The sequence below is a fragment of the Tabrizicola sp. genome (assembly GCF_041911175.1).
Classification (GTDB): domain Bacteria; phylum Pseudomonadota; class Alphaproteobacteria; order Rhodobacterales; family Rhodobacteraceae; genus Tabrizicola.
In genome coordinates, this window is record NZ_JAYRPN010000121.1 from 1 (window position 1) to 54,980 (window position 54,980).

The window sequence follows — 54,980 nt, forward strand, 5'->3', positions numbered from 1 at the left end:
CGGTCGCGAGTTCCCGCAGCCGGTCGGGGCGGTTCTGGTAGGCCCATTCCGCCCGCTGCACCGTCAGCGCCTCGCGCAGGCCCGAGATCTGGCGTTGCAGCCCCTCGACCTCTTTCAGCGCGGCCTGCGTCGCGTAATTCTCGCGGTAGGCCCAGAAGCCCAGCGCGATCAGGGCGAGGAAGGACAGCACATACAAAACGGGGCGCATCTAGCGGCGTCCTTTCTTCTGGATCTCGGGCAGGCTCAACTCGGTCGCCGACAGCACCTTGGCAGGCGCATGGGTCCGACGCCCGATCCGCAGCTTCGCCGACCGCGCGCGGGGGTTGCGGGCGACTTCGGCCTCGTCGGGGGCCACGGCCTTGCGAGTGACCATCTCGAACCGCGCCTCGGTATCGGCCTTGGCCGGGGCGTAGCGGTTGGCGTTGGCCTCGTGGCCGGAGGCAAGCTGGAAGAACCGCTTCACGATCCGGTCTTCAAGGGAGTGGAAGGTGACGACGGCCAGAAGCCCGCCGGGCTTCAGCGCGCGTTCGGCGGCGTTCAACCCTTCGGCAAGCTCCTGGAACTCGGTGTTCACCGCGATGCGGATCGCCTGGAAGCTGCGGGTCGCCGGGTGGCTTTGCCCCGGCTTCGGGCGCGGCAGGCATTTCGCCACGATCTCGGCCAGCTTCGCGGTGGTCTGGATCGGCTCCAGCTGGCGCGCCGCCACGATGGCGTGCGCAATCCGTCGCGAGGCGCGTTCCTCGCCGTAGTGATACAGGATATCGGCCAGCACGCCCTCGTCGGCCCCGTTCACCAGATCGGCCGCGCTTTCGCCCGACTGGCTCATCCGCATGTCCAAGGGGCCGTCCTTCATGAAGGAAAACCCGCGTTCGGGCTGATCGAGCTGCATCGAGCTGACACCAAGGTCCAAGACCACGCCGTCTAGAGGCTCGCCCGCAAGCTCATCCAGATCGGAGAACGTCCCCGCCACCAGCCGCACCCGGTCGCCGTAGGCACCAGCCCAGCCATCGGCCATCCGCAGGGCCAAAGGGTCGCGGTCCACCCCGATGACCCGCCCTGCCCCCGCCCTCAGCAATTCGCGCGTATAGCCGCCCGCGCCCAGCGTCCCGTCCAGCCAGACGCCGGAGACGGGCGCACAGTCCCGCAGGATCGCGTCGATCAGGACCGGAACATGGGGATCGTCGGACGTCTGGCTGGACGGGCGGCCTGGCAGCGGACCCTTCATCGCCCTACCCCGTCCGCTTGTGCCGCCCGACCAGGGTCAGCGGGTCCACGTCGTCTTCGTCGTCCTCGGCCAGCTCGGCCTCGTAGACCTCTTTGCGGTACAGCCGGAAGCGGTTGGTGAAGCCCGCGAAGGCGGCCTCGCTGTCTGCCGCAAGATCGCCCGCGAAGCCCATCTTCTCGCGCACGCGGGGCGGCAGGACGATGCGGCCATCGGGGTCGACCTCGACCATCACCGACCGGCTGATCAGGTCGCGCTCGGCCCGCACCCGTTCGGGCGAGCCCATCTCCATCGCCTCGATATCCTCGGCCAGCTGGTCCGCGCCGCGCTTGGAATAGCCCTCGACGAAGTTGCGCGCCTTGCCGCCATAGACCAGCACCAGCCGTGCGCCGCCCTTCTCGCCTTTCTGGGGATCGTCCGCGTTCAGGACGGCACGAAAGGCCGCCGGGATCGAGACCCGCGCCTTTCCGTCTACCCTCTGGTAGAACTCGCCTCTGAACGCCTCTGCCATCGCCTGGCCTTCTCAAATCCGCGTCAAACCCGGGGCGATGGACATGAAAAGGCGGACCGGGTTGCTGCCACTACCCGATCCGCCGCTGTCCCATCGCTGGGCGTCCAGCTACGCGCGCCACCTGGGGGAGATGTCTGCTCGCTCGCGCGCCGGATCCTTGTTCGCCGATGAAAGGGGCTGCCTGTATGAAGCTGCCTTACGCCTTGTTCGGGGTCTTTCGTCCGCCCCTGACTTTCACTTGCCCATCGCATCGTCGTGAGATGAAGATGCGTGGGAATTCATGGGAAAGCAAGGGAAATATTGGGGGCGAATGGGCTTCATCTTGTGCCGGAAGCGACGGAAAAGCAGCATCTTGTGCCCATTTCGGCCCCCTGGATTCAATTCCTAGGCAAAGCCCCCAAAATTTACCCCTACATCTTGTGTTTTCGTCACGCCGGATGACAGTCCCGTGATTTCCCACGATTCCGCGCGATCAGGCTGCGTGGAGCGGGAAACCCGGCCTCATCCCGACGAATCTGCCCGAATCGCAGCGCTGAAAACAGCACCGGAGCACCATTTCCCACGATTTCCCGTGACCTGTGATTCGAAATCCGCACCCTACGGGTCGGGCCGCCCGAACAAGAGCCGCAGGTAACGCTCCAGATGGTCGAAGGCCTCGCGTGCGGGTGCTGCATCGTTCAGCGCTTTCGCCAGGATGATCCCGCCCTGCGTTGCCACCTGGAACTGCTGCGCCAGCCCCTCCGCCGTCACCCCCGGCACCTGATGCGCCGCCAGCGCCGCCGCCAGATGCGGCCGCACATGCTCGAACCCCGACCGCACACTGCGCTCCGCCGCCTCGCGGATCGGGATGGAGGTCTCATAGGCTTCCTGCACCGTCGTCCCGGCCACGCAGGAGAACTCCGGCACCGGCTGGCCCAGCAGCGCGCGCCGCAGGTCGATATAGCCGAAGACCCGGTCCAGCGGATCGGGCAGCGTGTTGTAGGGGTGGCTCGCGAACATCGCCCCGGTCACCTGCGTCCAGTCGTCGATCAGCGCGACGCCCAGAGCTTCCTTGCTGGCGAAGTGGTGGAAGAAGGCCCCCTTCGTCACCCCCGCCGCCGCGCACAGGTCATCGACGCTCGTCGCCGCAAACCCCCGATGGCGCACAAGGCTGCGCGCGGCCTCGATCAGCCGCGCGCGCGCCTCGCCGCGGGGAACGCGGCCCGCCTTGTTCACTCTGTCACCACGGCTGGCATCAGCCCTTGTCCCAGAGCGCGGGATTGGGTGTCAACACCGCCCAGAGAATCCCGAACGGATCGCGCACCATGCCCCAGTCGTCGCCCCAGGGCTGGCGTTCGTAGGGCATCACCGATTGGCAGCCCGCCGCGACCGCCCGGTCGAACCAGGCCCGCCCGTCGCCGACCACCAGCTGCAGATGCCCCCGCGCCAGCGGCGGTCCTTCGGGCGAACCGTCACCGACATGGTCGGTCAGCATCAGCGCGCCGCCGTTGATCTCGACCTGCAGGTGCATGTAGTGGCCCGGCTGGCCCGGCGTCTCCATCCGGCCGATGTCCCTGGCCGCGAAGGCTTTCATGTAGAAATCCGCCGCTTCCCCCGCCTGCCCGGCAAGTGACAGATAGGGGATCACCCCCTGCATGATCCGGTCTTCGGGCCGGTAGCGCTGGTCCTGTGGCACGTCGTTCATCATATCCTCCCTTGCCCGTCACGCGGGCTCTTCGGAAAAACTGCCGGTGCGCATCGGCCCGGCGGGCTTGTAGGTCGAGATCACCACACCCGAAGGCGTGGCCTTGCTGGACAGAAGCTTCAGCTCGCTCGCCGCCGCCACATCCGAGAAGATGCGCTTGCCCCGCCCGATCATCACGGGGAAGACCAGCAGCACCACCTCGTCCGCCAATCCTTCCGCGATCAACAGAGGCGTCAGGGTGGAACTGCCCCAGACGATCAGGTCCGGCCCTCCCGCCTGTTTCACCCTGGCGATGCCTGCGGCGATGTCGAGGCCCAGCGGCTCCACCGGCCCCCAGTCCAGGCTTTCCGGTCGGTGGGTCGCCACGAACTTCTTCGCCCCGTTCAGGCTGTCGGCCAATGGCCCCGCCTGTTTCGGCCAGTAGCTGCCGAAGATGTCATAGGTCTTGCGGCCCAGAAGCAGGTCGAACCCCGTCCCCTGCGCCTTGCCGATGGCGGCCCCGCCCTCCGCGTCATGATGGGGAAAAGCCCAGCCGCCGTGGTTGAAGCCGTTGGCCGGGTCCTCCTCCGGTCCGCCCGGCCCCTGGATGACCCCGTCCAGCGAGACGTGCTCGATGATCCTGATCGTTCGCATGTCCGTTCTCCTCAGGCCGCCGCGCGGACCGCCGCCTCGATCTCGGCGATGTCGATCTTCTTCTGCTTCATCATCGCCGCCGTTGCCGCCGCCGAGACCTTCTTGTCCTTGCTCAGCGTCAGCTCGGTCAACCGGCGCGGGAAGACCTGCCAGGACACGCCGAAACGGTCCTTCAGCCAGCCGCAGACGCTCTCCTCGCCGCCATCCGCGGTCAAGGCCGCCCAAAGCCGGTCGGTCTCGGCCTGGTCATCGGTTTCGACGCTGATCGACACCGCCTCGGTCAGGGTGAAATGCGGGCCTGCGTCGAGGATCTGATAGGGCGTCCCTGCAAGGGTGAAGTCCGTCACCGTGAACGGCCCCATCCCGGCATCGGCGCCGAAGCTGCGTTCGATCCGGCTTCCGGGGATCAGGTCGCAGTAGAACTTCGCCGCCTCCGGGCCACGGCCATCGCGGAACCAAAGGCAGGTACGAATGTTGTGGGTCATCGTCTTTCCTCCTTGGGGTTGTCAGCCGTCGCGTCTGCGACTCGCTGGTCATGCAGGAAAGATACCAACCAGTTGGTATGTAAACAACCCCGAATTTCGCACCACGCGGAAACCCGCCAAGTGCTCACCGCATCAGAAGGGGGCGCCGGAATTTTGGAAAATTCCGGTGCGGAGCCTTCAAAGGCTCCGGTCCGATTTCTTCGAAGAAATCGAGCACGCGGAAATGCCCGGGGCTCGGTGTCTCAGCCCATCCCGCCCGCGATCAGCCGGTCGGCGAGCGCGAGATAGGGCGCGGCCAGCGGGCCGTCGGTCGCCGCGACCGGCGTCCCGGCATCCCCCGCCACCCGCACGTCCAGCGCCAGGGGCAGTTCCCCCAGGAACGGCAGGTCCAGCTTCCGCGCCTCGGCCGCCACCCCGCCGTGGCCGAAGATATGGCTCTCATGCCCGCAGTTCGGGCAAACATAGGTCGACATGTTCTCGACCAGCCCCAGCACCGGGGTCTTCAGCTTGTGGAACATGTCCAGCGCCTTCCGCGCATCCAGCAGCGCCACGTCCTGCGGCGTGCTGACGACAATCGCCCCGGTCAGCTGCGTCCGCTGGCAGAGCGTCAACTGCACATCCCCCGTCCCCGGCGGCAGGTCGATGATGAGGACATCCAGCTTGCCCCAGGCCACCTGCCCCAGAAGCTGTTGCAAGGCCCCCATCAGCATCGGCCCACGCCAGACCACCGCCTCGTTCTCTTTCAGCATCAGGCCGATCGACATCATCGTCACCCCATGCGCGACCAGCGGCTCGATGGTCTTGCCGTCCGGCGAGGACGGGCGCTGCGAGACCCCCATCATCTTCGGCTGCGACGGCCCGTAGATATCGGCGTCCAGCAGCCCGACCCTCCGGCCCCGCCGCGCCAGCGCCACCGCCAGGTTCGAGGCCACGGTGGATTTCCCCACCCCGCCCTTTCCGCTCGCCACCGCAATGATCCGGTCGATCCCGGAAATCCGCTGCGGCCCGCCCTGCTGCGGCGTCGGATGCTGGCCGATCTTCAATGATGGAGGCGCCGCCTTCGCCGCCGGGCCATGCGCCGTCATCACCACCCGCACGGAACTGACCCCCGGCAGAGCCTTCAGCCGCGCCTCCGCCTCGGCCTGCGCCGCGCCGAGGCTGCGCGCTTCGTCCGGCGTCGCGGCCTCGATCACGAAGCGCACCGTGCCGCCCTCGACCGCCAGTGCGCGAATCAGATCGCGGCTCACCAGATCACCCCCGCCGGGGTGCGCGACCCCCGCCAGGACCCGCAACACCTGCTCCCGATCCACCGCCATCGTTCCGACTCCGCTGAAGATTTGCCCTAGGGTCGTAGCCTTTCAGCGGAAGGGCAAGGCCAGTTGACCAAATGCTCAAAATTTCGGCGAAAGCCTTGATCAATCATGACATTTCCGTGACGTCAGCCATGCGCATGCTGCATGGCAGCATTGTTCAGACCCGCTATTGTGCATCTGCAGCATGAGGCGCATGTTACCACTAACAGCGCAAAAGAACCGCGCTGACCGATCTGAAGAGGCTTGAGTAAGATGGCTTATGTGACCACCACCCCCGTTGCCCGCAAGGGTTTTGCTGACCGCCTGGCTTTCGTGAAGGACGTCGTCCTTGCCGCGATCAACCAGCGCCGCGTCTACGCCCGCACCGTGGCCGAACTGAACTCGCTCACCGACCGTGAGCTGTCCGACCTCGGCATTTCGCGCCTCGGCATCACCGAGATCGCGCGTGAGGCCGCCTACGGCAAGTGAGATTTCGCCCGGGGTCCCCTCCTCCTCCCTGGGACCTCCGGCGATAGCGGCGATGCCCCTCCTCCTCCCTGGGCACCGCCGCCCCTACACGGACCGCGAAGGTCCACCCTGATCGGACGCCTCTCCTCCTCCCTGGCGTCTGGTACTGCGGCGGTGCCAACCTCCTCCCTGGCATTGCCGCCCCCATTCCGGGCCGCGAAGGCCCGAACTGATCGGGTGCCTCTCCTCCTCCCTGGCACCTGAACCGCGCGGCGGGGTCTCTCCTCCTCCCTGGCCCTGCCGCGCCAACCCCTCCCGACGGCCCCCTCCTCCTCCCTGGGGCCTGACGGACGCGGCGGGCCCACCTCCTCCCCCGGGCACCGCCGCCCCCATTCCGGGCCTTGGCCCCGAACCCCATCGGACGCCCACCCTCCTCCCGGGCGCGCCGATCCTGTGGCGGCCCCCATTCCTCCTCCCCCGGGGGTCGCCACCTTTCCCCCTTGCAGCCCGGCCAGCGCCACGGAATAGTCCCGCGACACCCGCCGCTTGGGAGCCCGCATGCGCGCCTCGGTCCTGTCTGCCGCCACCGTCGCCGCGCTGGTGGGCTATGCCGCCTCGGTCGCGATCCTGCTGGCCGCCGCCACCGCGCTGGGGGCCACGCCCGCACAAGCCGCCAGCTGGCTCCTCGCCATCAGCCTCGGCAAGGCGGCAGGCTCCGCCCTCCTCTCCTGGCAGACGAAGGTCCCCGTCGTCCTCGCTTGGTCCACGCCCGGAGCCGCCCTCATCGCCGCGACCTCCGGCATCAGCTTTGCCGAGGGCGTGGGCGCCTTCGTCGTCACCGGCCTTCTCATCGCCGCCACCGGCCTGATCCGCCCGCTCGGCGCACTGGTCGCCCGCATCCCCGACGGCATCGCCGCCGGAATGCTGGCGGGCGTGCTCCTGCCCTTCTGCCTCAAGGGGGCCACCGCCGCGCAAGGCCTTCCCGCGATCGTCCTGCCGATGGTCGCCGTCTTCCTGGTGGTCCGGCTCTGGAACCCCGCGATGGCGACCCTCGCCGCCTTCGCGACCGGCATCGCCCTGGCGCTGATCTCCGGCGCGGACCTCTCCACCCTCCGCCTCTCCGCCCCCCTCCTCACCTTCACCGCGCCCGAGGTCCGCCCCGGCGTGATCCTCGGCCTCGCCCTGCCGCTCTACCTCGTCACGATGGCCTCGCAGAACCTGCCGGGCTTCGCCACGCTGCGCGCCGCGGGCTACGAGCCGCCCGTCAATGCCGCGCTGACCACCACCGGCCTCATTTCCACCGTCACCGCCTTCTTCGGCGCCCATACCGTCAGCATGGCGGCGATCACCGCCGCGATCTGCCTTGGCCCCGACGTGCATCCCGACCGCGACAAACGCTGGATCGTCGGCCTCGCCTATGCCTGCGTCTGGGTGCTCCTCGGCCTGCTCTCCCCCACCGTCCTGCAACTCCTCGCGGCCCTCCCCACACCCGTCGTCGCCGCCCTTGTCGCGCTCGCCCTCCTTTCCCCCCTGATGGGCGCCTGCACCGCCGCCTTCGCCCATCCCGACCAGCGCCTGCCCGCCACGCTGACGCTTGTCACCACCGCCTCCGGCATGGCCGCCTTCGGCATCGGCGCGGCCTTCTGGGGGCTGATGATCGGCCTGGCGGCCTGGGGGCTGGACCATGCCCGCCCGCGCCGCACCTGAGCGGCAGGGGGCGCGACACCGGCTCCCTTGACCGACTCGGGTCTGCGCCACAGGCTGCGGGAACATCCGGGAAAGGACTGCCCCATGCTCTTTCGCGCTCTCGCTCTCCTCTGCCTCTCCGCCCTGCCCGCCCTTGCCGAACCGATCTGCGACCCCGACCGGGGCACCGCGCTTTCGGTCACCGGCGTCGCGGCGAATGACACGCTGAACATGCGCTCCGGCCCGGCGGCCTCCCATGCCCTCGTCGCGCGCATCCGCCCCGGCGAAACCGGTGTGACCGCCACGGGCCGCGTCGCCTGGTCGAAGGGCCAGTGCTACACCACCTGCTCCGGCGCCGAGGGCGGCCTCAGCGACACCGGCCGCTCCATCGCCTATGCCTGCAAGGCCAGGGGCGGCATCTGGTATGAGGTCCGCCGGAAGAACGGCGATACCGGCTGGGCCTCGGCCAAGTATCTCGATCTTGCCGACGACGGCATGGTGATAAAGCCACCGCCACCCCCGCCGCCGAAGCCCGAGGTCGAGGCCCGCCTGTCCTATTCCTGCGGCTCTGCGGGGAAGATGACCGTGGTGATCTACAAGGGCGGCGCGACGGCGAATGTCATGATCGGCGGCAAGACCTATTTCGTGCTGCGGAAGGAACATCTCTTGCTGCGCTTCTCCTATGCCGCGGGCGATGGCGCCCGGCTGCGCGGCGGGACCGAGCTGATCGAGTGGCGCTGGCCCGGCGGCAACAAGGTGACCTGCACCGGCGCCTGACGCCCGCCACCTCGTCCCGCCAGGCCGGCCAGGCACCTGCGCCTGCCCTTCATACTGGCGCAAATATCCCCGCCGGAGGCAATCCCGGTTGACCCCAGGCACTCCGTGGCAGGCTGCGCGCCGATTTCCGCACCTGGCGCTTCGACCGGGGTGTCACACTCTCCCTGACCGAGGACACATTCCCCGACGACCCCGACAAAAGCCTCGCCACCTTCCTCGCCCGCGAAAGCTGCGAGACCGCCACCCGATAGTCCCCACGCTTTCCCCAGGCACAAAACTTTTCGAAAAGTTTTGCCAAAATCCTTCGAAGGATTTTGCTCCGGCCAATTCCTAACGCTTCCCTAACGCCCGCGACCAACCCCTTGAAATCCCAGCCATCGCCGCGCTTGTCCACCGTGGACACGATCCGCGCGCCCCGCTATCTTCCCCCCGGTCAAGACAAGAGAGGATCCCCATGCAGTGCATGCTCGGCGTGATCGGAGGATCGGGGGTCTATCAGATCGACGGCCTCGAAGGGGCCAGCTGGGTCCGGGTGAAGACCCCCTGGGGCAAGCCCTCGGACGAGGTGCTGGTCGGCCGCCTGAACGGCCTGCCCATAGCCTTCCTCCCCCGGCATGGCAGGGGCCACGTCCATACCCCCACCTCGGTCCCCTACCACGCCAACATCGACGCCCTGAAGCGCCTCGGCTGCACCGACCTCCTCGCCGTCTCCGCCGTGGGCAGCCTCCGCGAAGACTTCGCCCCCGGCCACTTCGTCCTCGTCGGCCAGTACATCGACCGCACCACCCAGCGCCCGCCTTCGTTCTTCGGCCCCGGCTGCGTCGCCCATGTCAGCCTCGCCGACCCGACCTGCCCCCGCCTCGGCGCGCTGGCCGCCCGGGCCGCGCGCGAGGCGGGCCTGACCGTCCATAGCGGGGCCACCTATCTCTCGATGGAGGGCCCGCAGTTCTCCACCCGCGCCGAAAGCCGGATGTACCGGACCTGGGGCGCCGACGTGATCGGGATGACCGGCCTTTCCGAAGCCCGCCTCGCCCGGGAAGCCGAGCTGTGCTACGCCTCCCTCGCGATGGTCACCGACTACGACTGCTGGCACGACAGCCACGGCGCGGTGGACGTGGCCCAGGTCATCGCCGTCGTCCATGCCAACGCCGCTGCCGCCCGCGGCCTCGTCGCCCGCCTGCCTGCCCTGATGGACCCCGACCGCCAGCCCTGCCCCCACGGCTGCGACCGCGCCCTCAGCCACGCAATCATGACCGCCCCCGACAAACGCGACCCCGAGCTTCTGGCCAGGCTCGACGCCATCGCGGGGCGGGTCTTGTGAGCCCGCGCGCCCTTGCCCTCCTGGCCGCGCTGCTGGCCCCCCAAGCCTCGGCCCAGGAATTCGTGACGGCGAAGGGCAAGCTGTCGGACGAGGATTTCTACCGTCTCGTCGCTTGCGCCGCACCTCCGGGCGGCGAATGCCAGAAGCCGATGGTCCGCTGGCGTGCCAAAGATGCGAAGGATCTCACCCTAGGCATCATGCAGGTCGCGGACGGGTTCCCGCCCCGGCTGCAGGCCCAGGTCGAGGACGGCCTTGACCGTGCGATTGACAAACTGAACGCGGTCGGAGCCAATCTCCGCATCAGGCATGCCAAACCGTCCGAGACTCCCGACATCAAGGTGCTCTTCCTTGACATCCCCGAAGGCGCAAGAATCACTGGCACAGGAATTGAATTCGTGGACGGATCCATCATCGGCGCTGCCACGATGACGGTCATCTGGCGTGCCAATCATACCCTGAGCAATTGCTACATCAGTTCCTCCAACAACGCCCGCCTCAGCGAGGTCTATTCCGTCATGCTGGAAGAGTTGGCCCAGTGCATGGGACTGTGGACCGACATCGGCGGCACCTACTACGAATCCCGGTCGGTCTTTTCGGAAACCAGCAACTCACGAGTAAGCTTGGGCAAGCAGGACCTGATGGCACTCCGCCGCCACTATCCATGAACTTCATTCAGGCAGTATTGTCATGGCCAAGACCGTCAAGGACTACATCCGCACCATCGTCGACTTCCCGCACGAGGGGATCCTGTTCCGCGACGTGACCACGCTCTTCGCCGATCCGCGCGGGTTCCGGATGTGCGTCGACCAGCTCCTCGCCCCCTATGCCGGGATGCGGATCGACAAGGTGGCGGGGCTGGAGGCGCGGGGCTTCATCCTGGGCGGGGCGGTGGCGCACCAGCTCTCGACCGGCTTCGTGCCGATCCGCAAGAAGGGCAAGCTGCCCGGCCAGACCATCGCCCAGGCCTACCAGCTGGAATACGGCGAGGCGGTGGTCGAGGTGCATGACGACGCGATGCAGCCGGGCGAGAAGGTGCTTCTGGTCGACGACCTCCTCGCCACCGGCGGCACGGCGGAGGCCGGTATCCGGCTGATCGAACGGCTGGGTGCCGAGGTGGTGGGCTGCGCCTTCGTGGTCGATCTGCCCGATCTTGGCGGGCGGAAGAAGCTCGAATCGCTCGGGATGGAGGTCCACGCCTTGTGCGCCTTCGAAGGGCTGTGACGCCGAACCTCCTGGCACCCCGGAGTTTTTCAAACTCCGGACCGATTTCCGCAAGGAAATCGCGCGGGCCGGGCGCAGCGGCGGGGTTGCGTTAACCGTCCTGTAAGAGAATCACTCTACACAAGGGTTTGTCAGGGCTACCCACCCTGACCGCGCTGCTACCCACAGCGTGACCTACACACCCCCAAAGCACCCCGTCGCAGGTTTCTGCGGCGGGGATGTTTCATTCCGACAGCCTCACCCCAGCACCGCCCCCGGGTTCATGATGCCGCCAGGATCCAGCGCCGCCTTGATCGCCCGCATCGCCGCCAGCTTCCCCGGATCGCCATAGCGTGCAAGGTCGGCAACCTTCAGCCTCCCCACCCCATGTTCGGCCGCGATCGACCCGCCCAGCGCATGCACCAGGTCATGCACCGCCGTCTTCACTGCGTCGCGCCGACCCTCATATTCGCCCTTCGCATGGCCCTGCGCCGGGAAGACGTTCCAGTGCAGGTTGCCATCGCCCAGATGCCCGAAGCAATTCACCCGAAACTCTCCCAGCCCCGCAATCTCCCCCGGCGCCCTGGCGATGAACCCGGGGATGGCCGACAGGGGCAGCGAGATGTCATGGCTCGACACCGCCCCCACCTTGCGGTTTGCGAGCGGGATCGTCTCGCGCAGCGCCCACAGATGCAGCGCCTGCGCCTCGGAGGTGGCTATCACCCCGTCCGTGACCAATCCCGCCTCGGCCCCGGCCTCATACAAGTTGGCCATCGTGATCTCGGGCTCCAGCCCGGCAGGCAGTTCCAGTTCCAGCAGCACAACCCAGTCGGGCACCGGGTCGAAGGGGGCCCGCAGGTCGAACCCGGTCTCGGCAAGAAAGTCGAAGCCCATCCGGCTGATCAACTCGAAGCCTGAAACCAGCCCCGCCACCCGCTCACCGCACAAGGCCAGCAGGTCCAGCGCCGCGCCGGGCGAGGGCACCGCCAGCAAGGCCACCACCCGCGCGGCGGGCTGCGGGAACAGCTTCAGGCTGGCGGCGGTGATCACCCCCAGCGTGCCCTCGGACCCGATCAGCAGGTCCCGCAGGTCATAGCCCGCGTTGTCCTTCCTGAGCCGCGTCAGGCCGCCATAGACCGTCCCGTCCGGCAAGACCGCCTCCAGCCCCAGGCAGAGGTCGCGCGCATTGCCATAGCGCAGCACCGCCGTCCCCCCGGCATTCGTCGCGAGGTTGCCGCCGATCCGGCAACTTCCCTCCGACGCCAGTGACAGCGGGAACAACCGCCCGACCCCTGCCGCATGGGCCTGCACATCGGCCAGCAGCATGCCCGCCTCGACCACCAGCGCATTCTCTTCCGGCCAGACGCCGCGCAGGGCCGTCATCCGCTCCAGCGACAGCAGAACCGGTGCGGGGCCTGACGCCATGACCTGCCCGCCGACCAGCCCGGTCCCGCCGCTGACCGGCACCACCCCCACCCGCGCTTCGGCACAGGCGCGGATCACCACCGCCACCTCCGCCGTGGTCCGGGGCCGGGCCAGCACCCCCGCCTGGCCGATCCAGCGGCCGCGGGGCTCCTCCAGATGCCGGGGCTCGGGGGCCGACAGCACCCCCTCGGGCACCAGACCCGCCAGATGGGCAACGAAACCGGGATCGCAGGGGTTCAGCATCGGCGTCTCCTTCCGCTCCTTGGTAGCCAAGGGCGGCGCGCGAGGCTAGTCCAGCCAGGCCGGTTCCAGCACCAGGATCGTCGGCTGCGACGGCAGGTCGTGCAGCGACAGCGCGACCTGCGCGCCGCCGGTCTCCACCACGGCGAACTCCGGCGCCATCTCGCGCAGGAAGGCCTGCAGGGTCTCCGGGCTGAACCAGTGCATCGGGATCACCACCGAGGCCCGGAGCCGCCGCACCACCCCCTCCATGTCGGAAAGCTGCATGGTATAGCCGCCGTCGACCGGCACCATCACCACGTCCAGCCGCCCGATCGCCGCATATTGTTCGTCCGAAGGGATCTGGTGCAGGTGGCCCAGATGGCCGATGCAAAGGCCCGCCGTCTCGAAGATGAAGATCGAGTTGCCGTCCCGCATCGCCCCCTCGCCGAAGGGCCCCCGCGTGTCGGTCGTCACGTTCCGGACCAGCATCGCGCCCAGGTCCAGCCGGTGTTCCGCCGGCCTGCCATTCTCGGGCCAGCCCTTCAGCACATGCGGGATGCGCGGATCGGGCGCGGCGGTCCAGTGCGAGGTATGGGCGTTGTTCATCGTCACCACGTCCGGCACCACATCCTGCGTGCCGAGGTAGCCGGTGTAGTCGGTCACCGCCACCGTGCCATCCGCCGTGACGATGGCAAAGCTGGCATGATCCAGGTAGCGGATCAGCACCGAACCCGGCTCCAGCCCGTCCTGCAATGCCACCGGCACCACCGAAGGCTCCGCCGCCGCCACCGCGATGCAATGCGACGGGATGCGCTCCTGCGCCAGCGCGGGCGTGGCGATCAGGGCAAGGGCAACAAGCAGGCGCATCCGTCACCTCCGGGCCATCGCGACAAGCCTAGCCCGGATCGCCCCCGACCCACCGATCACGCCTGCGCGAGTATCATCTCATGCAGCGCCGCGATGGTCCGCAGGTTCCGCGCGGTCGTCGGGGCGGGCAAGAGCTTCGGCAGCTTCTCGGCAAGCTTCGACGTGCCAAAGCCGCCCGGCGTCGACAGGGTGAACCGGCGCGGGCCGATATGCCAGCCATCGCCCGGCTCGGCCAGCGCCCGCAAGGCCGCCTCATCCGGCGTGGGGGTCTCGCGCAGGAAGATCACATGCACCAGCTTCGGCTCGGCCCCGGCAAAGGGATGATCGGTCAGCGCCGCCGCGATCTCCTCGACCGACAGCACGAAGACATCCCGCCTGAAGCCGAACCGTTCCGCAACCGCATCGCCGATCCTCGCTTCCAGCTCCGGCGCGGCGAGATCGCTCTCGAACACCGCATTGCCCGACTGGATATAGGTCCGCACGGCGCCAAGCCCCATCCCGGAGAGCATGTCCCGGAACTCCGCCATCGGCAGCTTCCCCGCCCCCGAGACGTTCACCCCGCGCAGCAATGCAACCCGAACCGCCACCTTCCGCCTTTCACATTTGCCCAAATATCCCCGCCGGAGGCAGATTCCGAGCGGCTTTGCGTCCTTCACGCAAAACCGCGAGACAAAAGGAATGCGCGTCAGCGCTCAATATGACAGGCGTCCCTCACCCCACGTCGGTCCGCCCACGCCGGTCACCGCGCAGGTTGGCGTATAGCACATGGTTGCGCCAGCGCCCGTTGATCTGCAGATAGCTCTGCGCCACGCCTTCATACTTGAAGCCGCATTTCTCCAGCACCCCGCGCGAGGGCAGGTTTTCCGGCAGGCAGGCCGCTTCCAGCCGCGACAGGTCCAGCCGGGTGAAGGCGTGATGCGTCAGCGCCAGGATCGCCTCGCGCATGTAGCCCTGCCGGGCGAAGGGCGCGCCGATCCAGTAGCCGAAGGTCCCGGTCTGCGCCGGACCCCGGCGGATGTTGTCCAGGGTCAGCGCGCCCAGAAGCTGCTGGTCCGCCCGCCGGATCAAGAGCATCGGCAGCGCCTGGCCCTGCGCTTCCGCGCGCTGCGCCCAGTAGACCCGGTTGGTGAAGGCACGGCGGCTCAGATGGTCGGTCGACCAGACCGGCTCCCATTTCACCAGAAATTCGGCCGAGGCCTCGCGCACCTCGGACCATTGCCGCCAGTCGCCATGTTCCGGCAACCGCAGCGTCATCCGCTCGGTCTCGACCCGGACGCGGCGCTTCAGGCCCAGCATCAGGCGGAAAGTCCCCGCCGAACCTCGTCGATCCCCGGGGCCGCAGCAACCGGCCCATAGACCGCCAGCGCCGCCCGCGCCGCCGTCAGCTCTGCCGCGTAGCCGCGCACCGCCGCCGTATCGACCGCGTCGATCTTCGCCACCGCTTCGCTGACCGCCGGGATGCGCCCCCAGATCGACAACAGCCGCGCATTGCGTTCGGCGCGCGAGGACGGGCTTTCCAGCCCCATCAGCAGCCCGGCCCGCAGCTGCGCCCTTGCCCGCGCAACCTCGGCCTCGGTCATGTCGGCGGCGGCCCGCTTCAGCTCGTCCACCGTCAGCTGGGTCAGCTCGCCGATCTCGGCTTCCGAGGTGCCGGCATAGATCGTGACCTGCCCGGTATCCTCATAGGCCGCCGACTGGGCATAGATCGAATAGCACAACCCCCGGTCCTCGCGGATGCGCTGGAACAGCCGCGAGGACATGCCGCCCCCCATCGCGGTCGCATAGACCTGCGCGGTATAAACCTTGTCGTCGCGGTAGCCCGGTGCCTCGAACTGCAAGGCGAAATGCACCTGCTCCAGATCCTTGACCTCGCGCCGCTCGCCCCCGACGAAGCGGGCCGGTTCCACCTTCGACCCGCCGACAGCCTTCAGCCCCCCGAAGATGCGCTCGGCCGCTGCGATGATGGCGTCATGGTCCACGCCGCCCGCCGCCGACAGGATCATCTGGTCAGGACCGTAATGCGCGCCAGTGAAGCCCTCGAAATCCGCCTTCCTGAACGAGGACACCCGCTCCTCCGGCCCCAGGATCGTGCGGCCGAAGCTCTGGTCGGGGTAGCTGACTTCATGCAGCCAGTCGAAGATGATGTCATCAGGCGTGTCCAGGGCCTGACCGATCTCCTGCAGGATGACATGGCGCTCGGTCTCGATATCGGCCTTGCGGAACAGGGGGTTCAGCACGATGTCCGAAATCACGTCCAGCGCCATCAGCACATCGCCCGACAGGACCCGGGCGTAATAGGCGGTCATCTCGCGGCTGGTATAGGCGTTGATATAACCGCCCACATCCTCGATCTCTTCCGCGATCCGCAGCGCGGACCGCCGCCGCGTGCCCTTGAAGGCCATATGTTCCAGGAAATGCGCGATGCCGTTCTGCGCGGGCGTCTCGTGCCGCCCCCCGGCCTCGACCCAAAGCCCGACGCTGGCCGACTGCAACCCCGGCATCGCCTCGGTCACGATGCGGAAACCGTTCGGCAGGGTGTGCAAGCGCTGCATCAGCGGGCAATCCTTTCGCGGACCAGCGCCTGCAGCGCGGCAAGATCGTTCGGCACCCGGGTCATCCGTTCCTCGCGCTCGAAGATATCCGCCATATGCGGCGGCAGGCCGGGCCTGATCCCGGTGGCGCGCTGCACCGCATCGGGGAACTTCGCCGGATGCGCCGTGGCCAGGGTGATCATCGGGGCCAGGCCGATATGCTCTTCCGCCACCTTCACCCCCACGGCGGAATGCGGGCAGAGAAGCTCTCCGGTCGTCTTCCAGTGCCGCGCGATCACTTCCAGCGTCTCGTCCTCGGAACAGCGGCCGGAGGCAAACGTCCCCCGCAGGCTGTCAATCGCGCCCTGGCTGATGCGGAACCCGCCCGTCTTCATCTCGCCCATCAGCGCCGCCACCGCCGCGCCGTCGCGGCCATAGGCGTCGAACAGTACCCGTTCGAAGTTCGACGACACCTGAATGTCCATCGACGGGCTCATCGAGGGCTTGACCCCGTTGGTCCGGTAGTCGCCCGAGCGCAAGGCCCGGTCGAGGATGTCGTTCTGGTTCGTCGCGATCACCAGCTGGTCAATGGGCAGGCCCATCTTCTGCGCGATGTAGCCCGCGAAGATGTCGCCGAAATTGCCGGTCGGCACGGTGAAGCTGACCGCCCGGTGCGGCGCCCCCAGCGCCGTGGCGGCGTAGAAGTAATACACCACCTGCGCCAGCACGCGGGCCCAGTTGATGCTGTTCACCCCCGCCAGCCGCACCCCGTCGCGGAAGGCGAAGTCGTTGAACATGTCCTTCACGCGGGCCTGGCAATCGTCGAAGTCCCCGTCCATCGCCAGCGCATGCACGTTTGCTTCCGAGGGCGTCGTCATCTGCCGCCGCTGCACCTCGCTGACCCGGCCATGCGGGAAGAGGATGAACACATCCACATTCGCCAGCCCCCGGAACGCCTCCATCGCCGCCGACCCGGTGTCGCCGCTGGTCGCGCCGACAATGGTGATCCGCTCCCCGGTCTTGGCCAGCGCCGCCTGCATCATCTGCCCGATGAGGCTCATGGCGAAGTCCTTGAAGGCCAGCGTCGGCCCGTGGAACAGCTCCAAAAGGAAATGGTTCGACCCCAGCTGCACCATCGGCGCGCGGGCGGCGTGGTGGAAGCCTTCATAGGCCTTGGCGATCAGGCCCCGGAATTCGTCGTCCGAAAAGAACCCGCCCAGATAGGGCCGCATCACCCGGAACGCGACCTCCTCGTAAGGCGCACCCGCCAGCGCCGCGATCTCGGCGCGGGGCATCTCCGGCACCGTCTCGGGGACATAAAGCCCGCCGTCGCGCGCAAGGCCGGTCATCATCGCTTCGCCGAATCCCAGCACGGGGGCCGAACCACGGGTCGAGATATAGTTCATCGGATCGCCTTCACACCTTCCGCGTCCTGATACGCCAGAGAAGAAAGACTGTCATCCCCGCCCAGGTCGCCGCGAGCAGGAACCACTGGATCGCATAGCCCCAATGGTCGTTGGGTATACCCGACGTATCGACCGGGACCGGCGTGATCCCGTCACCAGTTGGCTTGCTGGCGACAATAAGTGTCGGTTCCGTGCCAAGCTTCGCCGCCATCGCCGGAACATCGCGGGCGAACCACAGCCCGGTCTTCACATCCGGCGGCGGGGTGAAGCTGTTGGTGTCCTGCGGCCAATGCAGGTTGCCTTCCACCTTCGCCGCATGCGGCGCCCTCGGCACCCTGCGCGCCTCCTCCGCGATGAAGCCGCGCTGCACCATGATCCGGCGCCCGCCCGGCAGATCGAAGGCCTCGATCACCAGGACCCCCGGGCTCGCCCCCGTCTGTCCCGCCAGCACCTCCAGATAGTCCCCGGTGAACCGCCCCTCGGCCCAGACCGCCTGGAACTTGTGCGGACCCTCCTCCGGCTTGTCCGGCAGCGGGATCGGCGCATTGGAAATCCGCGCCGCGATCTCGTCGAGATAGGCCCGCTTTTCCGCCATGCGACCAAGCTGCCAGAACCCGAGGCTCATCAGCACGGCCACCCCGACGATGCCCATCAGGACCGGAAAGACATAGCGGCGCATCGGCGGACCCCGGAAATGAAAGCGCAGGCCCGAAGGCCCGCGCTTGGGTTGGTCAGCGGGGAGGGATCAGCCCTGGCCCCAGACGTAGACGGCGGCAAAGAGGAACAGCCAGACCACGTCGACGAAGTGCCAGTACCAGGCGGCGGCCTCGAAGCCGACATGCTGCTCGGGGGTGAAATGCCCCTTCAGCGCGCGGATCAGGCAGACGGTCAGGAAGATCGTCCCGATGATGACGTGGAAGCCGTGGAAGCCCGTCGCCATGAAGAACGAGGCGCCATAGATGTTGCCGGCAAAGCCGAAGGCCGCGTGGCTGTATTCATAGGCCTGCAAGAGGGTGAAGACGAAGCCCAGCCCGATGGCGATGACCAGCCCGTTCACCAGGTCCTTGCGGTTGTTCTCATGCACCAGCGCGTGGTGGGCCCAGGTCGCGGCGCAGCCCGACAGAAGCAGGATCAGCGTGTTGATGAAGGGCAGGTGCCAGGGGTCGAAGGTCTCGATCCCGGCGGGGGGCCAGACACCGTCGACGGCGGGCGACTGCGGCCCCATCGGATACATGCGGTGCTTGAAGAAGGTCCAGAACCAGGCCGAGAAGAACATCACTTCCGACATGATGAACAGGATGAACCCGTAGCGCAGGCCAATGCGGACAACGGGGGTATGGTCGCCGACCTGGCCTTCGTGCACCACTTCGGACCACCAGGCGAACATGGTGTACAGCACACCCGCCAGCCCGATCAGCCCCATCCAGGGCGCCGAGCCATGCATCCACAAGACCGCGCCGAACAGCATCACGAAGCCGGACAGCGCCCCGAGAAGCGGCCAGATCGAGGGTGGCAGGATGTGGTAATCGTGGTTCTTTGCGTGGGCCATGACCGGCGTTTCCCTCGTTGTATCCCAGTTCACCGCGGCTGCGGCGTGCGTCAGTTTGTTGCTGTCGCAACGGGTGCGGCAGGTTGTTCAAGTGCTGCCTGATCTTCCGGCAGCGGGGTCTGGTGGAAGGTATAGCTGAGCGTGATCTCATGCACAAACTTCCCGTCCGGGTCGTCGACGATGGCGGGATCGACGAAGAAGCTGACCGGCATCTGCACGGTTTCGCCCGGCTGCAGCACCTGTTCCGAGAAGCAGAAGCAGTCGATCTTGGTGAAATAGCCGCCTGCGGTATCCGGGAAGACGTTGAAGCTTGCCGTGCCCGCGATCACCCGGTCGGTCGGGTTGTGCGCCTCGTAGAAGGCAAGGCCCGTCTCGCCGATGCGCAGGTCCATCGTGCGGACCACCGGCTTGAAGCTCCACGGCATGTTCTGGTCGACCGAGGCGTCGAAGCGGATCTTCACCACCTGGTCCAGGATCCTGTCCGGCGCGGCCTCCGCCCGTTGCGGCGTGCCGCCATAGCCCGTCACCGCGCAGAACCAGCTGTAGAACGGCACCGCCGCAAAGGACAGCGAGGTCATGGTGACGACCACGGCCACCAGTTGCACCAGCGTGCGGTTCTTGCCCTGAAGCCGCGGGAAGATCATGGCTGCGCGCTCCCCGCCGGGACGGATTCGGGCTGGACCACATGGTCATAGCCCTGCATCGGATCGCCGCGCTTCACCTTGACCACGGTCAGCGCGAAGACCAGCACGACGAAGGCCCCCAGCGTCAGGCCCACGCCCAGGTTCCGGCTGAACCGGCGCTTGTGCATCTCGTGTTCCGGGCGGAAGGTCATCTCACCAGCCCCCGAGACCGGCCGATTTCAGCGCCGCTTCCGCCAGGAAGGCCGCGAAATGCAGGAAGAGGTACAGCAGCGAAAACCGGAAGAAGGCTTTCTCGGCGGCATAATTGTCGGCCTGCGCCATCACCTCGTCACGCCGCCAGAGCCGCACCGCACCCAGGACGAAGCCCGCGTTCAGCACCACCGCCACCGCCAGCGTCAGCGGCCCCCCGATCTGCGTCGCCGCCGCCCCCAGCGCCACCGGAACCAGGAGGATGGTGTAGGCCAGGATATGCGCCCGCGTCGCCTTGCGGCCATGCGTCACCGTCAGCATCGGCACGCCCGCCGCGTGGTAGTCTTCCTTCATGAACAGCGCCAGCGCCCAGAAATGCGGCGGTGTCCACATGAAGATCAGCGCGAACATCAGGAAGGCCTCGACCGAGACGCTTCCCGTCGCGCAGACCCAGCCGATCATCGGCGGGAAAGCCCCTGCCGCGCCGCCGATCACGATGTTCTGCGGGGTGGAGCGTTTCAGCCACATCGAATAGACGACGGCGTAGAAGAAGATGGTGAAGGCCAGCAGCCCGGCGGCCAGCAGGTTCGTGGCCAGCCCCAGCATCACGACGCTGATCCCCGACAGGCCCAGCCCCACCGCCAGCGCCTCGCCCGCCTGGACCTTGCCCGCCGGGATCGGACGCTTCGCCGTGCGCTTCATCACCGCGTCGATATCGGCGTCCCACCACATGTTCAGCGCACCCGAGGCCCCTGCGCCCAGCGCGATGAACAGGATCGCGGTGAAGGCCACGACCGGGTGCAGCGAAACCGGCGCGACCAAGAGGCCCACCAGCGCGGTGAATACCACCAGCGACATCACGCGCGGCTTCAGAAGCTGCACATAGTCACCGAACCCCGGCTCATAGGGGGTGGCGGTCGCGCGCTGGTATGCAGAGGTATCGCTCATTCCGCTTCCGTTTCAGACAGAGGGGGCCCGACCCACGGCCAGGCCCCGCCCGAATGCACCTTGCCCGACCTCAGTCGTTCTGAGCGACCTGCGTCTCGGCCGGCACCGCGACCGAGGACAGCTGCACGTCGCCCGCCTTGGCCTTGGTCAGCCATTCGGCATAGGCCGCTTCCGACACGACCTTCACCGTGATCGGCATGTAGGCATGCATCTGGCCGCACAGTTCCGAGCACTGGCCGAAGTAGATGCCTTCCTTCTCGGGCTTGAACCACAGCGCGGCGGTCCGGCCCGGCACCGCATCCTGCATCACGCCGAATGCCGGGACTTTCCAGGAATGGATCACGTCGACAGCCGTGGTCTGCACCACGATGGTCTTGCCCACCGGCACCACCACCGCGGTATCGGTCGCCAGCAGGAACTGGTCCTTGGTGTAGCCCGCCGCCTTCAGCTGCGCCTCGACCTCGGGGGTCATCATGTTGGCGCCGCCGGTCGCGGGCGAACCGATCATGTAGCTGTCGAACGAAATGCCCTCGTCGACGTATTCGTAGCTCCAGAACCACTGGTTGCCGGTCGCCTTGATGGTCACGTCGCCTACCGGAATTTCCTGCTGCTTGAACAGGATCGGCAGCGAGAAGGCCCCGATGGTGACCAGCACCACGATCGGGATCAGCGTCCATGCCACTTCCAGCGGGCTGTTGTGGGTGAAGCGCGCCGGGGTCGGGTTGGATTTCCGGTTGAACCGCACCATCACGAAGATCAGAAGCGCGGTGACGAAGATCACGATGGCGGTGATGATGACCAGGATCATGTGATCCAGCCAGTGGATGTCCGAGGCCAGTTCCGTCGCCGCGGGCTGGAAGCCAACCCCGCCGGGCAGCGGCTGACCCACGATTTCCAACGCTTGCTGCGCAAGGGCCTGCCCGGCCACCAGCGTGGCGACCGCTGCCGCGCCAACCCCGTTCATCACTGTCGAAAGACGCATGTCGCTCATCCCGTTCACGTCGCGGCTTGCCGCCGCTGTCCAGGGATGCCGCCCAAAGGTCAGAATCCCGCTGTTTCCCAAGGCCCTCAAACCATATTAGCTTGCCCGCGACAAGCGAAACTGTCGCACCCCCGCCGCCCCGCCGGACAGACCCCGGTGCCCGGGGCGCCCGCTGCAAGGATCATCGCCCTGGCCTTTCTCAAGCTGACCCTCGTCACCTTCGGCCTGCTCTACGCCGTCGCGCTCTCCGGCATCTACGCCTTCCAGCGCGATCTCCAGTATTTCCCCACCCGCCGCGACCCTGCGCCCGCCGCCGTCGGCCTGGCGGACGTCGAGCGGGTTGCCCTGCCCACCCCCGACGGCGAAACGCTGGTCCTCTGGTTCAGCGCCCCGCAGCCCGGCCGCCCGGTGATCCTGTTCCTGCACGGCAACGCCGGAGAGATCGCCGACCGCGCCGACCGCCTCGCCTTCTACCAGTCGCAGGGCTTTGGCGTGGCCTTTCTCAGCTGGCGCGGCTACGGCGGTTCCTCCGGCTCGCCCTCCGAGCCCGGCCTCCTCACCGACGCCAAGGCCGCCTACGACCACCTCCGCGCCCTGGGCATCCCGCCCGACCGCATCGTGCTGGTCGGCGAAAGCCTCGGCACCGGCCCCGCCGTGATCACCGCCGCCGCCAACCCGGTCGCCGCCGTGATCCTCGAAGCCCCCTACACCGCCGCCGTCGACATCGCGCGGCGCGCCTACCCCTGGCTCCCGGTCGGCCTGTTGATGAAGGATCAGTACCGCTCGCGCGACCATATCGCCGCGATCCATGCGCCACTCCTGATCCTGCATGGCGAGGCCGACCGGGTGATTCCGCAAGGCTTCGGCAAGCGCCTCTTCGATCTGGCGAAGGACCCCAAGACCTTCCTCTCCCTCGGGCCCGTCGGCCATGACGCGCTCTTCTCCCCCGCCACCTGGGAGCTGGAGGCGGCCTTCATCGACCGCCTGACGCCTTGACCCTACCCGCGCGACGGCCCATCTCTGGCACGACCCCGCAGGAAAGCCCCCGATGACCGAAGCCCCCTTCCGCCCCTTCGACAGCCATCTCGACGAGACCGCCGCCCTTGCCACCCTGCGCGCGGCGACCGCCGGGGCCGATGATGGCGAGCTGTTCCTGGAACGCCGCCGGGCCGAAAGCCTCGTCCTGGACGACGGCCGCATCCGGCAGGCCACCTATGACGCCTCGCAGGGCTTCGGCCTCCGCGCCGTCCGGGGCGAGGTCGCGGGCTACGCCCATTCCACCGAAATCTCCGAAACCGCCCTCCGCCGCGCCGCCGAAACCGCCCGCCTTGCCGTGGGCGCGGGTGGCGGCACCCTCGCCCCGCCGCCGCGCGGCACCAACACGCGGCTTTATCGCCCCGACGACCCGATGGCCGACGCCGCCTTCCCGGTGAAGATCGAGCTTCTGCGCGAGATCGACGCCTATGCCCGCGCCCTCGACCCCCGCGTGGTGCAGGTCTCCGCCGCGCTTTCCGCCAGCTTGCAAGAGGTGGAAATCCTTCGCCCCGAAGGCACCCGCCTGACCGACATCCGCCCGATGGCCCGGATCAACGTGAGCGTCATGATCGAGGAGAACGGTCGCCGCGAACAGGGCGGCATGGGCCAGGGCGGTCGCCACGGCCTTGCGGCCCTCATGTCCCCCGACAGCTGGAAGCCGATGATCGCCGAAGCCCTGCGCATCGCCCGGGTCAACCTTGGCGCGGTCGAGGCCCCGGCGGGCGGGATGGACGTCGTCCTCGGCCCCGGCTGGCCCGGCATCCTCTTGCATGAAGCCATCGGTCACGGGCTGGAGGGCGACTTCAACCGCAAGGAAACCTCGGCCTTCGCGGGGCTCATGGGGCAACAGATCGCCTCGAAAGGCGTCACTGTCCTTGATGACGGCACAATCCCCGACCGCCGTGGCTCCATTTCCATCGACGACGAGGGCACGCCCTCGGGCAAGAACGTGCTGATCGAGGACGGCGTTCTGGTGGGCTACATGCAGGACCGCCAGAATGCGCGCCTCATGGGGGTCGCCCCCACCGGCAACGGGCGGCGCGAAAGCTTCGCCCATATCCCGATGCCCCGGATGACCAACACCTACATGCTGGCGGGCAAGGACGACCCCGCCGGGATCGTCGCCTCCCTGAAAGACGGCATCTACGCCGTGGGCTTCGGCGGCGGGCAGGTCGACATCACCTCCGGCAAGTTCGTGTTCAGCTGCACCGAGGCTTACCGGGTGCGGAATGGTGTGATCGGCGAAGCGGTGAAGGGCGCGACCCTGATCGGCGACGGGGCGACCGCGCTGAAGGGCATCCGGGCCATCGGCAACGACCTGCAACTCGACCCCGGCATCGGCAACTGCGGCAAGGCCGGGCAGTGGGTGCCAGTCGGCGTGGGCCAGCCGACGCTTCTGATCCAGGGCCTCACGGTCGGGGGGCAGAAGGCATGAGCGACGACATCCGGGCCGCCCCCTCGGGCAAGGCCGCGATCTTCGGCGCACTGACCGTCGTCGCATTCAGCATCCTGGCCGGATCGACCGTGTTCTTCCACTATCAGGAAGGCTGGGCCTGGATTGATGCCTGGTTTTTCACCGTCACCACCGTCTCCACCGTGGGCTACGGCAATCTGGTTCCGGCGACCGATCTGGGCAAGATCGCCACGACAGTGCTGATCTTCTGCGGCATCGGCATCTTCGGTCTGGCGGCAACCCAGGTCGCCGACCAGCTTGTCAGCCGTCGCATCCACCTGCGCGACCGCCACCAGGACAATTCGCGCTGATCAGCGCCCGAACTTGCCCTTCAAGGCATCCGAAAAGGCATTTCCCCCGCCCTGCGGCCCCGACTGCATCGGCCCCCGGACCGGCTTTCCCGCCGCTGGTCCCCGCTCCCGCGCCTGATCCTTCGCGCTTGCCCCGCCGTCCGACTTCATCGTCAGCCCGATCCGCTTGCGGGGCACATCGACCTCCACCACCCGGACCTTGACCACGTCGCCCGCCTTCACCACCGCATGCGGGTCCTTCACGAATGTGTCCGACAGCTGGCTCACATGCACCAGCCCGTCCTGATGCACGCCGATATCCACGAAGGCCCCGAAGGCCGCGACGTTCGTCACCGTGCCCTCCAGCACCATCCCGGGCCGCAGGTCGGTGATCTCCTCCACCCCTTCGGTAAAGGTCGCCGTCTTGAAGCTGGGCCGCGGGTCCCGGCCCGGCTTTTCCAGTTCCGCCAGAATGTCCTTCACCGTCGGCAGCCCGAAGCGTTCCTCCACGAAAGCCGCCGGGTTCAGCTTCTTCAGCGCCGCCCCGTCGCCCATCAGGCTGCGAATATCCCGCCCGCAGGCCGCGACGATCTTCCGCGCCACGTCATAGGCTTCCGGGTGGACCGACGAGGCATCCAGCGGCTCCTTCCCCCCGGTGATCCGCAGGAACCCCGCCGCCTGTTCAAAGGCCTTCGGCCCGAGCCGCGCGACCTTCAGCAGCTCCTTCCGCGTGGCAAAGGGCCCGTTGGCATCGCGATGCGCGACGATGGCCTCGGCCAGTCCCGGCCCCACCCCCGATACCCGCGCCAACAAGGGTGCCGAGGCGGTGTTCAAATCCACCCCCACCCCGTTCACCGCATCCTCCACCACAGCGTCCAGCGACTTCGCCAGCCGGTGCTGGTCCACGTCATGCTGGTATTGCCCGACGCCAATCGCCTTCGGCTCGATCTTCACCAGCTCCGCCAGTGGGTCCTGCAACCTGCGCGCAATCGAAACCGCCCCGCGCAAGCTGACATCCAGCTCCGGGAACTCCCGCGCCGCCAGTTCCGAGGCCGAATAGACCGAGGCGCCCGCCTCGGAGACCACGACCTTCACCGGCTTCTCCGCCCCGCCGGGCAGCAGCGCCAGAAGATCCGCCACCAGCTTTTCCGTCTCGCGACTGGCGGTCCCGTTGCCGATGGCGATCAGCTTCACCCCGTGCTGCCCGATCGCCTTCGCAATCGCCACCTGCGCACCGCGCAGGTCGTTCTTCGGCTGGAACGGATAGACCGTATCCGTCGCCACCAGCTTCCCCGTCCCGTCCACCACCGCGACCTTGACCCCGGTGCGGATGCCGGGATCCAGCCCCATCGTCGCCTTGCCCCCGGCAGGAGCCGCCAAGAGCAAGTCCTTCAGGTTCCGCGCGAAAACCCGGATCGCCTCGGCCTCTGCCGCCTCGCGCAGCTCCGCCATCAGGTCCAGCGTCAGCGAGGTCTTCAGCTTCACCCGCCAGGCCCAGGCCGCCGCCTCGCGCAGCCACCTGTCGCCCGGCCCGCTGCCGCCAGCCCCCACCGCCGCGCCGCAGGCCCGCTCCGCCGGGCTCTCCCCGCGAGGCGCCTCGGCGTCGACCTCCAGGTCCAGCACCAGCACTTCCTCGTTCCGCCCCCGGAACATCGCCAGCGCCCGGTGGCTCGGCACCCGCAGGAACTCCTCGCTATGCGCGAAATAGTCGGAAAACTTGGCCCCCACCGCCTCTTTCCCCGCCACCACCTTCGCCGCCAGCTTGCCCGCCTTGCGCATGTGGTCGCGCAGCCGTCCCAGCAGCGAGGCGTCCTCCGACAACCCCTCCGCCACGATGTCCCGCGCGCCGTCCAGCGCGGCCTTGGCATCCGGGAAGCCTTCCGACAGGAACCCCGCCGCGAAAACGACAGGATCGACAGACCGATCCGCCAGGATCGCCTCCACCAGCCCCTGCAACCCCGCCTCGCGCGCGATCATCGCCTTGGTCCGGCGCTTCGGCTTGAAGGGCAGGTAGATGTCCTCCAGCTCCGCCTTGGTCCCCGCCCCGGCAATCGCCTTGGCCAGCGCGTCCGTCATCTTCCCCTGTTCGGTGATCGAGGCGACAATCGCCCCCCGTCGCGCCTCCAGCTCGCGCAGATAGCCCAACCGCTCTTCCAGTTTGCGCAGCTGGGTATCGTCCAGGCCCCCGGTCACTTCCTTCCGGTAGCGCGCGATGAAGGGCACCGTCGCGCCGCCGTCCAGCAACTCCACCGCCGACGATACCTGAGCGGGCGTCGCGCCGATTTCCGTGGCGATCAGGCGGGGGATCAGGGTCAGGCTCATGCGAATCCTCGTCTCTCGGGGCGGGCACCTTAGCCCCGCCCCCGGACCGGGGAAACCCCGTCAGCCGGTAATCCGCCAGACCCGCAAAGCCTGGTCCTTGATCCGCCCCTGCAAGGCGCCCCCCAGCCACCAAAGCGCCGCCATCACCGCCAGAAGCACCGCCGCCCAAGGCCAGATCTCGCGATACAGCGCCCAGAGCGGATCGAAGGACAAGCGCAGTGCCGAGGCCCAGGCCAGCCCGATGGCCTTGGCCCCGGACCACAGGTTCGCCCAGAGCGGCAGGTCCAGCCGGTGCAGCAGCGGCAGGGCCACGAACAGCACCGCAAAGGCGATCAGCGCCCGGTTCGCCTTCACCCGCCCGCCGATCAGCCGCCGCGCCTTCTGGTCGAACTCCGCCGTCCGCTCCATCGGCGCCGGGCCGCAGGTGTCATAGCTCGCGGGTCCATCGCAGACGCTCGCCCGCTCCGGCAACAGAAGCGGCGCATAGCCATCGGCCCCGGTCCTGATCTTCTGCAACACCGAACGGTGCAGCACCGGCGCGCCCCGACCGTTTTCCTTCTCCGCCGGCTTCGGACGAGGCGCATAGCGATAGCTCGCCGCCAGCCCCCCGCGGGAATCGTGGATCAGCGCCCGGGGATAGCGCCGACGGGCGAAGGCCTCCCGCGCCCCTTCGGCAAACCGCAGCCCCTCGCTCTCCGCCGCCTCCATGATCCACAGAAGCGGGTCCATCGCCATCGCATCGTCGGGATAGCCGCCGCCCACGTCGGAATGCACCCCGGCAAACCAGGTCTCGCGCACCCGCGTCGGCGCCTCGTCGGTGCCCGCATCGCTCTGGTCGAACTGCAACGGGTGGAAGGTCTTGCGCTCGTCGTCCAGCGCCAGGACGTGATCGGCCCGGACGACGATCTTCGCGCAGACCCGGTTGCGGAAGAGGATCGGCCAGATCAGCCAGCTCCACAACTCGCGCAGGCCCGCGAAGGGAAAACCGTAGGCCTCAACCGTATCGAAAAGACCCATGTAGCGGATGCAGACCGCGCCGCCCCGCTGGCCCTCGGGCAGATCCCCCTCCAGCGCCGGGCGCAAGCGCGGGTCGCGCGCGGCCAGCACCTCGGCATGGGTCGGCTGGCGGCAGAGCCGCCGCTTCGCAGAGATCGCCCGGTCGCGCAGCCAGCGCAGCGCCCCGATCCAGGGCGCCATCTTCAATCCCCCGTCCCACAGCGGCGCCGTGCTGGCGCGGTAAGCCTCCCAGGCCCGCGCCGCATTGCGCTTCATCTCGGCATCGGTGACGGCCCGGCCCGCGATCTCCAGCGGCATCAGCCCCTGCCAGCGCAGCATTCCCGCCAGCGTGCGGACGGTGAAGGCCCCGCGCGAGAAGCCGAAGAGATAGATCTCGTCCCCCGGCTGCCAGTTCCAGCACAGGAAGCGGTACAGCTTGCGCACGTTCGATGGCACCCCGATCCCGGTCGCCCCGTCGATCACCCGCAGCACCCGGTTCGCCGAGGTCCCCACCCCCGGAATATAGCGCGCCAGTTGCAGCTCGATCGGCGTGCGCCCCGATTTCTCGGTCTTGTCCAGCGCGTTGTACAGCCGCCAGACATTCGATTCCTGGGTGGTGAAACTGTTCCCCGTGCCATCGGCGAAGATCACGATCTTCCTGCCGCGCGTGGGCGGGGTGAGGGGCGGAGTGGTGACAGGTTCGGCGGACATGCAAACCTCCGGCGCAATGGGACCAAGGCAAAGCACTATTGGCGGCACGAACCGCCGGAATACGCAAAGCATGGCACAAAGCCGCCCACCCGCAAAGTGCGGCGCGCCTGACCATCGAAGGGGGGATGGTACCGCCTCCCCGGCTCGAACGGGGGACCCCCAGATCCACAATCTGGTGCTCTAACCAACTGAGCTAAGGCGGCACTTGGGCGCGATTTAGCCCCCCTCCCCCCCGAATGCAAGGGCCTTTGCCATGTGCGGCGCCACGGTTTTTCCTTGCGCCCCGCCCCGCCGCCCGCTACCCGGACCTTCACAGCCGGAGCACCATCATGGGCATCAACTCTCCCAGCGACATTGCCGCCAACATCCAGATCGGCCCAACCGACGAGGGCATGGTCCGCATCTATGTCGAGGCGGAAGGCGGCGTCGAACTGCCGCTCGACTTCGACCCGGAAGAGGCCGAGGAAATCGCCGAGGAGCTGCGCGCCGCCGCCGAAGCCGCCCGCGCGATGGGGTCGAAGCCTGCGCCGAAGCCGAAGAAGCGCTGACCCCGACCAAGGGCGCCCAAATCTTTTCGAAAAGATTTGCCAAATTTCTTCGAAGAAATTTGCTCTTCGCCCCCCGGTTGACCCTGCCTTCGCCGACCGGCACCATACTGCCGCACGACCCCGGAGGATTCGTCCATGCCCCCTGACGGACCCGCACCCCTCTCCGACGATGACGACGACGATGCGGGCGACTGGGGTCCCTTCGGCAAGCCCTTGTTCGACGACCCCTCCGCCCGCGCCCTCTCCCGCGTGGGCGTGGTCGACGTGGGCTCGAACTCGGTCCGGATGGTGGTCTTCGACGGGGCGGCGCGATCCCCGGCCTATTTCTACAACGAAAAGATCATGTGCGGCCTTGGCAAGGGCCTCGCCCAGACCGGGCACCTGCATCCCGAAGGCAAGGCCCGCGCCCTGTCGGCGCTGAAGCGGTTTTCCATTCTGGCCAAGGGCATGAACATTGCCCCCTTCACCGTCGTCGCCACCGCCGCCACGCGCGAGGCGACGGACGGCGCCGACTTCCAGGCCCAGGTCCTGCGCGAGACCGGCCTCAAGCTCCACGTCATCGACGGCCCCGAGGAGGCGCGGCTCTCCGCGCAAGGCGTCCTTCTCGGCTGGCCCGAGGCGCGCGGCATCGTCTGCGACATCGGCGGCAACTCGATGGAACTGGCCCGCATCGGCGAGGGCCGAGTCGGCAAGCGCGTCTCGACGCCCCTCGGCCCGTTCCGCCTGCAACAGGTGTCGAACGACGCGAAGAAGCGCAAGACGCATATCGACGCCATCCTCGAAACCGCGGCGAAGGAACTCAAGCCGGATGGCGACCGCATCTATCTTGTCGGCGGCAGTTGGCGGGTCATCGCGCGGCTCGACATGGAGCGGCGGAACTACCCGCTGACCGTGCTGCACGAATACCGCATGACCCCGCAGGGCCTGCTCGACACGCTCGACTGGCTGGCCACCACCGACCTTGCCGCGCTCCGCGGCCGCACCGGCACCAGTGCCGAACGGATGGAGCTTGTCCCCCTCGCCTGCGAGGTCCTGCGCGAGATCATCCGCATCCTGAAACCCTCGGAGATCGACGTCTCGGCCTACGGCATCCGCGAGGGGCTGCTCTACGAACAGATGCCAGACCGGCTCCGCGCTCGCGACCCGCTGATCGAGGCCGCGCGGATGACCGAACTGACCCAGGCCCGCATCCCCGGCTTCGGCAAGAAGCTCTTCACCTTCCTCGAACCGCTGTTCAAGGGCGCGACGCCGGAACGCCTGCGCCTGATCAAGGCCGCCTGCCTTCTGCACGACACCACCTGGCGCGCCCACCCCGACTACCGGGCCGAGGCCTGTTTCGACAACGCCACCCGCGCGAACCTTGGCGGGCTCGACCATCCGGGCCGGGTCTTCCTCGGCCTCGCGCTCCTCCACCGCTACAAGAACAGCCGCGCGGGCAGCCGGATGGAACCCTTGTTCCGCCTGCTGACGGAAACCGACATCCAGGAGGCCGAGGCGCTCGGCAAAGCCATGCGCTTCGGCGCCATGTTCTCGATCGGCGACCCCTCCGAAGCAGGCGAACTGCGCTGGAACCCGAAGAAGCGCCAATTGACCCTCGCCCTCACCGAAGAAGGCGTCGGCCTGTTCGGCGAGGTCGCGCAGGCCCGCTTCGCCGCCCTCGCGCTTGCCTTGAAGGCAACAACCAAGGTCACGATGCAGGCCCCCGCATGACCCTCGCTCTCGACCATATCGCCATTTCCGCCGAAACGCTGGAGGCCGGGGCCGACTGGGTCGAAATGGCCCTCGGCGTCCCCCTGGCGGGCGGCGGCAAGCATCCGCACATGGGCACGCACAACCGGCTCCTTTCCCTTGGCGATCTCTACCTTGAAGTCATCGCCACCGATCCCAAGGCCCCGCGCCCCGGCCAGCCCCGCTGGTTCGATCTCGACGCTTTCCGCGGCCCGCCGCGCCTGACCAACTGGATCTGCCGCACCGACGATCTTGACGCCGCCCTCGCCGCCGCCCCCCAAGGCACCGGCACCGCAACCGACCTGCAACGCGGCGACTACCGCTGGCGCTTCGCCGTGCCCGCCACCGGCAAGCTGCCCTTCGACGACCGCTACCCCGCCCTCATCCAGTGGCAGGGCGAGCTTCACCCCGCGAAATCGCTCCGCGACCACGGCATCCGGCTGACCGCGCTGGAAATCACCCACCCGCAGGCCCCCGCCCTGCGCCGCGCCCTGCAAGGCCTGTCGGACCCCCGGGTCGTCATCGGGCTTGGCCCCTACCATGCCCTCCGCGCGACGTTCGACACCCCGCAAGGCCCCCGCGTCCTGACATGATCCGCCCCGCCCGGGCCGCCGACGCCCCCGCGCTCGCCGCGCTTCTGAACCACTGGATCGTCAACACCGCGATCACCTTCAACCCGGTTCCGAAGACCGAGGCCGACATCCTTGCAATGATCGCCGACAAGGCCGCCGCCGGCCACGCCTTCCTGGTCGCCGAAGACGCAGGAACCATCGTCGGCCAGGCCAGCTACGGCCAGTTCCGCGGCGGCCAGGGCTACAGGACCTGCATGGAGCATTCGATCTCCCTCCTCTCCAACACCCCGCGCAAGGGCCTTGGCCACACGCTTCTCACCGCCATCGAGGACCACGCCCGCACCCAAGGCGCGCACCAGATGATCGCCGGCGTCTCGGGCGAGAATGCCGAGGGCCAGGCCTTCCACGCCCGCATGGGCTATGCCCATATCGCCACCATCCCGGAAGCAGGCTTCAAGTTCGGCCGCTTCATGGACCTTGTGCTGATGCGGAAATTTCTCTGACATCCGCCACCCGTCCGGCTAAGGTCGCCCCATGTCGATCTGGACCCGCATCGCCGACGCCCTCGCCGCTCTCGTCAAGGGCGAGCAGCTGTCTGCCGTCTTCGACAGGCTGCGCAACAGCCCCGCGCCCGAACAGAGCATCGGCTTCACCATCGCCGTCCTCGCCCTCGGCGCCAAGATGGCCAAGGCCGATGGCACCGTCACCCGCGACGAAGTCACCGCCTTCCGCCGCATCTTCACCTTCCCGGAGGGGGAAGAGGACCATGCCGCCCGGGTCTACAACCTTGCCCGGCAGGACGTGGCGGGCTTCGACACCTATGCCCGCAAGATCGCCCGCCTCTTCAACCCCGATGGCCACCGCATCTGCGCCGACGACCACCATGTCCTGGTCGACATCCTGGAAACCCTGTTCCAGATCGCCATCGCCGACGGCACCTACCACCCCGGCGAGGATGCCTTCCTGAAACATGTCGCCGATGAATTCGGCCTCGACGACCGCTGCTTCAATATCGTCCGCTCCCGCCTTGTCGAAGGCGCCCCGCGCGACCCCTATGACGTGCTGGGCCTGCCCCGCGACGCCTCGAAGGATCAGGCCCGCAAGGCCTGGCGCGACCTCGTCCGCGACACCCATCCCGATGTGCTGCATTCCCGCGGCATCCCGCCCGAGGCGATGAAACTGGCCGAGCGCCGCCTGCAACTGATCAACGAAGCCTGGCGCGAGATCAGCGCCCGGGAAGCCGCATGAGCAGGACCGGCCTCCGCCTCGCCACCTACAATGTCGAGTGGTTCAACGCCCTTTTCGACAACAATGGCCGCATGCTGGACGATGCCGAACCCTCGACCCGCTACAAGATCACGCGCGGCGAACAGCTTGCCGCGCTGGCCATCGTCTTCACCGCGCTTGACGCCGACGGCATCACCATCATCGAGGCGCCCGACACCAACGGCCACCGTTCCACCGTCAAGGCGCTGGAGAATTTCGCCCATTCCGTCGGCCTCCGCGCCCGCAAGGCCATCATCGGCTTTCCCTCGGAAACCGAACAGGAAATCGCCTTCCTCTACGATCCCGACCGCCTGACCGCCCACCACGACCCGCAGGGCCGTCCCTCCACCACGCAAGGCTCGCACGACGCGCCGCGTTTCGACACCACCTTCCGCTACGACCTCGACGCCGACAATGTCGAGGAAACCATCCGCTTCTCCAAACCCCCGCTGGAACTTGCCCTGACCACCTCCGGCGGCACCCTCCTGCGGCTGATCGGCGTCCATGCCAAGTCGAAGAACCCCCACGGCGCCATCGGCCGCGAGGCGCAGATAAGGCTGTCCATCGAAAACCGCCGCAAGCAGCTGGCCCAGTGCCTCTGGCTCCGGCAACGGGTCGACGGCCACCTGACCGCGGGCGACAGCCTCCTCGTGATGGGCGACTTCAACGACGGCCCCGGCATCGACGAATTCGAGAAGCTCTTCGGCCATTCCGGGATCGAGATCGTGCTCGGCACCACGCTCGACCCGGCGATGCGCCTCACCGATCCGCATGCCAACATGGCGCTGCAATCCAAACTCAGCATCTGCCCCACGTCCGCGCGCTTCTACCTCGCCCCGCAGAAGCGCTATTTCGAGGCGCTGCTGGATTTCATCATGGTTTCGCCCGACCTTGTCGCCAGGAACCCCGACTGGCGCATCTGGCACCCGTTCAACGAACCCCATGTCATCGAAGTCCCTGAACTGCGCGAGGCGCTGTTGCAGGCTTCGGACCATTTCCCCGTGACCATCGACATTCCAGATGTGAATTGAAATCGCGGGGTTCCGTCCCCATATTCGGGACATGCGGCTGCTTTTCGCCCTCTGCCTCGTCGCTGCCCCGGCCCTGGCCGAGGACGCTCCCGCCCAGCCCAAGGCGGAAGACGACGGCTTCAGCCTGATGGAAGAGGGCATGAAGCTCGTCATGCGCGGCATGATAAGCGAGATGCAACCCACGCTGGACGAAATGGGCAAGGCGCTGCAAGAGATGGAGCCGCATCTGAGGGAGCTGGGGCCGAAACTCCAGCAACTCATCGCGCTGATCGACGACGTCAAGAACTACGACGCGCCGGTCATGCTGCCGAACGGCGACATCCTGATCCGCCGCAACGCGCCGCTGGTGCCGAAGCCCGACGCCCTGCCTGAGCCTGGCCCGAACGGCGAGATCGAGCTTTAGCAACCCTCCTCGTTCGCCTTCGGCTCGTCGTCGGCATGACCCGCGACGAGAAACGAAGTGCACGACGAGTCCCCGCCGCAAGACCCGAGCCGCCAGATCGACCTCTGACCGTTCCATGCTAGCATCGCCCCGTTTTCAGGAGCGACTCACATGCGCATTTGGCTTTTCCTCTTGTGCCTCTGGCCCATCGCCGCCTTTGCCGAAGCGACCGACGATTTCTACACCGCCCCCGCCAACCCCCTGAACCTGACCCTCGCGCTGGAAGACGACAGTGCCGAGACCGCGATCCTCGGACCGGACGGCGGCAAGCTGAAGCTGAAGAACGCCGCCGGGGACAGCTTCGTCCTGACCTTCCCCGAAGGCGCGCTTCTGACCGACACCCGTATCACCGCCACCCCCATCGCCACCACCTCCGGCCTGCCCGAGGGCGCGGGCGCGATCACCGGCCTCGTCCTGAAACCCGACGGGCTGGAACTTGCCGCCACCGCCACGCTGGAAATCACCCCGAAGGCCTCGATCCCGCCGGAAGGCCGCCTTCACTGGGGCTTCTACGAAGATGGCTCCGACGCCTTCCTGCACATCCCCCTCCAGGGCACCGACAGCATCATCCTCCCCATCGACCACTTCTCCGGCGCGGGTGTCAGCTTCGCCGACCGGGCCAACCTGCAACTTGACCGCTGGCGCCAGCAACGCGCCGAGGATCGGCTCTCCACCCGCGTCGCCGAGCTGATCCGGGAATCCGCCGCCGAGGCCAAGGCGACGGGCGAGGATGACACCGCCAAGGGCCGCGAGGCGGGCGAGATCATGAAGGGCGAAGTGACCCGCATGGTCCTCTCCGGCTGGCTGAAACTCGCCGCCAGCCCCGCCGCCGATTGCGCGACCGTCGAGGCCGCCACCCGCTCGATCAACGCCATCGACAAGCAGCGCCAACTGCTTGGCATCAGCGAGTCCGTCGCCGATGGCGAGGTGATGCGCCAACTTTTCGACCGCTACTGGGCGGTGTGTTTTCCCGAAAAGGTGAAGATCTGCCAATCGACCGGCGACCTGCCCCAGCTGGCCGCCTTCGGCCTGGCCTATGACCGCCAGCGCCAGCTTGTCGGGATCAGCGGCGAAGCCGTCGCCGACCCGGCCCGCTCCGCCGAGTTGCGCGCCGCGATGGAGGCTTGCGGTCGCTACAAGCTGACTGTCAACGCTTCGGGCCAGTGGAAGGACAATGCCGGAGTCTATGGCACGACAGCCTACAAGATCGAGGTGCCGATCCGCTTGCAGTTCACCAATCCCGACCTTCTGACCTACACGCTGGAAGGCGAAGGCCCGCCCACCGCGCAAAGCGTCACCTTCGTCGACTACGCCTGCTGGAAGCTCGACAGCTCGCACGGCGGCGCTCCGATGCTCGCCCGGCTGCAAAGCCTGGAATTCCGCGACGACCACACGCCCTTGCGCGTCGAGCTTAAGCTGCGCGCCGCCGAGGTGATGGCCGTCATCACCTGCCCGACCAACCGCTTCAGGAAGACCATCGAGAACGACGTCGCCTGGGTGGTCTGGGCCGTCGCCCACCGCAAGGACCGGGTGGGTCGCGGCTTCGGGCTGAAGACCATGAAGGCCGGGTCGCATCCGAAGATCTTCACCTATTCCTGGGAGGGGAAAGGCGAGGACCAAGGCACCACCGCCAGCGACACCACCGCGCTGACGCTGGAACATATCGGGGGGTGAGCGGCGCGACGGAGGTTAAGATTTCCTGAACGACCGCGCACAACCCATTGATATAATTGGCCCTGAAAAACTGTCCACCGTGGACAGCCTATCCCCGCGCCACCCGGATCAGGTCCAGGATCTCCTTCGCCGCCGCCGGAATATTCGTCCCCGGCCCGAAGATCGCCTTCACCCCCGCCCCTTTCAGGAAGTCATAGTCCTGCTGCGGAATGACCCCCCCGCAGATCACCAGGATATCCCCGGCGCCACGCTCCTTCAGCACCTCGATCAGCTTCGGCGCCAGCGTCTTGTGCCCCGCCGCCTGGCTGGAAATCCCGATCACATGCACGTCGTTGTCGATCGCATCCTGCGCCGCCTCCTCGGGCGTCTGGAAGAGCGGCCCCACATCCACATCGAAGCCGATGTCGGCGAAGGCGGTGGCGATCACCTTCGCCCCCCGGTCATGCCCGTCCTGGCCCATCTTCACGACCAGCATCCGCGGCCGCCGCCCCTCGGCCTCGGCAAAGGCCTCCACATCGCGCTGGATCGCTTCGAACCCCGCGTCGCCCTCATAGGCCGCGCCATAGACCCCCGCGAGGGTCTTCACCTCGGCCCGATGCCGCCCGAACACCTTTTCCATCGCGCTCGAAATCTCCCCGACCGAAGCCCGCGCCCGGGCCGCCTCCACCGCCGCTTCAAGCAGGTTGCCGCCCTCCGACGCCCGCCGCGTCAACTCCGCCAGCGCCGCCTGGCACCTATCCTCGTCCCGCGACCCGCGAACCGATTTCAACCGCGCGACCTGAGCCTCGCGGACGGCGATGTTGTCGATGTCCAGGATGTCGATCGCATCCTCGCGGTCCTTGCGGTACTTGTTGACCCCGACGATCACCTCCTCGCCCCGGTCGATCATCGCCTGCCGCCGCGCCGCCGATTCCTCGATCCGCAGCTTCGGCATCCCCGAGGCCACCGCCTTGGTCATGCCGCCCATCGCCTCGACTTCCTCGATCAGCTTCCAGGCCGCCTCGGCCAGCTCGGCCGTCAGGCTCTCCACATAGTAGGACCCCGCCAGCGGATCGACGACATGGGTGATCCCCGTCTCCTCCTGCAAGACCAGCTGCGTGTTCCGCGCAATCCGCGCCGCGAATTCCGTCGGCAAGGCAATCGCCTCGTCCAGCGCGTTGGTGTGCAGGGACTGCGTTCCCCCCAGCACCGCCGCCATCGCCTCATAGGCGGTGCGGATCACGTTGTTGTAGGGGTCCTGCTCCTGCAAGGACACGCCCGAGGTCTGGCAATGGGTCCGCAGCATCAGGCTGGAGGTCTTCTTCGCCCCGAACCCGCTCATGATCCGGTGCCACAGCATCCGCGCGGCGCGGAGCTTCGCGACCTCCATGAAGAAGTTCATCCCGATGGCGAAGAAGAACGACAGCCTTCCGGCGAAATCATCGACGTCCATCCCCCGCGCAATCGCGGCCTGCACATATTCCTTGCCGTCCGCCAGCGTGAAGGCCAGCTCTTGCACCAGGTTCGCGCCGGCCTCCTGCATGTGATAGCCCGAGATCGAGATCGAGTTGAACTTCGGCATCTCGGCGGAGGTGTATTCGATGATGTCGGCGATGATCCGCATCGAGGGTTCGGGCGGATAGATGTAGGTGTTCCGCACCATGAATTCCTTCAGGATGTCGTTCTGGATCGTCCCCGACAGGTCCTTGCGGCTGACCCCCTGCTCTTCCCCCGCCACGATGAAGCTCGCGAGGATCGGGATCACCGCCCCGTTCATCGTCATGGACACGCTGATCTTTTCCAGCGGAATGCCGTCGAAGAGGACCTTCATGTCCTCGACCGAGTCGATCGCGACCCCCGCCTTGCCCACATCCCCCACCACGCGCGGATGGTCGCTGTCATAGCCCCGGTGCGTCGCGAGGTCGAAGGCCACCGACACCCCCTGCTGCCCGCCCGCCAAGGCCTTGCGGTAAAAGGCGTTCGACTCCTCGGCGGTCGAGAACCCGGCATACTGCCGGATCGTCCAGGGTCGCCCGGCATACATCGTCGCCCGCACCCCCCGCGTGAAGGGCGCGACGCCCGGCAATTCGCCCATCTGCGGCAGGCCCGTCACATCCGCCGCCGTATAGAGCGGCTTCACGGTGATCCCCTCCAGCGTCTGCCAGTTCAGCGCCTCCGGGCCCTTGCCCTTCAACTCATTCGAGGCCAGCGCCTCCCATGCCTTCAGGTCCGTCATCACTCTCTCCATTCCGCGCCGATCAGGCGCTTGGGCTTTTGCCGAAGGCCGCCTATATCAAGGCGATGAAAGCCGTTGCCCGTCGTCCGTTCCTTGCCGTCCTGGCCCTGGCCATACCGGCGCTATTCTCCAGTCCGGCCCGCGCCGAAGAGGTCATCGCCTTCACTCCGGTTGCCGCTGCCGACGTGGTCGAAAGCGATCTGCTCTACGTCCTTCGCCCGGTGATCGTCTTCGCCGATTCCCCCAACGACCCCGCCTTCATCCGGCAGATCGAGCTTCTGTCGCGATATCATGCCGACCTCGCGGCGCGGGACGTGATCCTGATCCTCGACACCGACCCGGCGAACCCCTCGGCCTTGCGCAAGAAGCTGCGCCCGCGCGGGTTCTCGCTGGTGCTGATGGACAAGGACTGGAAACCCTCGATCCGCAAACCCCTGCCCTGGGACGGACGCGAGATCATCAACTCCATCGACAAGATGCCCATCGCGCGGACCGAAGCGCTGGAGCGGAACCCGGCGGGGCGGTAGGGCGGAGTTTTCGAAAACTCCGCACCGGAACCTTTGAAGGTTCCGGGCCGATTTCTTCGAAGAAATCGAGCCTGGCCCGACCGGCGCGCCATCACTCGAACTCCATGATGACGTCATCCACCTTCAGGCTCGCCCCGGCGCTGGCCTTGATGGTCTTGACCACGCCCTTGCGCTCGGCCTTCAGGATGTTCTCCATCTTCATCGCCTCGACGGTGGCCAGCGCCTGGCCCTCCTGCACCTCCTGCCCCTCCTCGACCGCGATCTTCACGATCAGGCCCGGCATCGGGCAGAGCAGGTATTTCGAGGTATCCGGCGGCGCTTTCTCCAGCATCAGCCCGGCGAGTTCCCTCTGCCGCGGGGTCTGCACCCGCACCTTCAGGTCCGCCCCCCGAAGCCGCATGCGGAAGCCCATTGGCACCTTGCCGACCTTGATCACCAGCGGCTCGCCCCCGACCATCAGCCGGGCCAGAGGCTGGCCCGGAGTCCAGTCACTGGTCACCCGCAGGTCGGTGCCGTCCTCGAAGACCACGGTCGAGCCCTCATGGTCGGCCCGGATCGTCACAGGCCAGCTTTCACCCTGCAGCGTCACCACCCAGTCGTCGCCGACCCGGCGGGTGTGGTTGTCCATCGTGCCGGAAATCCGCGTCCGCCGGATTTCCGCCACCCGGTTCATCGCCGCCGCCGCCGCCGCGACCCGGCGCAAGAGCGAGGCGTCCAGCACCGCCCCGGTGAAGCCGCCCTCATATTCCTCGGCGATGAAGGCGGTGGTGATGTGGCCAGTGGTGAAGCGCGGGTGGTCCATCACGGCGGAACAGAACGGCAGGTTGTGGCCGATCCCCTCCACCTCGAACGTGTCCAGCGCCAGCCGCATCTCCTCGATGGCATCGGCGCGCGTCGGGCCCCAGGTGCAGAGCTTGGCGATCATCGGGTCGTAGAACATGCTGATCTCGCCGCCCTCGTAGACGCCGGTATCGTTGCGCACGACCCCACCGCGCGCGGTTTGCCCCTCGACCGGGGGCCGGTAGCGCGTCAGCCGCCCGATGGAGGGCAGGAAGTTGCGATAGGGGTCCTCGGCGTAAAGGCGGGATTCCATCGCCCAGCCGTGGACCTTCAGGTCAGACTGCTGGAACGGCAGCGGTTCGCCGTTCGCGACGCGGATCATCTGTTCCACCAGATCAACCCCGGTGATCAGCTCGGTCACCGGATGCTCGACCTGCAAACGGGTATTCATTTCAAGGAAGTAGAAGTTGCGGTTGCCATCGACGATGAACTCCACCGTCCCGGCGCTGGTATAGCCCACGGCCTTGGCCAAGGCGCAGGCCTGTTCGCCCATCGCCTTCCGCGTCGCTTCGTCCAGGAAGGGCGACGGAGCCTCTTCGATGACCTTCTGGTTCCGGCGCTGGATGCTGCACTCCCGCTCATGCAGGTAGACGCAGTTGCCGTGCTTGTCGGCCAGCACCTGAATTTCGATATGCCGGGGCTGGGTCACGAATTTCTCGATGAAGATGCGGTCATCGCCGAAACTCGCCGCCGCTTCGTTCTTCGAGGACTGGAACCCCTCCGCCGCCTCGGCATCGTTCCAGGCGATCCGCATCCCCTTGCCGCCGCCGCCGGCACTGGCCTTGATCATCACCGGATAGCCGATCTGGGCGCTGATCTTCACCGCCTCATCGGCGTCGGCGATCAGGCCCATGTAGCCGGGAACGGTGGAAACCCCCGCCTCCATCGCGATCTTCTTCGAGGTGATCTTGTCGCCCATCGCCTCGATGGCGGGCGACGGCGGCCCGATGAACACCACGCCTTCCGCCTCCAGCGCGGCGGCGAAGTTGCGGTTCTCCGAAAGGAAGCCATAGCCCGGATGCACCGCCTGCGCGCCGGTCTGACGGATCGCCGCCATGATCCTGTCGATCACGATATAGCTCTGCGCGGCGGGCGGCGGGCCGATATGCACCGCCTCGTCCGCCATCTGCACATGCAAGGCATTGCGGTCGGCGTCGGAATAGACCGCCACCGTCTTGATCCCCATCCTGCGCGCGGTCTTGATCACGCGGCAGGCGATCTCGCCCCGGTTGGCGATCAGGATCTTGTCAAACATCGGCTTCCCCCATCAGGCGCAAAGAAAAGGACCACCCGGGCGCGTGGCCCGGATGGTCCCTGAATGTCGTGTGACCCGCCCGCAGGCGGAGGTGTTCAGTAGCCCGAGTTGCAGGGCGGCAGGCCGACCTCGATGCCGCAGGTCGCGACGCCGGCAAGCCCGCCGATGACGGCCCCGGTAAGCATGTTGCTGTCGGTCGCGTCGGCGATGAGGGCGCCGGTTGCGGCACCGGCCACGCCGCGCGACGTGGGGTCCTGCATGCAGCCCGCAAGCGACATGGAGAGAAGGGCGAAGACGACAAGGGACTTGCGCATGGTGTACTGCCTCGTGGGTTTGTTGTTATTGCCGCAGATTCTACAGCAATATCACGCGTTTCAAAGCAGATTTTGATCCGGCGCGACCCGTCGCGGCCCCGCTTCGGCGCATCTCCGCCCAGAAGGAACGGTCCGGCCTGGGACGGGCCGGACCGCAAGGAAGGGGAAGGGTAACAACGTAGACTGCAAAGGTCATGGCACGGCTGCCCTTGACCCGCACGGAAACAATGACCCGCCGACGACCCCATTGCAAACACCGCGAAAACGCCTGCGCGCGCCTGGGCAGAACCCTGCCAAACCGGGGGAAGCGTCGGCGACTTCATGCCTAGTCCTCCTCCTCGTCCCAGTCGTCGGCCAGCGCATCGGGGGCATCCGGGGCGAAAACCTGCGGGAAGGCCGCCTCGGCCCGCTTCACGTCGATCCGCAAGAGCGCCTCATAGGACGTGGGGTCGAACGGGTCCTCGGCCGCCACCACCTCGCGTCCGAAGAGCCAGGAGAGCCGCCCGGCATCCAGGTTGCCGCGCTCGAACGGCTCTTCGCCGAAATACTGCCAGAGCGCCGCCATGAAGGCCGTATCGGCTGCCCGGTCTGCATGCTTGCGGTCCTTGAACCGCTCGCGCCGGATCAGCTTGGTCGCGCCTTCCTTCACGTTGGCGCGGCGGATGGTGAACTGGAAATCGGTTCCCGGCATCCGGCCCGGAAAGCCCCTGTGCTTCAGCATGTCGCCTGTCTCCTGTCGTTGCAGTCGACGGCACGCATAGGCGAAAGCGGCGACACGGCCCAGAGGAACCGGCGCGAAAGGCTTGCAATGTCAGAGAGATTCAGCCTGCAGACCGCGCGCTGGCGCAGGAGGCTGGGGGTTGGCGCGGGCCCGCCCTGCCGAAGCAGGCAGGCCCGCTCCGCAAGATTACTTGTACTTGCCGGTTTCCACGACTTCCGGGGTGACCGGCTCGGGGGCAACCACTTCCTTCTTGGCGCAAGCGGCGATCGCCGAGACCATAGCCAGAACCAGAACGAGACGTGCGCTCTTCGACATCCTCTACTCCATCCTTCTTGGGGTGCTTCGGACCCCTCGCGGGCATCCGGCACCTGTTCGCTGTTTAAGGCCGATTTGGCCCGGCCCGCCGCCACCCTAACCGAAACGCGTCCGGTTTGGTATGTCGGCCAGACCAAGTTCCCGACCTGTGGCGTTCCTACATCAGCCCATTGTGCAAGGCCAGAAGGAAAATCCATATTTCGCGGTTGCATCAGAAAACCTCCCAGGCGCAGGCACCGTTTTCCGGGCGGTAGGATTCGAAGAATTGCACAACCTCAGGGGCAGCCTCGCCGAAGGGCACAGCCTCGCTGGCGAAGGAGATAACGATCTGCTGCGGCGCGGGCACCATTCCGTCGATCCGCTTGATGGCAAAGCTGTCGCACAGCGCCTGCATGTCCGCCGCCGCGGCCTCTGCATCGTCGGGCGACAGCCCGGGCGCAAGGAAGCGGAAGCGGGCCGTCGCCCCCGCAGGCCCCGGCGCGTTGGTCACGATGTCGATCAGCGAGAGCGCGCGCCCCGAAGGCACCGTCACCACCTCTCCCGGCGGAGGGTCTTCCTGGCAGGCGGCAGCCAGGGCCAGCGCGCCCAGCAAGGCAGAGAGACGAAGGACAGCTTTGTGGCGCATGGTCACAGCGGAATGTTATCGTGCTTCTTCCAGGGGTTCGCGAGCTTCTTCCCCCGCAGCGCCGCAAAGGCCCGCGCCACCCGGCGGCGGGTCGAATGCGGCATGATCACCTCGTCGACAAAGCCCTTTTCGGCGGCGACGAAGGGATTGGCGAAGCGATCCTCGTAGTCCTTGACCCGCCCACTGATCCGGTCCTTGTCGGCCAGCTCACTGCGATACAGGATCTCGACCGCGCCCTTCGCCCCCATCACCGCGATTTCCGCCGTGGGCCAGGCATAGTTGAAATCGCCGCGCAGGTGCTTGGACGCCATCACGTCATAGGCCCCGCCATAGGCCTTGCGGGTGATGACCGTGACCTTGGGCACCGTCGCCTCGCCATAGGCGAAGAGCAGCTTCGCGCCGTGCTTGATGACTCCGTCGTATTCCTGGGCCGTGCCCGGCAGGAAGCCCGGCACGTCGACGAAGGTCAGGATCGGGATCTCGAAGGCATCGCAGAAGCGGACGAAGCGCGCGGCCTTGCGGCTGGCGTCGATGTCCAGGCACCCGGCCAGCACCATCGGCTGATTGGCGACGACCCCGACCGACTGGCCTTCGATGCGGATGAAGCCGGTGATGATATTGCCCGCGTAGTCCTTCTGAATCTCGAAGAAATCGCCTTCGTCCGCGACCTTCTGGATCAATTCCTTCATGTCGTAGGGCTGGTTCGGGTTATCCGGGATCAGCGTGTCAAGGCTGGTCTCGATCCGCGAAGGATCGTCGAAGAACGGCCGGACCGGAGCCTTCTCGCGGTTCGACATCGGCAGGAAGTCGATCAGGCGGCGGGTCTCGGCCAGCGCCTCGACGTCGTTCTCATAGGCGCCATCCGCGACCGAGGACTTGCGGGTATGGGTCGAGGCCCCGCCCAGTTCTTCCGCCGTGACCTGCTCGTTCGTCACCGTCTTCACCACGTCGGGGCCGGTCACGAACATGTAGGATGTGTCCTTCACCATGAAGATGAAGTCGGTCATCGCCGGGGAATAGACCGCGCCGCCCGCGCAGGGCCCCATGATCAGGGAAATCTGCGGCACCACGCCCGAGGCCATGATGTTGCGCTGGAACACCTCGGCATAGCCGGCCAGCGAGGCGACACCTTCCTGAATCCGCGCCCCGCCGGAATCGTTGATCCCGATCACCGGCGCACCGTTCTGCAAAGCCATGTCCATGATCTTGCAGATTTTCTGCGCGTGCGTCTCGGACAGCGACCCGCCGAAGACGGTGAAGTCCTGGCTGAACACATAGACCATGCGCCCGTTGACCGTGCCCCAGCCCGTGACCACGCCATCGCCCGCCGGGCGGTCCTTCTCCATCCCGAAATCGGTGCAGCGGTGCGCGACGAACATGTCGAACTCTTCGAACGACCCCTCGTCCAGCAGCAGCTCGATCCGTTCCCGAGCCGTCAGCTTGCCCTTGGCGTGCTGCGCTTCGACCCGGCGCTCGCCGCCGCCCGCGCGGGCTGCGCCACGACGTGCCTCAAGCTCGTCCAGAATGTCCTTCATCGCGCCCTCCCCCGGCTGATGGCGCAGGCAATCTAGGCGAAGGCGGCGGTTACGAGAAGCACGAATGAGAAAATTTGCAAACCTGTTTGAAAGCCCGACATTCAAATTGCGAAATCGCAAAGGATTGGCCGTCCCGCCATCCCAGGCTATCTCACTGCAGCGCCCCAGCCCGAGGATCCCATGCCCGCCCTGCCCGTCCCCGTCGTGACCATCGGCCTGCTCATCGCCTCGAACGTCTTCATGACCTTTGCCTGGTATGGCCACCTGAAGTTCAAGTCGACGGCCCTGATCACCGTGATCCTGGTCAGCTGGGGCATCGCCTTCTTCGAATACGTCCTGCAGGTCCCCGCGAACCGCATCGGCCACGGCCATTTCTCCGCCGCCGAATTGAAGACGATCCAGGAGGTGATCACCCTTTCCGTCTTCGCCGTCTTCTCGGTCCTCTACCTGAAGGAACCGCTCGGCTGGAACCACCTGGTCGGCTTTGGCTTCATCGCCGTGGGCGCCTTCTTCATCTTCCACAAATGGACCTGAGCCGCTGGACAACGCCCCACCCCGCGCGTAGCCCTGTCCGGATGCAAGAACCCCGCTTCCTCGACCGGACCACGCCGCCGAAGATCGTCACCCTGATCCTGATGGCCGGGCTGTCCGCCCTGACCATGAACATCTTCCTGCCGTCGCTCCCCGGCATGGCGGTCTACTACGGCGTGCCCTACGGCGTGATGCAGCAGTCGGTCGCGCTCTACCTTGCGCTCTCGGCCGCGCTGCAGATCGTCATCGGCCCGATCTCCGACCGCTTCGGTCGCCGCAAGGTGCTGCTCGGGTCGCTGGTCCTCTTCCTTCTCGCCACCATCGGCACTCTCCTGGCCCCGACCGCCACCTGGTTCCTGATCTTCCGCATGGCGCAAGCTGTGATCGCCGCCGGGATGGTCCTTTCCCGCGCCGTCGTCCGCGACATGGTGGCCGACGCCCAGGCCGCCAGCATGATCGGCTATGTCACGATGGGCATGAGCCTTGTTCCGATGATCGGCCCCGTCATCGGCGGGGTGCTCGACGACCTTTACGGCTGGAAGGCGAACTTCGCGCTGCTCCTCATCCTCGGCGCTGCCACCCTCGTCCTCGTCTGGGCCGACCTGGGGGAGACCGCCGCCCTGCGCCGCGTCTCCCTGGCCGAGCAGGCCCGCACCTACCCCGCGCTCTTCGCCTCGCGCCGGTTCTGGGGCTATACGCTTTCCGCCGCCTTCGCCTCGGGCTGCTTCTACGCCTATCTCGGCGGGGCTCCTTTTGTCGGCGACAAGATCTTCGGCCTCTCGTCCACCCATGTCGGCGTCCTTTTCGCGCTGACCGCGATCGGCTATGCCGCCGGCAACTTCTTCGCCGGGCGCTATTCCGTCCGTCTCGGCATGAACCGGATGATCCTGATCGGTTGTCTCGTCACCACGGCGGGCCTTGCGGCCCTGGCACTTCTCACCGCCCTTGGCCTCTCCGGTCCCACCACCTTCTTCGGCCTGACCATCTTCATGGGCCTCGGCAACGGCATTTGCCTGCCGAATGCCAATGCCGGGCTGCTCTCCGTCCGGCCCGACCTTGCGGGCACTGCCTCGGGCCTCGGCGGGGCGATCCTGATCGGCGGCGGCGCGGCGCTGGCGGCCTTCGCGGGCGTGCTCCTCGGCCCCGGTTCCTCGGAAATGCCGCTGATCCTGCTGATGCTCGCCTCCTCTCTGGCCTCGGTCGTGGCCATCCTCTTCGTCATCCGCCGGGCGCGACAGATCGGCGCCGCCTGACTCCCCGGTTGACGGGGCTTTGCAAAGCGGTGCATGGCTTTGCAAACAGGGGGACGGACATGGCCACCCAGAAACTCTACGCCGGGGTCAAGCTGCGGGAGATTCGCGGACGGCTGGCGCTGACCCAGAAGGCCTTCGCCGACAAGCTTTCGGTCTCGTTGCCCTACCTGAACCAGATGGAGAACAACCACCGGCCCGTCTCCGCCGCCGTGGTGCTGGCGCTGGCGCAGGAATTCGGCCTCGACGTCACCGAATTGACCGTCGGCGAAAGCGAGCGCCTTGTCACCGACATGCGCGAGGCGCTGGCCGACCCGGTCTTCACCACCGCCACGCCGCCGCTCGCCGACCTGCGCCTTGCCGCCTCGAACGCCCCGGCGCTTGCCCGCGCCTTCCTCGACCTGCACCGCGCTTACCGCCAGACCCACGAACGCCTCGCCTCGCTGGACGAGGCGCTGGGGCGCGAGGATGCCTCCCTCCGCCCTTCAGCCTGGGAGGAGGTGCGGGACTTCTTCCACTATTGCGACAACTACCTCGATGCCATCGACCGCGCGGCGGAGCATTTTGCGACGTCGTCAACCATCGGAAAACCAATCGAAACTCTGGCGCAAGACCTGCTGAAGCGCGCGGGCATCAGCCTGCATTATTCGAACACCGCGCCACTCCGGCACTACGACCCCGTCGCCCGGCGGCTGGACATCTCCGCCCGCGCGCAAGGCCCATCACAGCGCTTCCAGCTTCTGCATCAGGTCGCGCTTCTCACGCAGAATGAGCTTCTGGAAGCAACCCTCGACCTGGCGCGGTTTTCCACGCCCGAGGCGCGCGATATCGCCAAGATCGGCTTGGCGAACTATTTCGCCGGGGCCGCGCTTCTGCCCTACCGCGCCTTCCTGACCGCCGCGCAGGAGGTGCGCCACGACCTCGAACGCCTCGCCGACATCTTCGGCGCCAGCATCGAACAGGTCGGCCACCGGCTTTCCACCCTGCAAAGGCCCGGCGCGAAGGGCATCCCCTTCTTCTTTGTCCGCGTCGACCAGGCGGGCACGATCACCAAGCGCCATTCCTCCACCCGGCTGCAATTCGCCCGTTTCGGTGGCGCCTGCCCCTTGTGGAACGTCCACCAGGCCTTTGAAACGCCAGGGCAATTCTTGCGCCAGCTTTGCGAGACACCGGACGGCGTGCGCTACCTTTGCCTCGCCCGCGACGTGTCGAAACCCGCCGGGGCCTTCCTCGCCCCCGTCCGCCGCTATGCCATCGGCCTCGGTTGCGAAGTGCAGCACGCGCCGCAACTGGTCTATTCCGACGGGCTCGACCTGAAAGGAAGGTTCGAGCCCATCGGCATTTCCTGCCGGATCTGCGAGCGGGTGAATTGCCACCAGCGCTCGGTCCCGCCGCTGGAAGGGCGTCTCAGGATCAACCCCAACGCCCGCGACGTCCTGCCCTACGAGATCGGCTGACCCTCGTCGTTCCCTTCGGTCCTCCTCGGGGGTGCCCGCGAGGAGACGCCGAAGGCGCACGACGAGCCGCCGCTACTTCCGCAGCGCCGAGGCGATCTGGTCCTTCAGCCGCGACCGCGCCTTGCGCAGGTGCTCTTCCTCTTCCTCGGTCAAGAGGTCCAGCCGGGTTTCCGACCGATGCACCTTGTCGTTCACCACGTCATACTCGACCAGAAGCCTGGCGAAATGCGCATCCGAAGTTTTCAGCGCGCTGATCTTCTGCCCATCGGCCGGGAATTCTTCGTGCAGGGTGTGCGGGGTGTTCGACATGCCTGTCTCCTTCTTGACTGTCCTGTGCAGTCTAGAAGCTTCGCCCGGCCGGGGCCTTGACCCTGATCAAGCGCTTGATCGAAAACCGCTTCCGGGGGGCCTACCGCTGCGCCGTGCGCCAGTTCGGGTTGATCCAGGGCTCCAGGTTCGACGCAGGCAGGGGCGTCCGGCCCAGGATATGATCCGCCGCCTTCTCGCCGGTCATGATCGACGGCCCGTTCAGGTTGCCGTTCGTCACCTGCGGGAAGATCGAGCTGTCGGCGACCCGCAGGCCTTCGACCCCGATCACCCGGCATTCGGGATCGACCACGGCCATCGGGTCCGACGCCCGCCCCATCCGGGCCGTGCCGCAGGGGTGATAGGCGCTTTCCACATGCTCGCGCAGGAAGTCGTCCAGCTCGATGTCGCTTTGGTAGCGCAGGCCCGGTTGAAGCTCGGATTTGAGGTAGGGTTTGAACGCCTCCTGCCCGAAAATTTCCCGCGTCAGGCGGATGCAGGACCGGAAATCCTCCCAGTCAGACGGATCCGACATGTAGTTGAAGCGGATCACCGGCGCGTCGGTCGGGTTGCCCGACCGCAGGGTGACGGACCCGCGTGATTTCGACCGCATCGGCCCGACATGGGCCTGGAAGCCGTGCCCCTCGGCCACCGCCTTGCCGTCGTAGCGCACGGCGATCGGCAGGAAATGATACTGGATATCCGGGTATTCCACGCCCGCTTTCGACCGGATGAAGGCGCAGGCCTCGAACTGGTTCGAGGCACCTGGCCCCTTGCCGGTCAAAAGCCACTGCGCGCCGACCCAGGCCTTGCCCCAGAGGTTCCAGTACTTGAACAGCGTCACCGGCTGGCTGGCCGCGAACTGCATGTAGATTTCCAGGTGGTCCTGCAGGTTCGCCCCCACCCCCGGGCGGTCCGCGACCACCTCGATCCCGTGCTCCTTCAGATGCGCCGCAGGCCCGATCCCCGACAGCATCAGCAGCTTGGGCGAATTGATCGACGAGGCCGCCAGGATCACCTCGCGCCCGGCCTTGATCACCTGCCGCCCCGCGCGGGTGTCGACCTCGACCCCCACCGCGCGCTTGCCCTCCATCACCACCCGCCGGGCCAGGCCGCGCACGACCTGCACGTTGCCCCCTGCCAGCGCGGGCTTCAGATAGGCATTCGCCGCCGACCAGCGCCGGCTTTTCCAGATCGTCGCCTCCATCGGGCCAAAGCCCTCTTGCTGGCGACCGTTGTAGTCGGCCGTCACGGGATAACCGGCCTGCTCGCCCGCTTCGATGAAGGCGTCGAACAGCGGGTTGTCGCGCGGCCCCCGGGTGATGTGCAGCGGCCCGTCCGAGCCGCGGAACTCCGGCCCCGACCCGCCGTGCGAGGCTTCCATCCGCTTGAAATAGGGCAGCACATCGGCATAGGACCAGCCATCCGCGCCCATCTCGGCCCAGGTGTCATAGTCGCGCGCGTGGCCCCGGACATAGACCATCCCGTTGATCGAGGACGACCCGCCGATCACCTTCCCCCTGGGCGTCGCCAGCACACGGCCTCCAAGATGCGGCTCCGGTTCCGTGGCAAAGCCCCAGTCGTAGATCCCCATGTTCATCGGGTAGCTCAAGGCCCCCGGCATCTGGATGAACGGCCCGGCGTCCGACCCGCCATGCTCGATCACCGTCACCCGCCTGCCCGCCTCGGCCAGCCGGTAGGCCATCGCGCAGCCCGCCGAGCCTGCGCCGACGATCACATAATCCGCATGCATCCCTCAGACCCCCCGCGCCAGTTCGGCTTCCAGATGGCGCAAGGCCAGAGCCACCGCCGCCGCCCCGTCCGGGGGCCCCGATTTCAGCACCTCGCGCAGGTAGAGCCCGTCGATCAGCGCCCCCAGCGATTCGGCGATTCCCTCCGCCCGCGCCCCGGCAATGGGCCGCAGCGCCGACACCAGGTTCGACCTGAGCCGCCCCTGATAGATGGCGAGCAAGCGCTTCGCCTCGGGCACCGTCTGCGCCAGAACCCAGAAGTTCAGCCAGGCCCCCACCGCCTCGCGCCGGAAGTTCCCGGGGCTGAAACTGGCCCGCAGAATCGCCCGGATCCGCCCCTCCGGCCCCTCCGCCGCCGCCAGCGCGCCCCGCACTTCCGCCCCGTAAAGCGTCATGATGTGGCGCATTGCAGCCAGGAACATCTCTTCCTTCGACCCGAAATAATGATGCGCCAGCGCCGGGGACATCCCCGCCCGCTTGGCAATCTGGCTCACCGTCACATCCAGCGACCCCGCCCTGCCGATCTCGACGATCGTGGCTTTCACCAGCGCAGCCTTGCGGATAGGCTCCATTCCAAGCTTCGGCATTTCGGTTCGGCCCCAGAAAACTCTTGCCAAACCGAGTAAGAGCGAAGTTTATTGACTCGTCAATCAACAAAAACACCGGGGAGCTGCCATGACCATCCGTTCCACCCTCCTGACCACCGCCGTGACCTTCGCGCTGGCCGGGTCCGCCTTCGCCGAAGGCTGCGACAAGATCGTCTTCTCCGACGTCGGCTGGACCGACATCACCGCAACCACCGCCGCGACCACGCTGATCCTGCAGGCGCTGGGGTATGAGACCGAGACCCAGATGCTCGCCGTCCCGGTGACCTACGAGGCGATGGCCTCGGGCGATGTCGATGTCTTCCTTGGCAACTGGATGCCGACGATGGAATCGAACATCGCCCCCTACCGCGATGCCAAGACCGTCGACACCGTGCGCACCAACCTCGAAGGGGCCAAGTACACGCTGGCCACCAACGCCAAAGGCGCCGAGCTTGGCATCAAGGATTTCGCCGACATCGCCCCCCATGCCGCCGACCTCGACAGTAAGATCTTCGGGATCGAGGCCGGGAACGACGGCAACAAGCTGATCCTCGACATGATCGACAAGGATGCCTTCGGCATGAAGGCTGCCGGGGTGGAACTGGTCGAATCCTCGGAACAGGGGATGCTGGCCGAAGTCACCCGCGCCGACAACGAGGGCAAGGCGATCGTCTTCCTCGGCTGGGAACCCCATCCGATGAACGCCAACTACAAGATGACCTACCTGACCGGCGGCGACGACTACTTCGGCCCGAACTTCGGCGGCGCGACGGTCCTCACCAACACCCGCGCAGGCTATGTCGGCGAATGCCCGAACCAGGGCAAGCTTCTGCAGAACCTCGTCTTCTCGCTGCCGATGGAGAACGAGATCATGGGCGCGATCCTGAACGACGGCACCGATCCGACCGCCGCCGCGAAGGCCTGGCTCGCCGCGCATCCCGACACCTGGAAGCCCTGGCTGGACGGCGTGACCACCAAGGATGGCGGCGATGCCGTGGCTGCGGTGGACGCTGCGCTCAAGTAAGCGAACCGGCCCCGGACCCAAGCGTCCGGGGCCTTTCGCTGCCTGAAACAGGTCCGGCGCGCGGGGAGGCGACAGAATGGACTGGCTGACAGCCTGGAAGATCCCGGTCGGGGCTTATTCCAAGATCGTGTTCGACTGGATGAAGACCCACCTGACGGTGATCTTCGACGCGATTTCCTATGTGCTCGAATCGCTGATCAGCGGGATCCTCTGGCTGCTGCAGGCTCCGCCCGCGCTGTTGATCGTCGCGCTCTTCGTGGCCCTGACCTGGGCCTTGCAGCGCAATTGGAAGGTCTGCCTCGGCATCGCGCTTGGCTGGCTTTTCGTGATCAACCAGGGCTACTGGAAGGAAACCACCGAAAGCCTGACGCTGATCATCGCCTCCTGCGCGGTCTGCCTTGGGCTTGGGGTGCCGATCGGCATTGCCGCCGCGCACCGGCCCCGGCTTTACGCCGCGATGAGCCCGATCCTCGACCTGATGCAGACGCTGCCGACCTTCGTCTACCTGATCCCGGCCATCGTCTTCTTCGGCACCGGCCTGGTCCCCGGCCTGATCGCCACGGTGATCTTCGTCCTGCCCGCGCCGATCCGGCTGACCCATCTCGGCGTCGCCTCGACCCCGACCGCGCTTCTGGAAGCCGCCACCGCCTTTGGCGCGACGCCCCGGCAGCGGCTCTGGAAGGTGGAGCTGCCCTGGGCCTGGCCGCAAATCATGGCCGGCCTCAACCAGACCATCATGCTCTCGCTCTCGATGGTCGTCATCGCCTCGATGGTGGGCGCCAAGGGGCTGGGCAACCCGGTGATGCGGGCGCTGGCCAATGTCGATGCCGCCAAGGGCTTCGAATCCGGCTTCGTCATCGTCGTCGTCGCCATCGCGCTCGACCGTATGCTGAGGGTCACGAAATGAACCGCCCCGCCGTCATCTTCGACCGTGTGTCCATCGTCTTCGGCGACCAGCCTGAACGGGCGCTGCCGCTGATGGACCAGGGCAAGACCCGCACCGAGGTGCAGCAGGCCTGCGGTCAGGTGTTGGGCGTGCATGATTGCAGCCTGACCGTGGCCGAGGGCGAAATCCTTGTCCTGATGGGGCTTTCCGGGTCCGGCAAGTCCACCCTCCTGCGCGGGGTCAACGCACTGAACCCGGTCGTGCGGGGCGAGGTGCAGATCCTCGACGGCGACAAGATGGCCTCGGTCACCAAGGCCGACCCCGAGACGCTGCGCCGCCTGCGCGCAACCCGGGTGGCGATGGTGTTCCAGCAGTTCGGGCTTCTGCCCTGGCGGACGGTGCGCGAAAACGTGGGCCTGGGGTTGGAGCTGGCGGGGATGAGCCCCGAGGCGCGCAAGCCCAAGGTCGACGCCCAGCTGGAGCTGGTGAACCTGGGCGCCTGGGCCGAGCGCAAGGTGGGCGAGCTTTCCGGGGGGATGCAGCAGCGCGTGGGGCTGGCCCGCGCCTTCGCGACCGAAGCGCCGATCCTCCTGATGGACGAGCCCTTCTCGGCGCTCGACCCGCTGATCCGAACCAAGCTGCAGGACGAGCTTCTGGACTTGCAGCGCAAGCTCAAGCGCACCATCGTTTTCGTCAGCCATGACCTCGACGAGGCGTTCAAGATCGGCAACCGCATCGCGTTGATGGAGGGCGGTCGGATCGTGCAATGTGGCACCGCGCGCGAGATCATCGCCAATCCGGTCAGCGAGTATGTTGCCGATTTCGTGGCCCACATGAACCCCTTGGGCGTGCTGACCGCGCGCGACGTGATGGAGCAGGGAACGGTTGGTGCGGGGGCGCACGAGCTGCCCGCCGAGACGCCGGTCAAGGACATCATGGACCTGATGTCGAAGGGCGTGGCCGAGCTGGTGGTGACCGACAATGGCCGCAGCCTCGGGATGGTCAGGACGGCAAGCCTGATGGCCAAGCTGATCAACCCGCGGGGCTGACGGAAAGCCGGGACCAAAAGTTTTCGAAAACTTTTGGCAAATCTTTTCGAAAAGATTTGGCCCGGCCCCACTGTGGCGCAACGGCTTCAGGCCGTCGCCTCCCCTCCCCCGCCGTGGGAAGGGGCTGGGGGTGGGGGCCTGCGATAAAGATCATAGGAAATCCCTAACGTCCGCGACCAAGTCATTGATTTCAAATGACTATAGACGTTTGTCCACCGTGGACACTTACTTCGCCGAGGCCGCCTTCTTCTTCGCCGGAGCCTTCTTCGCCGCCGTTTTCTTCGGGGCCACCTTCTTCGCCGGGGCCGCCTTCTTCGGCGCGGCCTTCTTCTTCGTCCCCGACTTCCCGGCCTTTTCCGCGATCAGGACCAGAGCCTCTTCCAGCGTGACCGCCTCCGGCTCCACCCCCTTCGGCAGGGTCGCGTTCACCTTTTCCCACTTCACATAGGGCCCGTAGCGCCCCGGCATCACCTGGACCTCACCCCCATCCGGGTGCGCCCCCAGCACCTTCAGCGGCCCCGCAGGCGCCGCCCTGCCCCGCCCGCGCGAGGCTTTCTGGGCCAGCACTTCGACCGCCCGGTTCATCCCGATGGTGAAGACCTCCTCCACCTCCGGGATGTTGGCATAGACCGGGCCATGCTTCACATAGGGCCCGAACCGCCCGATCCCCGCCTCGACCAGCACCCCGTCCTCCGGGTGCTTGCCCACCTCGCGCGGCAGCGACAGCAGCGCCAGCGCCCGCTCCAAGGTCAGCCCGTCCGGCGTCCAGCCCTTCGGCAGGCTCGCCCGGTCGGGCTTCGGCTGCGCCTCGGTCGCCTCGCCGCGCTGGACATAGGGCCCGAAGCGGCCGGCCCGCAGGGAAATCTCGACCCCGTTTTCATCCTGCCCGAGGATGCGACCGTCCGAGGCCACCGACTCGGCATCCCCCGCCAAGGGCCGCGTATACCGGCACTCCGGGTAGTTGCCGCAGCCGATGAACGCCCCCCCCGACCGCGCCGTCTTCAGGTGCAGCCGCCCGGTCCCGCAGGTCGGGCAGATGCGGGGATCGCCGCCATCTGCCCGCGGGGGATAGAGGTGGGGCGCGAGGAAGTCGTCCAGCTTTTCCAGCACCTCGCCGATCCGCAGGTCCGCCGTCTCGGCGATCGCCGCGCTGAAATCGCGCCAGAAGCGGGACAGCACGTCCTTGTAGTCGCGGTCCCCGGCAGAGACATCGTCAAGCTCGGATTCAAGGTCGGCGGTAAAGTCGTATTCCACATAGCGATGGAAGAAGTTCGACAGGAAGGCCGTCACCAGCCGCCCCTTGTCTTCCGGGAAGAGCCGGTTCTTGTCCTTCCGGACATATTCCCGGTCGACGATCGTGGTCAGGATCGAGGCATAGGTGGAAGGTCGCCCGATCCCCAATTCCTCCATCCGCTTGACCAGCGTGGCCTCGGTATAGCGCGGCGGGGGCTGGGTGAAGTGCTGGTCGGGCGTGATCGCGCCCTTCTCGACAGCCTCGCCCTGCATCACCTGCGGCAGGCGGCCTTCGTCCTCGTCCTCGTCGTCGCGGCCCTGGTCGTAGACCTTGAGATAGCCGTCAAAGAGCACCACCTGGCCGTTCGCGCGGAAGGCGACCTGACCGTCGGGCGAGGCGAGGTCGACTGCCGTCCGCTCCAGCCGGGCCGCGGCCATCTGGGAGGCGA

General features: G+C 67.1%; 56 protein-coding genes, 1 tRNA gene and 1 pseudogene (1 of these 58 running past the window's edge). 24 read left to right on the forward strand and 34 right to left on the reverse strand.

Going from position 1 to position 54,980, the window contains the following annotated elements; all coding sequences use genetic code 11:
• The 8 genes and pseudogenes from ACE3P6_RS16190 to ACE3P6_RS16225 all read right to left on the reverse strand — a co-directional run.
• A pseudogene (locus tag ACE3P6_RS16190) lies at window positions 1-208 on the reverse strand (cell division protein FtsL); the annotation flags it as partial.
• Complete coding sequence (gene rsmH / locus ACE3P6_RS16195; RefSeq protein ID WP_374397052.1) at window positions 209-1,225, reverse strand: 16S rRNA (cytosine(1402)-N(4))-methyltransferase RsmH; 1,017 nt, start codon at window positions 1,223-1,225, stop codon at window positions 209-211.
• A gap of 4 nt (window positions 1,226-1,229) precedes the next feature.
• Window positions 1,230-1,733 (reverse strand): division/cell wall cluster transcriptional repressor MraZ, encoded by a 504-nt coding sequence (locus ACE3P6_RS16200; protein ID WP_374397055.1) that lies wholly within the window; start codon window positions 1,731-1,733, stop codon window positions 1,230-1,232.
• A gap of 597 nt (window positions 1,734-2,330) precedes the next feature.
• Complete coding sequence (locus tag ACE3P6_RS16205; RefSeq protein ID WP_374397058.1) at window positions 2,331-2,948, reverse strand: TetR/AcrR family transcriptional regulator; 618 nt, start codon at window positions 2,946-2,948, stop codon at window positions 2,331-2,333.
• 19 nt (window positions 2,949-2,967) lie between these two features.
• Window positions 2,968-3,417, reverse strand: coding sequence for a VOC family protein (locus tag ACE3P6_RS16210; protein ID WP_374397061.1), 450 nt, complete (start codon window positions 3,415-3,417; stop codon window positions 2,968-2,970).
• Between the two features lie 18 nt (window positions 3,418-3,435).
• The gene (locus ACE3P6_RS16215) at window positions 3,436-4,050 is read right to left on the reverse strand and encodes a dihydrofolate reductase family protein (RefSeq protein ID WP_374397064.1); all 615 of its coding nucleotides are present in this window, start codon (window positions 4,048-4,050) and stop codon (window positions 3,436-3,438) included.
• Window positions 4,051-4,061: 11 nt separating this feature from the next.
• Window positions 4,062-4,535: a VOC family protein gene (locus tag ACE3P6_RS16220; protein ID WP_374397067.1), complete on the reverse strand. Its 474-nt coding sequence runs from the start codon at window positions 4,533-4,535 to the stop codon at window positions 4,062-4,064.
• A 242-nt stretch (window positions 4,536-4,777) separates the two neighbouring features.
• On the reverse strand, window positions 4,778-5,851 hold the full coding sequence (locus tag ACE3P6_RS16225) for an Mrp/NBP35 family ATP-binding protein (RefSeq protein WP_374397070.1): 1,074 nt from the start codon (window positions 5,849-5,851) through the stop codon (window positions 4,778-4,780).
• Window positions 5,852-6,100: 249 nt separating this feature from the next.
• Here ACE3P6_RS16225 and ACE3P6_RS16230 point away from each other — a divergent pair, with 249 nt between their 5' ends.
• The 6 genes from ACE3P6_RS16230 (at window position 6,101) to ACE3P6_RS16255 (ending at window position 11,300) form a co-directional block, all read left to right on the forward strand.
• Entirely contained in the window at window positions 6,101-6,316 is a 216-nt protein-coding gene (locus ACE3P6_RS16230) for a DUF1127 domain-containing protein (protein WP_374397073.1), read from the forward strand.
• A 537-nt stretch (window positions 6,317-6,853) separates the two neighbouring features.
• A complete protein-coding gene (locus ACE3P6_RS16235) occupies window positions 6,854-8,002 on the forward strand; it encodes a benzoate/H(+) symporter BenE family transporter (protein ID WP_374397076.1) in 1,149 nt (382 codons plus the stop codon).
• Window positions 8,003-8,086: 84 nt separating this feature from the next.
• The gene (locus ACE3P6_RS16240; RefSeq protein WP_374397078.1) at window positions 8,087-8,758 is read left to right on the forward strand and encodes a hypothetical protein; all 672 of its coding nucleotides are present in this window, start codon (window positions 8,087-8,089) and stop codon (window positions 8,756-8,758) included.
• Window positions 8,759-9,212: 454 nt separating this feature from the next.
• The gene (locus tag ACE3P6_RS16245; protein WP_374397080.1) at window positions 9,213-10,079 is read left to right on the forward strand and encodes an S-methyl-5'-thioadenosine phosphorylase; all 867 of its coding nucleotides are present in this window, start codon (window positions 9,213-9,215) and stop codon (window positions 10,077-10,079) included.
• Complete coding sequence (locus ACE3P6_RS16250) at window positions 10,076-10,744, forward strand: hypothetical protein (protein ID WP_374397084.1); 669 nt, start codon at window positions 10,076-10,078, stop codon at window positions 10,742-10,744. The genes ACE3P6_RS16245 and ACE3P6_RS16250 overlap by 4 nt, the downstream gene beginning before the upstream one ends.
• 22 nt (window positions 10,745-10,766) lie before the next feature.
• Complete coding sequence (locus ACE3P6_RS16255) at window positions 10,767-11,300, forward strand: adenine phosphoribosyltransferase (RefSeq protein ID WP_374397086.1); 534 nt, start codon at window positions 10,767-10,769, stop codon at window positions 11,298-11,300.
• 237 nt (window positions 11,301-11,537) lie between these two features.
• On the opposite strand, the gene ACE3P6_RS16260 is transcribed toward ACE3P6_RS16255, so the two are convergent.
• From ACE3P6_RS16260 to coxB, 12 genes are all read right to left on the reverse strand, one after another.
• Window positions 11,538-12,947, reverse strand: coding sequence for an FAD-binding oxidoreductase (locus tag ACE3P6_RS16260; RefSeq protein ID WP_374397089.1), 1,410 nt, complete (start codon window positions 12,945-12,947; stop codon window positions 11,538-11,540).
• A gap of 45 nt (window positions 12,948-12,992) precedes the next feature.
• A complete protein-coding gene (locus ACE3P6_RS16265) occupies window positions 12,993-13,793 on the reverse strand; it encodes an MBL fold metallo-hydrolase (protein WP_374397091.1) in 801 nt (266 codons plus the stop codon).
• 56 nt (window positions 13,794-13,849) lie between these two features.
• On the reverse strand, window positions 13,850-14,380 hold the full coding sequence (locus ACE3P6_RS16270) for a DUF1697 domain-containing protein (RefSeq protein WP_374397094.1): 531 nt from the start codon (window positions 14,378-14,380) through the stop codon (window positions 13,850-13,852).
• 124 nt (window positions 14,381-14,504) lie between these two features.
• The gene (locus ACE3P6_RS16275; RefSeq protein ID WP_374374668.1) at window positions 14,505-15,089 is read right to left on the reverse strand and encodes a GNAT family N-acetyltransferase; all 585 of its coding nucleotides are present in this window, start codon (window positions 15,087-15,089) and stop codon (window positions 14,505-14,507) included.
• Complete coding sequence (locus ACE3P6_RS16280) at window positions 15,089-16,345, reverse strand: M16 family metallopeptidase (protein WP_374397097.1); 1,257 nt, start codon at window positions 16,343-16,345, stop codon at window positions 15,089-15,091. The genes ACE3P6_RS16275 and ACE3P6_RS16280 overlap by 1 nt, the downstream gene beginning before the upstream one ends.
• Window positions 16,345-17,730: a threonine synthase gene (thrC, locus tag ACE3P6_RS16285; RefSeq protein ID WP_374397099.1), complete on the reverse strand. Its 1,386-nt coding sequence runs from the start codon at window positions 17,728-17,730 to the stop codon at window positions 16,345-16,347. Before thrC ends, ACE3P6_RS16280 begins: the two co-directional genes overlap by 1 nt.
• A 10-nt stretch (window positions 17,731-17,740) precedes the next feature.
• The gene (locus ACE3P6_RS16290; RefSeq protein ID WP_374397102.1) at window positions 17,741-18,409 is read right to left on the reverse strand and encodes an SURF1 family protein; all 669 of its coding nucleotides are present in this window, start codon (window positions 18,407-18,409) and stop codon (window positions 17,741-17,743) included.
• Window positions 18,410-18,475: 66 nt separating this feature from the next.
• On the reverse strand, window positions 18,476-19,279 hold the full coding sequence (locus tag ACE3P6_RS16295) for a cytochrome c oxidase subunit 3 (protein ID WP_374397104.1): 804 nt from the start codon (window positions 19,277-19,279) through the stop codon (window positions 18,476-18,478).
• 50 nt (window positions 19,280-19,329) lie between these two features.
• Window positions 19,330-19,923, reverse strand: a complete 594-nt coding sequence (locus ACE3P6_RS16300; protein ID WP_374397108.1) for a cytochrome c oxidase assembly protein — start codon at window positions 19,921-19,923, stop codon at window positions 19,330-19,332.
• Window positions 19,920-20,114 (reverse strand): hypothetical protein, encoded by a 195-nt coding sequence (locus tag ACE3P6_RS16305; protein ID WP_374374655.1) that lies wholly within the window; start codon window positions 20,112-20,114, stop codon window positions 19,920-19,922. Before ACE3P6_RS16305 ends, ACE3P6_RS16300 begins: the two co-directional genes overlap by 4 nt.
• A 1-nt stretch (window position 20,115) precedes the next feature.
• Complete coding sequence (gene cyoE / locus ACE3P6_RS16310; RefSeq protein ID WP_374397111.1) at window positions 20,116-21,060, reverse strand: heme o synthase; 945 nt, start codon at window positions 21,058-21,060, stop codon at window positions 20,116-20,118.
• A 70-nt stretch (window positions 21,061-21,130) separates the two neighbouring features.
• Window positions 21,131-22,042 carry a cytochrome c oxidase subunit II gene (gene coxB, locus ACE3P6_RS16315; protein WP_374397114.1) on the reverse strand — a complete coding sequence of 304 codons (912 nt, stop codon included), beginning with the start codon at window positions 22,040-22,042 and terminating at the stop codon, window positions 21,131-21,133.
• A gap of 156 nt (window positions 22,043-22,198) precedes the next feature.
• On the opposite strand from coxB, the gene ACE3P6_RS16320 reads away from it, so the two are divergent.
• The 3 genes from ACE3P6_RS16320 to ACE3P6_RS16330 are packed head-to-tail and all read left to right on the forward strand — an operon-like array spanning window position 22,199 to window position 24,841.
• Window positions 22,199-23,038: an alpha/beta hydrolase gene (locus tag ACE3P6_RS16320; protein ID WP_374397116.1), complete on the forward strand. Its 840-nt coding sequence runs from the start codon at window positions 22,199-22,201 to the stop codon at window positions 23,036-23,038.
• A 52-nt stretch (window positions 23,039-23,090) separates the two neighbouring features.
• Window positions 23,091-24,512 (forward strand): metalloprotease TldD, encoded by a 1,422-nt coding sequence (gene tldD, locus ACE3P6_RS16325; RefSeq protein ID WP_374397119.1) that lies wholly within the window; start codon window positions 23,091-23,093, stop codon window positions 24,510-24,512.
• Entirely contained in the window at window positions 24,509-24,841 is a 333-nt protein-coding gene (locus ACE3P6_RS16330) for a potassium channel family protein (RefSeq protein WP_374397122.1), read from the forward strand. The genes tldD and ACE3P6_RS16330 overlap by 4 nt, the downstream gene beginning before the upstream one ends.
• Here the strand turns inward: ACE3P6_RS16330 and ACE3P6_RS16335 are convergent, their stop codons facing one another.
• The 3 genes from ACE3P6_RS16335 to ACE3P6_RS16345 all read right to left on the reverse strand — a co-directional run bounded on the left by ACE3P6_RS16335 (window position 24,842) and on the right by ACE3P6_RS16345 (window position 29,052).
• Window positions 24,842-27,142: a Tex family protein gene (locus ACE3P6_RS16335; protein ID WP_374397124.1), complete on the reverse strand. Its 2,301-nt coding sequence runs from the start codon at window positions 27,140-27,142 to the stop codon at window positions 24,842-24,844.
• A gap of 60 nt (window positions 27,143-27,202) precedes the next feature.
• A complete protein-coding gene (locus tag ACE3P6_RS16340) occupies window positions 27,203-28,849 on the reverse strand; it encodes a DUF2235 domain-containing protein (protein WP_374397125.1) in 1,647 nt (548 codons plus the stop codon).
• A gap of 126 nt (window positions 28,850-28,975) precedes the next feature.
• Window positions 28,976-29,052: transfer RNA gene (locus tag ACE3P6_RS16345), tRNA-His, on the reverse strand.
• Window positions 29,053-29,178: 126 nt separating this feature from the next.
• On the opposite strand from ACE3P6_RS16345, the gene ACE3P6_RS16350 reads away from it, so the two are divergent.
• From ACE3P6_RS16350 to ACE3P6_RS16385, 8 genes are all read left to right on the forward strand, one after another.
• Window positions 29,179-29,397, forward strand: coding sequence for a DUF6324 family protein (locus ACE3P6_RS16350; protein ID WP_374370732.1), 219 nt, complete (start codon window positions 29,179-29,181; stop codon window positions 29,395-29,397).
• A 135-nt stretch (window positions 29,398-29,532) separates the two neighbouring features.
• The gene (locus ACE3P6_RS16355; protein ID WP_374397128.1) at window positions 29,533-31,107 is read left to right on the forward strand and encodes a Ppx/GppA family phosphatase; all 1,575 of its coding nucleotides are present in this window, start codon (window positions 29,533-29,535) and stop codon (window positions 31,105-31,107) included.
• Window positions 31,104-31,718 (forward strand): VOC family protein, encoded by a 615-nt coding sequence (locus ACE3P6_RS16360; RefSeq protein ID WP_374397131.1) that lies wholly within the window; start codon window positions 31,104-31,106, stop codon window positions 31,716-31,718. Before ACE3P6_RS16355 ends, ACE3P6_RS16360 begins: the two co-directional genes overlap by 4 nt.
• Window positions 31,715-32,200, forward strand: coding sequence for an N-acetyltransferase family protein (locus ACE3P6_RS16365; RefSeq protein WP_374397134.1), 486 nt, complete (start codon window positions 31,715-31,717; stop codon window positions 32,198-32,200). Before ACE3P6_RS16360 ends, ACE3P6_RS16365 begins: the two co-directional genes overlap by 4 nt.
• 31 nt (window positions 32,201-32,231) lie before the next feature.
• On the forward strand, window positions 32,232-32,945 hold the full coding sequence (locus tag ACE3P6_RS16370) for a TerB family tellurite resistance protein (protein WP_374397137.1): 714 nt from the start codon (window positions 32,232-32,234) through the stop codon (window positions 32,943-32,945).
• Window positions 32,942-33,994 (forward strand): endonuclease, encoded by a 1,053-nt coding sequence (locus ACE3P6_RS16375; protein ID WP_374397139.1) that lies wholly within the window; start codon window positions 32,942-32,944, stop codon window positions 33,992-33,994. Before ACE3P6_RS16370 ends, ACE3P6_RS16375 begins: the two co-directional genes overlap by 4 nt.
• Window positions 33,995-34,025: 31 nt before the next feature.
• Window positions 34,026-34,397, forward strand: coding sequence for an AAA+ family ATPase (locus tag ACE3P6_RS16380; protein WP_374397141.1), 372 nt, complete (start codon window positions 34,026-34,028; stop codon window positions 34,395-34,397).
• A 150-nt stretch (window positions 34,398-34,547) separates the two neighbouring features.
• Window positions 34,548-36,110, forward strand: a complete 1,563-nt coding sequence (locus ACE3P6_RS16385; protein WP_374397144.1) for a hypothetical protein — start codon at window positions 34,548-34,550, stop codon at window positions 36,108-36,110.
• A gap of 88 nt (window positions 36,111-36,198) precedes the next feature.
• Here the strand turns inward: ACE3P6_RS16385 and scpA are convergent, their stop codons facing one another.
• A complete protein-coding gene (gene scpA, locus ACE3P6_RS16390) occupies window positions 36,199-38,325 on the reverse strand; it encodes a methylmalonyl-CoA mutase (protein ID WP_374397146.1) in 2,127 nt (708 codons plus the stop codon).
• 65 nt (window positions 38,326-38,390) lie between these two features.
• On the opposite strand from scpA, the gene ACE3P6_RS16395 reads away from it, so the two are divergent.
• On the forward strand, window positions 38,391-38,852 hold the full coding sequence (locus ACE3P6_RS16395; protein ID WP_374397149.1) for a DUF4174 domain-containing protein: 462 nt from the start codon (window positions 38,391-38,393) through the stop codon (window positions 38,850-38,852).
• 91 nt (window positions 38,853-38,943) lie between these two features.
• Here ACE3P6_RS16395 and ACE3P6_RS16400 read toward each other — a convergent pair whose 3' ends face one another.
• From ACE3P6_RS16400 to ACE3P6_RS16425, 6 genes are all read right to left on the reverse strand, one after another.
• On the reverse strand, window positions 38,944-40,947 hold the full coding sequence (locus ACE3P6_RS16400) for an acetyl-CoA carboxylase biotin carboxylase subunit (protein WP_374397151.1): 2,004 nt from the start codon (window positions 40,945-40,947) through the stop codon (window positions 38,944-38,946).
• Between the two features lie 95 nt (window positions 40,948-41,042).
• A complete protein-coding gene (locus tag ACE3P6_RS16405; RefSeq protein ID WP_374370754.1) occupies window positions 41,043-41,261 on the reverse strand; it encodes a hypothetical protein in 219 nt (72 codons plus the stop codon).
• Between the two features lie 325 nt (window positions 41,262-41,586).
• Complete coding sequence (locus ACE3P6_RS16410; RefSeq protein ID WP_374370756.1) at window positions 41,587-41,982, reverse strand: hypothetical protein; 396 nt, start codon at window positions 41,980-41,982, stop codon at window positions 41,587-41,589.
• A 186-nt stretch (window positions 41,983-42,168) separates the two neighbouring features.
• The gene (locus ACE3P6_RS16415; RefSeq protein WP_294980042.1) at window positions 42,169-42,297 is read right to left on the reverse strand and encodes a hypothetical protein; all 129 of its coding nucleotides are present in this window, start codon (window positions 42,295-42,297) and stop codon (window positions 42,169-42,171) included.
• Window positions 42,298-42,508: 211 nt separating this feature from the next.
• On the reverse strand, window positions 42,509-42,922 hold the full coding sequence (locus ACE3P6_RS16420) for a DUF6497 family protein (protein ID WP_374397154.1): 414 nt from the start codon (window positions 42,920-42,922) through the stop codon (window positions 42,509-42,511).
• Between the two features lie 2 nt (window positions 42,923-42,924).
• Window positions 42,925-44,457, reverse strand: a complete 1,533-nt coding sequence (locus ACE3P6_RS16425) for an acyl-CoA carboxylase subunit beta (RefSeq protein WP_374397156.1) — start codon at window positions 44,455-44,457, stop codon at window positions 42,925-42,927.
• Window positions 44,458-44,637: 180 nt separating this feature from the next.
• Here ACE3P6_RS16425 and ACE3P6_RS16430 point away from each other — a divergent pair, with 180 nt between their 5' ends.
• Genes ACE3P6_RS16430 through ACE3P6_RS16440 form a run of 3 tightly spaced genes read left to right on the forward strand, consistent with a single transcriptional unit; the run spans window position 44,638 to window position 47,695 of the window.
• Entirely contained in the window at window positions 44,638-44,991 is a 354-nt protein-coding gene (locus ACE3P6_RS16430; RefSeq protein ID WP_374397157.1) for a DMT family protein, read from the forward strand.
• Between the two features lie 41 nt (window positions 44,992-45,032).
• Entirely contained in the window at window positions 45,033-46,241 is a 1,209-nt protein-coding gene (locus ACE3P6_RS16435) for a multidrug effflux MFS transporter (RefSeq protein ID WP_374397159.1), read from the forward strand.
• 59 nt (window positions 46,242-46,300) lie between these two features.
• Window positions 46,301-47,695 (forward strand): short-chain fatty acyl-CoA regulator family protein, encoded by a 1,395-nt coding sequence (locus tag ACE3P6_RS16440; RefSeq protein WP_374397161.1) that lies wholly within the window; start codon window positions 46,301-46,303, stop codon window positions 47,693-47,695.
• Window positions 47,696-47,767: 72 nt separating this feature from the next.
• On the opposite strand, the gene ACE3P6_RS16445 is transcribed toward ACE3P6_RS16440, so the two are convergent.
• The 3 genes from ACE3P6_RS16445 to betI all read right to left on the reverse strand — a co-directional run bounded on the left by ACE3P6_RS16445 (window position 47,768) and on the right by betI (window position 50,339).
• A complete protein-coding gene (locus ACE3P6_RS16445; RefSeq protein WP_374397163.1) occupies window positions 47,768-48,004 on the reverse strand; it encodes a YdcH family protein in 237 nt (78 codons plus the stop codon).
• A 100-nt stretch (window positions 48,005-48,104) separates the two neighbouring features.
• Window positions 48,105-49,754 (reverse strand): choline dehydrogenase, encoded by a 1,650-nt coding sequence (betA, locus tag ACE3P6_RS16450; RefSeq protein WP_374397166.1) that lies wholly within the window; start codon window positions 49,752-49,754, stop codon window positions 48,105-48,107.
• 3 nt (window positions 49,755-49,757) lie between these two features.
• Window positions 49,758-50,339, reverse strand: a complete 582-nt coding sequence (gene betI / locus ACE3P6_RS16455) for a transcriptional regulator BetI (RefSeq protein WP_374397169.1) — start codon at window positions 50,337-50,339, stop codon at window positions 49,758-49,760.
• 88 nt (window positions 50,340-50,427) lie between these two features.
• Here betI and choX point away from each other — a divergent pair, with 88 nt between their 5' ends.
• The 3 genes from choX to choV all read left to right on the forward strand — a co-directional run bounded on the left by choX (window position 50,428) and on the right by choV (window position 53,298).
• Window positions 50,428-51,363, forward strand: a complete 936-nt coding sequence (gene choX / locus ACE3P6_RS16460; protein WP_374397172.1) for a choline ABC transporter substrate-binding protein — start codon at window positions 50,428-50,430, stop codon at window positions 51,361-51,363.
• Between the two features lie 76 nt (window positions 51,364-51,439).
• A complete protein-coding gene (choW, locus tag ACE3P6_RS16465; protein WP_374397175.1) occupies window positions 51,440-52,270 on the forward strand; it encodes a choline ABC transporter permease subunit in 831 nt (276 codons plus the stop codon).
• Window positions 52,267-53,298, forward strand: coding sequence for a choline ABC transporter ATP-binding protein (choV, locus tag ACE3P6_RS16470; RefSeq protein ID WP_374397178.1), 1,032 nt, complete (start codon window positions 52,267-52,269; stop codon window positions 53,296-53,298). The genes choW and choV overlap by 4 nt, the downstream gene beginning before the upstream one ends.
• A 225-nt stretch (window positions 53,299-53,523) precedes the next feature.
• Here choV and topA read toward each other — a convergent pair whose 3' ends face one another.
• Window positions 53,524-54,980, reverse strand: partial view of a type I DNA topoisomerase gene (gene topA, locus ACE3P6_RS16475; protein ID WP_374397181.1) — the 3' portion only. It continues 1,120 nt past the right edge of the window; only the last 1,457 of its 2,577 coding nucleotides appear in the window; its start codon lies off the right edge, out of view; it ends in the stop codon at window positions 53,524-53,526.

Bases quoted from the DNA above. Each gene is read 5' to 3' on its own strand.
- rsmH (WP_374397052.1), bottom strand. From the start codon at position 1,225: ATGAAGGGTCCGCTGCCAGGCCGCCCGTCCAGCCAGACGTCCGACGAT.
- ACE3P6_RS16200 (WP_374397055.1), bottom strand. From the start codon at position 1,733: ATGGCAGAGGCGTTCAGAGGCGAGTTCTACCAGAGGGTAGACGGAAAG.
- ACE3P6_RS16210 (WP_374397061.1), bottom strand. From the start codon at position 3,417: ATGAACGACGTGCCACAGGACCAGCGCTACCGGCCCGAAGACCGGATC.
- ACE3P6_RS16215 (WP_374397064.1), bottom strand. From the start codon at position 4,050: ATGCGAACGATCAGGATCATCGAGCACGTCTCGCTGGACGGGGTCATC.
- ACE3P6_RS16220 (WP_374397067.1), bottom strand. From the start codon at position 4,535: ATGACCCACAACATTCGTACCTGCCTTTGGTTCCGCGATGGCCGTGGC.
- ACE3P6_RS16225 (WP_374397070.1), bottom strand. From the start codon at position 5,851: ATGGCGGTGGATCGGGAGCAGGTGTTGCGGGTCCTGGCGGGGGTCGCG.
- ACE3P6_RS16230 (WP_374397073.1), top strand. From the start codon at position 6,101: ATGGCTTATGTGACCACCACCCCCGTTGCCCGCAAGGGTTTTGCTGAC.
- ACE3P6_RS16235 (WP_374397076.1), top strand. From the start codon at position 6,854: ATGCGCGCCTCGGTCCTGTCTGCCGCCACCGTCGCCGCGCTGGTGGGC.
- ACE3P6_RS16240 (WP_374397078.1), top strand. From the start codon at position 8,087: ATGCTCTTTCGCGCTCTCGCTCTCCTCTGCCTCTCCGCCCTGCCCGCC.
- ACE3P6_RS16245 (WP_374397080.1), top strand. From the start codon at position 9,213: ATGCAGTGCATGCTCGGCGTGATCGGAGGATCGGGGGTCTATCAGATC.
- ACE3P6_RS16255 (WP_374397086.1), top strand. From the start codon at position 10,767: ATGGCCAAGACCGTCAAGGACTACATCCGCACCATCGTCGACTTCCCG.
- ACE3P6_RS16260 (WP_374397089.1), bottom strand. From the start codon at position 12,947: ATGCTGAACCCCTGCGATCCCGGTTTCGTTGCCCATCTGGCGGGTCTG.
- ACE3P6_RS16265 (WP_374397091.1), bottom strand. From the start codon at position 13,793: ATGCGCCTGCTTGTTGCCCTTGCCCTGATCGCCACGCCCGCGCTGGCG.
- ACE3P6_RS16275 (WP_374374668.1), bottom strand. From the start codon at position 15,089: ATGCTGGGCCTGAAGCGCCGCGTCCGGGTCGAGACCGAGCGGATGACG.
- ACE3P6_RS16280 (WP_374397097.1), bottom strand. From the start codon at position 16,345: ATGCAGCGCTTGCACACCCTGCCGAACGGTTTCCGCATCGTGACCGAG.
- thrC (WP_374397099.1), bottom strand. From the start codon at position 17,730: ATGAACTATATCTCGACCCGTGGTTCGGCCCCCGTGCTGGGATTCGGC.
- ACE3P6_RS16290 (WP_374397102.1), bottom strand. From the start codon at position 18,409: ATGCGCCGCTATGTCTTTCCGGTCCTGATGGGCATCGTCGGGGTGGCC.
- ACE3P6_RS16295 (WP_374397104.1), bottom strand. From the start codon at position 19,279: ATGGCCCACGCAAAGAACCACGATTACCACATCCTGCCACCCTCGATC.
- ACE3P6_RS16300 (WP_374397108.1), bottom strand. From the start codon at position 19,923: ATGATCTTCCCGCGGCTTCAGGGCAAGAACCGCACGCTGGTGCAACTG.
- ACE3P6_RS16305 (WP_374374655.1), bottom strand. From the start codon at position 20,114: ATGACCTTCCGCCCGGAACACGAGATGCACAAGCGCCGGTTCAGCCGG.
- cyoE (WP_374397111.1), bottom strand. From the start codon at position 21,060: ATGAGCGATACCTCTGCATACCAGCGCGCGACCGCCACCCCCTATGAG.
- coxB (WP_374397114.1), bottom strand. From the start codon at position 22,042: ATGCGTCTTTCGACAGTGATGAACGGGGTTGGCGCGGCAGCGGTCGCC.
- tldD (WP_374397119.1), top strand. From the start codon at position 23,091: ATGACCGAAGCCCCCTTCCGCCCCTTCGACAGCCATCTCGACGAGACC.
- ACE3P6_RS16330 (WP_374397122.1), top strand. From the start codon at position 24,509: ATGAGCGACGACATCCGGGCCGCCCCCTCGGGCAAGGCCGCGATCTTC.
- ACE3P6_RS16335 (WP_374397124.1), bottom strand. From the start codon at position 27,142: ATGAGCCTGACCCTGATCCCCCGCCTGATCGCCACGGAAATCGGCGCG.
- ACE3P6_RS16340 (WP_374397125.1), bottom strand. From the start codon at position 28,849: ATGTCCGCCGAACCTGTCACCACTCCGCCCCTCACCCCGCCCACGCGC.
- ACE3P6_RS16350 (WP_374370732.1), top strand. From the start codon at position 29,179: ATGGGCATCAACTCTCCCAGCGACATTGCCGCCAACATCCAGATCGGC.
- ACE3P6_RS16355 (WP_374397128.1), top strand. From the start codon at position 29,533: ATGCCCCCTGACGGACCCGCACCCCTCTCCGACGATGACGACGACGAT.
- ACE3P6_RS16360 (WP_374397131.1), top strand. From the start codon at position 31,104: ATGACCCTCGCTCTCGACCATATCGCCATTTCCGCCGAAACGCTGGAG.
- ACE3P6_RS16365 (WP_374397134.1), top strand. From the start codon at position 31,715: ATGATCCGCCCCGCCCGGGCCGCCGACGCCCCCGCGCTCGCCGCGCTT.
- ACE3P6_RS16370 (WP_374397137.1), top strand. From the start codon at position 32,232: ATGTCGATCTGGACCCGCATCGCCGACGCCCTCGCCGCTCTCGTCAAG.
- ACE3P6_RS16375 (WP_374397139.1), top strand. From the start codon at position 32,942: ATGAGCAGGACCGGCCTCCGCCTCGCCACCTACAATGTCGAGTGGTTC.
- ACE3P6_RS16380 (WP_374397141.1), top strand. From the start codon at position 34,026: ATGCGGCTGCTTTTCGCCCTCTGCCTCGTCGCTGCCCCGGCCCTGGCC.
- ACE3P6_RS16385 (WP_374397144.1), top strand. From the start codon at position 34,548: ATGCGCATTTGGCTTTTCCTCTTGTGCCTCTGGCCCATCGCCGCCTTT.
- scpA (WP_374397146.1), bottom strand. From the start codon at position 38,325: ATGACGGACCTGAAGGCATGGGAGGCGCTGGCCTCGAATGAGTTGAAG.
- ACE3P6_RS16395 (WP_374397149.1), top strand. From the start codon at position 38,391: ATGAAAGCCGTTGCCCGTCGTCCGTTCCTTGCCGTCCTGGCCCTGGCC.
- ACE3P6_RS16400 (WP_374397151.1), bottom strand. From the start codon at position 40,947: ATGTTTGACAAGATCCTGATCGCCAACCGGGGCGAGATCGCCTGCCGC.
- ACE3P6_RS16405 (WP_374370754.1), bottom strand. From the start codon at position 41,261: ATGCGCAAGTCCCTTGTCGTCTTCGCCCTTCTCTCCATGTCGCTTGCG.
- ACE3P6_RS16410 (WP_374370756.1), bottom strand. From the start codon at position 41,982: ATGCTGAAGCACAGGGGCTTTCCGGGCCGGATGCCGGGAACCGATTTC.
- ACE3P6_RS16415 (WP_294980042.1), bottom strand. From the start codon at position 42,297: ATGTCGAAGAGCGCACGTCTCGTTCTGGTTCTGGCTATGGTCTCGGCG.
- ACE3P6_RS16420 (WP_374397154.1), bottom strand. From the start codon at position 42,922: ATGCGCCACAAAGCTGTCCTTCGTCTCTCTGCCTTGCTGGGCGCGCTG.
- ACE3P6_RS16425 (WP_374397156.1), bottom strand. From the start codon at position 44,457: ATGAAGGACATTCTGGACGAGCTTGAGGCACGTCGTGGCGCAGCCCGC.
- ACE3P6_RS16430 (WP_374397157.1), top strand. From the start codon at position 44,638: ATGCCCGCCCTGCCCGTCCCCGTCGTGACCATCGGCCTGCTCATCGCC.
- ACE3P6_RS16435 (WP_374397159.1), top strand. From the start codon at position 45,033: ATGCAAGAACCCCGCTTCCTCGACCGGACCACGCCGCCGAAGATCGTC.
- ACE3P6_RS16440 (WP_374397161.1), top strand. From the start codon at position 46,301: ATGGCCACCCAGAAACTCTACGCCGGGGTCAAGCTGCGGGAGATTCGC.
- ACE3P6_RS16445 (WP_374397163.1), bottom strand. From the start codon at position 48,004: ATGTCGAACACCCCGCACACCCTGCACGAAGAATTCCCGGCCGATGGG.
- betA (WP_374397166.1), bottom strand. From the start codon at position 49,754: ATGCATGCGGATTATGTGATCGTCGGCGCAGGCTCGGCGGGCTGCGCG.
- betI (WP_374397169.1), bottom strand. From the start codon at position 50,339: ATGCCGAAGCTTGGAATGGAGCCTATCCGCAAGGCTGCGCTGGTGAAA.
- choX (WP_374397172.1), top strand. From the start codon at position 50,428: ATGACCATCCGTTCCACCCTCCTGACCACCGCCGTGACCTTCGCGCTG.
- choW (WP_374397175.1), top strand. From the start codon at position 51,440: ATGGACTGGCTGACAGCCTGGAAGATCCCGGTCGGGGCTTATTCCAAG.
- choV (WP_374397178.1), top strand. From the start codon at position 52,267: ATGAACCGCCCCGCCGTCATCTTCGACCGTGTGTCCATCGTCTTCGGC.